Source organism: Streptomyces sp. NBC_01275, from assembly GCF_026340655.1.
Lineage (GTDB): Bacteria > Actinomycetota > Actinomycetes > Streptomycetales > Streptomycetaceae > Streptomyces.
The window spans coordinates 3,723,081-3,780,751 of record NZ_JAPEOZ010000001.1 but is presented as its reverse complement, the minus strand read 5'-3'; the positions used below and the strand labels follow the sequence as shown (position 1 = coordinate 3,780,751).

Sequence of the window (57,671 nt, the reverse complement as noted above, 5' to 3'; positions counted from 1 at the left end):
GAGCTGGCGCTCGATCTGATCTCGGGTCCGCTTTACTGGCGTTCGGTGGTGATCCGCAGTCCGAAGCTGCCCAAGGGGTATCTGGGCGCGCTGGCGCGGGCGACCGCCGAGGCGATCAAGGCGCTGTGAGGCGTTCGAGACGCCGGTGAGGCGATCGAGACACCTGTGAGCCGAGGGCTCCGGGCGTGGTGACGGGAGTCGAGGCAGCATGAGAGTCGTGATAGCCGAGGACAACGCCCTGCTGAGAGAGGGCCTGGTCCTGTTGTTGACGTCGGCCGGGCATGAGGTGGCGGCCGTCGCCGGCTCCGGCCCCGAGGTCCTGCCGGCGCTCCTCGAGCACCGCCCGGACGTGGCCGTGCTCGATGTGCGGATGCCGCCGGGCTTCCGCGACGAGGGGCTGCGGGCCGCCCTGGAGGCCCGCGAGAAGATCCCCGGACTGCCGGTGCTGGTGCTCTCCCAGTACGTCGAGGAGTCCTACGCGGCCGAGCTGCTCGGCGGCGGCGCGAGCGGCGTCGGCTATCTGCTGAAGGACCGGGTCGGGCGGGTCGACGAGTTCCTGGACGCGCTGGAGCGGGTCGCGGGCGGCGGCACGGCCCTGGACCCCGAGGTCGTCACCGAGCTGATGACCCGCCGCAAGGACTCGCCGCTGGACCAGCTCACCCCGCGCGAGCGCGAGGTGCTGAAGCTGATGGCCGAGGGCCGCGACAACACCACCATCGCCACCACGCTCGTCATCACGGAGCGGTCGGTCAGCAAGCACATCGGCAACGTCTTCCTGAAGCTCGGCCTCCCGGCGAGCGACACCGGACACCGCAGAGTGCTGGCGGTGCTGGCGTACCTGAACAACGCGTAGGAACCGCCGGCCCTACGCCCGGGCCGCCTCCGGATGCAGCCGTACCCAGCCCTCCCACGCCGAGGTGATCATGTCCTGGACGTCGTGCTTGGCCTTCCAGCCCAGTTGGGCGGCGATCCGGTCGGCGGAGGCGACCACGCGTGCCGGGTCGCCGGGGCGGCGGGGGGTGACCGTCGGCGGCCGGTCGTACCCGGTGACGGCGTTGACGCGGTCGATCATCTCCCGTACCGAGACGCCCTCTCCCCGGCCGATGTTGAGGGTGAGATCGCGGCCGGGGGAGGCCTGGAGGGCGCGGGCCGCGGCCACATGGGCCTCCGCCAGGTCGACCACGTGGATGTAGTCCCGCACACAGGTGCCGTCGGGGGTGGGGTAGTCGTCGCCGAAGATGCGCGGGGGCGCGTCCCCGGTGAGTCTCTCGAACACCATCGGGACGAGATTGAAGACGCCGGCGTCCGCGAGGTCCGGGGCGGCCGCGCCGGCCACGTTGAAGTAGCGCAGCGAGGCCGTGGACAGTCCCGTGGCCCGGCCGGTCGCGCGGACCAGCCACTCGCCGGCCAGCTTCGTCTCCCCGTACGGCGACATCGGCGCACAGGGGGTGTCCTCGGTGACCAGGTCGACGTCCGGCATGCCGTAGACGGCCGCCGAGGAGGAGAACACGAAGGACGGCACCCCGGCTGCGGTCACCGCCTCCAGCAGGACTCTCAGGCCCTCCACGTTCTGCCGGTAGTAGTGCAGGGGCCGGTCCACCGACTCGCCGACCTGCTTCTTCGCCGCGAGATGGACGACTCCGGTCACGGAGTGCTCGGCGAGGACGCGGGACACCCGCTCGCCGTCCAGCGTCGAGCCCACCACCAGGGGCACCCCGGCCGGCACGCGCGCGGCGAGGCCCGTCGACAGGTCGTCGTACACCACCGCCCCCTCGCCCGCCTCGGTCAGCGCCCGTACGACATGCGCCCCGATGTAGCCCGCGCCGCCCGTGATCAACCAGGTCATGTCACGACCTCCCCCTCGTGTGTTTCGTCCCGAAGGCCCCGCAATGGCTGTGTCTCACAGTGAAGCAGGAGCCGGACTCTCACGCTGGGCCTGTGGATGACCCCCCGTGCCCGTGGCGACACGCGCCGTCCCGGCGTGCCACAGGCGGGCGAAGGACAGGCAGGCGGCCGCGGCCAGCAGCCCGTTGCGCAGCAGCATCAGCGCGACTCCGGTCCAGGAGCAGGCGACGACCTCGTGGTACAGGGCCGGGTAGACCACGGCGCTCACCGCGGTCGCCGCGACGACCAGCGCGGCGACCGGGCGCTGGGTGGTGTGCCGGGAGGTCAGACAGACCGCGGCCAGGCCGATCAGCCACACCATGTACTGCGGGCTGATCACCCGGCTGGTGACGGTGAACAGCAGGACGGCGCTCAGCGCGGCGTCGTGCGGGGTCGCCGGAGTCCACCGTCGGCAGCGGACCCGCCACAGGAGCAGCAGTCCGAAGGCGACGGCGGTCAGGGCGAGGCAGGAGTCGGCGACGAGCGAGACGTACGGGCCGGTGAACTCCATCGCCCCGTACTGGTAGCGCACCCGGCCCGGCCGGCCCGCGTGGGTCGCCAGCAGCAGCGCGGTGCCGCCGAGCGACTCGATCTGCACGCCCCGGCCGCCCTGCTGACGCAGGAAGGCGAAGGGGTTGTCGAAGCAGAGGCAGAGCAGCGCGAGCAGCGCGGAACCGGTCGCCGCGGCCCACGTCCACGCCGAGCGCGTCGGCCGCCCCCTCGGGACCCCGAGGAGCACCAGCACCGGCCACGCCTTCACCAGCGCTCCCATGGCCGCGAACGCGCCGCACGCGCGCGTGGAGCGCCCCAGCGCCAGCAGGGAGAGCACAGCGAGGGCCGTGACCTGCACGTCGTAGCGGGCGAGCGGCGTGTGCAGCAGCAGCGGCAGGCCGCCGATCCACAGCGCGGGTCCGCGCAGCGAGCGGCCGGGGCGGCTGCCCGCGCGGGCCAGCGCCAGCGCGGTCACCAGGTCGGCGGCCAGGGTGAGGGCGACGAACCCCTGAAAGTACGTCAGGCCCGGCAGCAGCGCCGGGGACAGCAGGACCGGGCCCGCGCCCGGCGGGTACTGCCACAGCGGGTCGTGCGCCGGGAACGCGCCGTGCGCGAGGACGCCGTGCCAGTGGTGGTACAGATGCCACACCTCGCGGGCGACACCGCCCCGGCCCAGCAGGGACAGGGAGTTGTGGGCGAGCAGCCACAGCATCAGGGCGCGCGTGGCGAGCCAGGCGGCGGCGAGGACGAGAAGGCGACGGCGTTTCATCATCGCGGATCGTAATCCGGACGAACGCTGATAAAGCTCTCATAGAGCCTTATAGGCCGTCAATCACGAGTAAGAGCTTGCTAATAGTACAAAATCTGCGGTGTGGTGAACCAGCGCTCGCACAGGTCGGGACCGCACGCCGCCGTCGCCGCGACCGTCCCTGCGGCTCTCGTCGCCGCCCTCCCGGTGGCCGTCCCCGTGGCCGTGATGCTCGTGCTCGGTCTCTGGGGGCTAGACCGGGGCGGCGTGTGGCGCGACGAGGCCGTCACCCTTCAGGTCGCGCGGCGTTCGGCCCCGGAGATCTGGCGGCTGCTGCACGGCGTGGACGCGGTGCACGGCCTGTACTACCTCCTCATGCACGCCGTCCTCGCCGTACGCCCCGGCACGGCCGCCGAGACCGCCCTGCGCCTGCCGTCCGTCGTCGGCGCGGCCGCGACCGCCGGCCTGGTCGCGGCCCTGGGCGTACGGCTCGCCTGGCCGCGCGTCGGCCTGTGGGCGGGCCTGCTGTACGCGGCGACCCCGCTGGCCGGCCACTACGCGCAGGAGGGCCGCTCGTACGCGCTGGTCGCCGCGGGCGCGACCGGCGCGACCCTGCAGCTGGTCCGCGCGCTGACGGGCCGCCCCTGGTGGCCCTACGGCGTCCTCGTCGCCCTGACCTGTCTGCTGCATGAGCTGGCGGTGCTGCTGGTGCTCGCGCACGCGCTGACGCTCGCCCTCGCGCGCGTGCCGGGGAGAGTCTGGGCGCGCTGGACCGGCGCGGCGGGGGCCGCCGTCCTGGCCTTGGTCCCGCTCGCCCTGGCGTCGCAGGCCCAGGCCGCTCAGGTGGCGTGGCTGCCGAGGCCCGGCCCGGGCAGCGCGGAGCGGCTGCTGCACGCCTTCCTGGGGGTGAGCGGGTTGGTTTTCTGGACCTGCCTGCTCCTGGCCGCCGTCGCACTGCTGCCGGACGCCCGCCGCCGCTCCCTCCCGGCCCTCCCGGCCCTCCCGACCTTCACATCCGTCCCGGCCCTCGCGGCCGTCGCGCTGCCGCTGGCGACCGTCCCCCCGCTGACCCTCCTCGCCGTCTCCCAGGTCCGCCCGATGTACGACGACCGGTACGTGCTGTACGCCCTGGCGGGCGCACCGCTGCTGGTGGCGGCGGGAGCGGACCGACTGCTGAGGGCGGGAGCGCGGCTCGTCCCCCGAAGGGGAGCCCCCGCCCCTGGCCCCCGCGCCGCCCTCACGAAACCCCTCACGAGACGCCTCACGAGACCCCTGGCGTCCGCCCTCGCGGGAACCGTCGCCGTCGCCCTCGCGTTCTTCTGTCAACTGCCGCTGCACCGCCAGGACCGCACCCTCCTCACCCGCCCCGACGGCCTCGCCGCCGTCTCCGAGGCCGCCGCGCGTGCGGTGCGGCCGGGCGAGGCGGTGGTGTTCCTGCCGTCGATCGGGCGGCGGGCGGCGGTGACGTATCCGGCGGGGTTCCGGGGCGTGCGGGACGTGGCGCTCAGGGCCTCCGGGCCGGCGTCGGGGACGCTGTACGGCCGGGAGATCCGCGCCGGCGAGCTGCGCCGCAGGCTGCGCGCGCTGGACCGGCTCTGGGTGGTCGCCGAGCCGTACGCCCTGCGCTCGCCGTGGTACCCGCGCAATCCGACCGAGCGCGTCAAGCTGACCGTCGTCGAGGAGGAGTTCGCGCCCAGCGTGCCGAGCCGCGAGTTCGTGCGGGACGGCGTGACCCTGCGTCTCTACAGCCGCAGACCGCCTACCGATCCCCCGGCTCGTTCCCCGGCGCATCCCCGGATGCGTCTGCCGGCTCCTCCTCCACTGCCGCCGCGTCCAGCGCCGAGGTGAGCTGGTCGAGGCGTTCGCGCAGCTCACCGATCTCGGCGAGGTCGAACCCGGTCGCCGAGACGATCCGGCGCGGCACCTTCAGCGCCTTCTCGCGCAGCGCCACCCCCTCCTCGGTGAGCCGGATCTCCACCGAGCGCTCGTCGCGCGCGCTGCGCTCCCGGCGTACGAGACCGGCCGCCTCCAGCCGTTTGAGCAGCGGCGAGAGCGTGCCGGAGTCCAGGCGCAGATGCTCGCCGAGCCTCTTCACCGGCAGGTCGCCCTCTTCCCACAGCACCAGCATGACCAGGTACTGGGGGTAGGTCAGCCCGAGGTCCTTGAGGATCACGCGGTACACGCCGTTGAAGGCGCGCGAGGCGGCGTGCAGGGAGAAGCAGATCTGGCGGTCCAGGCGGAGCCAGTTCTCCTGGGCGGGGGGAAGAGCGGGGGTCGACGTCGGGGTCATGTACTCCAGGGTAGCGCCAGCGAGCCATTTAGTTGTGCACAACTGAGTTGTGTGCTCTACTTATCCCCGTGAGGCGGCCCGGACGCGAAAAAGCGAAGCAGCGAACCGCGTGAGGGCCGGCCACCCCCTGACACAGATTTCCGAGAGGGATGGTTCATCCATGGACGCGCTCTACACCGCAGTCGCCACCGCCACCCACGGCCGCGAGGGTCGCGCCGTCTCCAACGACGGCAAGATCGACCTCGCGCTCGCCATGCCGGTGGAGCTCGGCGGCAACGGTCAGGGCACCAACCCGGAGCAGCTGTTCGCCGCCGGTTACGCGGCCTGTTTCGGCAGCGCGCTGGGCCTCGTCGGCCGTAACGCGAAGGTGGACGTCAGCGACGCCGCCGTGACCGCCGAGGTCGGCATAGGCAAGCAGGGCGAGGGCTTCGGTCTGAAGGTGACGCTGCGCGTCGAGCTGCCCGACACCCTGGACGAGGCGACCGGCCGCAAGCTGGTCGAGGCCGCCCACCAGGTCTGCCCCTACTCCAACGCCACCCGCGGCAACATCGAGGTCGACCTCGTCATCGAGTAATCCCCTAATCCCCTAGCTAGTCCCCGGCATCCCGGCCGATCCCCGGCACCCCGGCTCCGGGAAGCTCAGCCGACCCGCGCCAGCACCTCCCCCGTCCGCCGGCTCCACGCCACCACCACGGCCTCCTCGGGCACCGGGTGCCAGCGCGTGAGCAGCAGCCAGCGGATGCGGTAGCGGTGGGCGATCGCCGCACGCTCGGCGCGGGTCGATCCGGGGGCGAGGTAGGCGCGGACGTCCGCGAGCCGTCGTAGCCGCACCCGCTCGTCCAGGGCCGCGTCCGGCCAGGCGGGCGCGGCGAGGTTCGGGCCGTAGCCGGCGATGGCGTGGACGGCGTAGTAGCCGTCGGTGACCACCACCTCCCCGGGGCCGATGTGCCGTGCGGCCCAGTCGTACGTCGGCCAGTCCGGCGGCTGCTCGAAGCCGACCGGGTCCAGTGCGCGCGGCACGACCGCCCCCGCCTGCACGGTCAGCAGGCCGAGACAGGCACCGCCCGCCGCGACCGCCCCCAGCACCCGCCGCCCCGCGCCCCACGGCCGGGGCGTCGCCAGTTCCACCGCGAGCGCGAACTGGAGCGGGACCAGGGTGAGGCCCAGGATCCGCCCGTAGGTGTAGTGGCCGCTGATCCAGCCGTACGCCACCACCAGACAGTCCAGGGCGAACATCAGCGCCAGCGGGTCGCGCCAGGAGCGCCGGCCCCGCGCCCACAGCGCCGGAAGGCCCAGCAGTGCCAGCCAGAAGTGGCCGGTCAGCCCCTCGTACAGTCGCCGGTGCATCGCGTCCACGCTGTCGTCGCCGGCCAGTTCGAACAGGTCGAAGTAGGGCCAGACGACGGCGACCGCCAGCGCCGCCGCGCCCACCACGGCCCACCGGGCGACGACCGCCGGCCGCCACCCCCGCTGCCATCCCGTGACGAAGGCGACGCCTCCGGTGACGGCCGCCACCGCGGTGATCGGATGCACCAGCAGGATCGCCCCGTACAGCGCGCCCAGTCCCGCGTACCCGGTGAAGCCGCGCAGGCCGTTCGGGCCGACGTAGCGCACCTGGCGGGCGTCACGCGCGCGTGCCCCCGTCCACGCCCACGCCCAGAAGGCGAGCCCGATGGCGAAGGCGGACGGGTAGCCGAGGTTGCCGGTCATCGACATCAGGCCCAGATAGCCGCTCCACCAGGCCCGTTCGGTGCCCCACAGTAGGGTCATGGCCGCCAGTGCCAGCACCGGGGCCCACGGCCTCGGCGTCAGCACCCGTACGAAGCGGCCGATGCCGGTCAGCAGCACCGCCAGGTTCACCGGCCCGGCGACCCGCAGCACCTCCCAGCCCGTGAACCCGGTCAGCCGGGCGAACGCGCCCTGCGCCACCGCGTACGGCGAGTAGTAGGGGCTGCCCGCGCCCGGCAGATCGGCCATCGGGTGCAGCGGATGCAGGAGATGGGCCTTGAGGCGTTCGACGACGGCCGTGTGCTGGCCGGCGTCGCAGCACAGCGGCACCCGCCAGTACGCCAGCGACATCACCAGCCAGAACAGCAGGCCGAACACCTGGTACGGGGTCGGCCGCCGCGCGCGTCCGCCGCGCAACGCCGTGACGCCGCGCACCGGTCGCCGGATCAGGACGCCGACGCTCATGAGACCTGGGAACGGTGAAGAAATTTAACAAATGGGAAGAAGGGGGCCATTTGGAATGTCTTCCGTCCACGTCACCGGTCCTGCCGACCGGGACGCCGACCGTCACCTCATCGAGTGAGCCCGATCGGCCCTCTCCTCGGCCCTTCCTGCGTCGGAAGGACCGGAAGGGCCGACTGCCCCCGGATCACGGACTCCACCAGCAGCGGCAGCCCCAGCACCGGCAGCAGCCATGCCAGCACGATCAGCCGGTCGCCCCAGATGGCCATGTCGGGGTGCCCGGCCTGCGTCAGGATCCCGGTGCACGCGGCCGCGAGCGCGAAGACGCCGAACGTCCTCGGCCGGTCCCGCAGCACCCCCCACGTCCCGGCCGCCAGCGCCGTCACGAACAGCGGCTCCCACAGCTGCCGGCGCAGCCACTCCACCCAGAAGTTGAGCTGGAGGTGCAGAAACTCCGGCCACGCGCGCGTGCGGTCCGGCCGGGCGAAGTGACGGGTCAGCAGATCCTGCAGGCTCTCCGACTCCGACGGATAGTGCAGCAGCCTGGCCAGCAGCATGGTCCCGGCCACCGCGCACCCGCCCACGACGCTCACCACGACCGTCCCGCGCCCCACGGGCCGCCCCCGCCGCCGACGCCGTACGGCGATCAGCGCGCCCGCGCCCGCCAGGCACAGCCCGAGGAACAGCGCCTGCGAGTGCTTGACGGCGAACAGGGCGGCCAGCGCGCCCCCGACCAGCCACGCCCCCGCCCGCACCCGCCCGTCCAGGGCCAGCGCGCACCCCCACACCGCCGCCAGCGTCAGCGCCAGCATCAGGCCCTCGGTCATCGGGCGCATCGCGGTCGTGCCGCACGGCAGGACGTAGTACAGGGCCTGCCCGGCCAGACAGACCGGGGTGGACGCGCGGCGGCCGCGCAGGATCAGGAAGACCAGCACCCCGCCCGCCGCCGTCACCGAGACGCCCGCCAGCCACAGCCCCCACGTCACCCCGAACAGCGTGATGAACGGCAGGAGGAACACCGGGTAGCCGGGCCGCACCTCGAAGATCCGCATGAAGCGCTCCGGCATGAACGGCACCGTGCGCCCGCCCGTCTGCCCCGCCGCCAGCCGTGCCTCCACGTTGCGCCACTCCCGCGCCCGGCACTCGGCCAGCACCCGGCCGGCGGGGCCGGGCCGGTGGAAGCGGACCACGTCCACGCTGTGCCGGCGGGCGGCGATCGAGGCGCTGCCCCTGCACGCGTAGTCGATGGTCGCGGCCGCCGCCTCCCGCTTGCTCTCCCCGCGCAGACTCAGCGCGTACGACAGGTAGTTCTTGGTGTCGGGGGTGTCCCGGCCGGTGATGTTCGCGAGCTGGAGCAGCGCGAACACCGCGGCCAGGACCAGCAGTCCAGTGCGCGGCCGCAACCGGACCTTCGGGCGCACGCTCACGGCGACGCGACCAGGTCGTGCGTGGCCGCCGGACCGGGCACCCGGGCCGTCCCCGACGCGGCCGGCGGCTCGCCCAGCAGCAACTGCCGTACGACCCGTTCGGCGGCGCGGCCGTCGTCGTAGGCGCAGAACCGCTCGCGGAAGTCCGCCCGCAGCCGGGTCGACTCCTCGTCGCGCCAGCTGCCGGAGGCCAGCAGCCAGGCCAGTTCGCGGTAGGTGCGCGAGACATGGCCCGGGGCGTCGGCGGTGACGTCGAAGTACGCGCCCCGGCTGGCGGTGTACGCGCTCCAGTCGTCGGCGTGGACGACGATCGGCCGGTCCAGGTTGGCGTAGTCGAACATCAGGGCCGAGTAGTCGGTGACCAGGACGTCGGAGGCGAGCATGACGTCCTCGACGTGCGGCTCGTCCGTCGCGTCGACGACGACCCCGCGCCGGTGCAGATCCGCCAGGCCCATCCCGCGCGCGGGGCCCCCGGCGAGGGACGGGTGCAGACGCACCACCAGGGTGTGGTCCTCGCCGAGGTCCGCGGCGAACCGGGCCAGGTCGAGCCGGTCGACGTGCCCGCCGCGCACGTACTCGCGCCGGGTGGGCGCGTACAGCACGACCGTGTGGTCGGCCGGGATGCCCAGGCGCGCGCGGACGGCGAGGCAGGCCTGCGGGTCGGCGTCGACCAGCACGTCGTTGCGGGGACTGCCGGTCCGCGCGGACGTGAAGTGACACGGGTAGGCCCGCTCCCACACCAGCTCGGAGTGCGGGTTGGCGACCAGGCTGTAGTCCCAGCGGTCGGCGCGGCGCAGCATCTGCGGCACGTCCACGCCGTGCCGGGCCCCCGGCTTGGCCAGCAGATCGGCGGCCATGTACTTCAGCGGGGTGCCCTGGTGGGTGTGGATGTGGACGCTGCCCGGCCGTTTGGCCAGCGCGCCGGGCCAGTTGACGTTGTTGACGAAGAACCCGGCCCGCGCGGTCACCCGCCGGTAGGCCGGTGAGTCCAGGAGCACGTGCTCCACGCCCTCCGGGAGCCGCGCCGCCGTCTCCTCGTCGCGCACCACCCACACCCCGCGCAGCTGCGGGGCGATCTCCCGGGCCGCACGGTAGACGGCCCCCGGGTCGCCGAGCACGCCCCGGTGCGAGAACGCCGAGTACACGACCAGCTGCGGATCGAGCGCACGGCGCGCCTGTACGGCGGTCACGCCCCGGCGTACGCGTCCCGCGGCCGCCCCGCGCACCAGCCCCCCGCGCCGGGCGAGTTCCCGTCCGGCGCGTCCGGCCTGCCGCCTGACCCGGTAGGCCGCGTAACCGCCCCGCAGGACCCGCAGTTCGGCGGGGATCGGCTCGCCGGCCGGCTGGTGAGCGCGGAACAACTCGGCCGTACGGCGGAAGAACTCGCCCTTGTCCGACGGCGGCAGCCGGTCTGGCTTGGCCAGGATGTCCAGACAGTGCTCGCCCATCTTGCGATGCAGATAGGGCCGCCAACTCGCGAGTCCCGGGCGGGAGTCGACGAAGGCGAAGACCCGCTCGTACTGGTCGTGGATGTCGAAGTGCTTGCGGCTGGTGGTGGACAGGATGTTGCCCTGGCGGCGCTGGCGGTAGTTCAGGCAGATCCGGTCCAGTGTGGCGATCCGCTCCGCGCTGAGCATGACCGGGAACGTCCAGGGCGTGTCCTCGTAGTAGCCGGGCGGGAAGACGAAGCCGTTGCCCTCGACGAAGTCCCGCCGGTAGACCTTGTTCCACACGACCATCAGCAGGTCGAGGATCTCCGGGTGTTCGGCGGCCGTGAAGGCTCCCTCGCCGACGTCCGTCAGAAGGTGCGCGAGGGCGTTCCTGCGGGTGCCGCCCCACCAGTAGGTGCGCGCGTAGTCGAAGACCAGCACGTCCGGGTCGTCGGCCTCCGTCAGCCGGTCGGCCATCGCGCGCAGCGCGCCCGGGGTGAGGGTGTCGTCGCTGTCGAGGAAGAACAGGTAGTCGCCGCTCGCGAGCGGCAGGCCCGCGTTGCGGGCGCGGCCCAGGCCGACGTTCTCCGGCAGGTGCAGAACCTGGACGCGCTCGTCGCGGGCCGCGTACTCGTCGAGGATCGCGCCGCAGCCGTCGGGGGAGCGGTCGTCGACGGCGATCACCTCGATGTCCCGGTACGACTGCTCCAGGACCGAGTCGAGACACTCGCGCAGGAAGCCCTGCACCTTGAAACAGGGGACGATGATGCTGAAGCGGGGCACTGCGGGGGTCAGCTCCTTACGAGGGTGGAGGCGGCGGGGGCCGGGACGCGCTCGGCGAGCGGCCGCACGGCCGGGATCGCCTCCGGGGGCTCGCCGAGCAGCACCCGGCGCACCACGCGCTCGGCGGCCCGGCCGTCGTCGAACCCGCAGAAGCGGCGACGGAACTCGGCCCTGCGGCCGGCGGACTCCGGGCCCGCGTACGAGCCGTCGGCGAAGACGCGCGCCAGCTCCCGCGGGGTCCGGGCGACGGGGCCCGGCGGGTCCGCCATCAGGTCGAAGTACACGCCCCGCGTCTCGGTGTAGACGTCCCAGTCGTCGGCGTACACGACGATCGGGCGGTCCAGGTTGGCGTAGTCGAACATGATCGACGAGTAGTCGGTGACCAGCGCGTCGGCGGCCAGGCACACCTCTTCCGAGGAGCGGTGCCCCGTGACGTCGATGATCCGGCCGGCGTCGGCGCGCGCGCCCCGGTCGTAGAAGTAGTGGGCGCGCAGCAGGACGACGACGTCCTCGCCGGCCGCCTCGCAGAAGGCCTCCAGGTCCAGGCCCGCCTCGAAGCCGGTGTGGTAGTCGCGGTGGGTGGGCGCGTACAGGACGGCCGTCCTGCCGTCCGGCACCCCCAACTCCCGCCGGATGCGGGCCACGTCCTCGCCGGTCGCCGTGTAGAAGACGTCGTTGCGCGGATAGCCGTACTCCAGGTGCTCGTAGCGGCCCGGGAAGGCGCGCTCCCACATCTGGGTGGAGTGGGTGTTGGAGGAGACGTTGCAGTCCCAGCGGTCCACGCGGCCCAGGAGCTTGGTGAAGGAGCCGGTCGCGGCGGCGACGACGGGGTACGTCGACTGGTCGACGCCCATCTTCTTCAGCGGGGTGCCGTGCTGTGTCTGCACATGGACGCTGCCCTCGCGCTTGACCACGCCCTCCGCGAAGTTGGCGTTGTTGACGAGGTACGTGGCGCGGGCCAGGACCTGCCAGTAGCGGCGGCTGCCGATGACGGCGTGTTCGACGCCCTCGGGCATCGCGTGCGCCTGGTCGGGCTCGACGAGGAACACCGAGCGGATGTGCGGGGCGAGTTCGGCGGCCTTGGCGTGGATCGCGGCCGGGCTGCACGCGTATCCGCGGCCCCAGTACGCGCAGTACACGGCCAGGTTCGGGTCGAGGGGCCGGCGCAGCTGGCGGCGGTAGTACAGGCGGGTGCGCAGGCCCCGGGGGCGCGGGAGGCGCTCGGCGGCCGCCGTCGCCTTCTGGTTGACGCCCCGCAGCGCGCGGAACGCGGTGTACGCCCCCGCCGCCAGCAGCCGGTGCTGCACGCCCAGACTCCCGCCCGGCCTGCGGAAACCGGCCGGGCGGTGGCGGCGGTACAGCTTGCCCGCGCGGCGGAAGAAGGCCCTCCGGCGGCGGTCCGGCAGCCGGGCCGGATGCGCGGCCGTCTTCAGCACGGCCGCGAAGAGCTGCCCGAACAGCGGACCCGACCGGTCGGCGGACACCTCGAGTTCGGCGGCCCGTGACAGCACCTGCTCCGCCCGGTCCAGCAGTTCGGCGTGGTGCTCGCCCGGCAGGTTGAGCCGGCTGCCCTGCCGCCGCAGCAGATGCCGTACGACGACCGAGCGCAGCACCGCGATCCGCTCGGCGTGCAGGGTGACCAGGCCGCCGAAGCCGACGTCCGTGAAGTGGCCGTCGGGGAAGGCGAGTTCGTGCTCCGTGAGGAACGCCCGCCGGTAGGCCGCGCTCCACGCCGGCAGCTGTACGCCGGTCACGTGCGGGGCCTCGGCGGGGGAGAAGGCCCCCTTCGGGGTCTTCGCCAGCAGCAGGGCGGCCGGGTTGGTCGGCTCGCCCTCCCACCAGGGGGTGCGCTCGTGCTCGGCGTACAGGACGTCGACGTCGCCGGTCTCGGTCAGGCGCGCGTCCAGGGCCGCCAGCGCGCCCGGGGTGAGGGTGTCGTCACCGTCGAGGAAGAGGAGATACCCGCCGGTCGCCGCCCGCATCCCGGTGTTGCGCGCCCCGGCCAGGCCCGCCGACGGCGGCGAGTGCACGGGGGCCACCCGGGAGTCCCGCTCGGCGTGACCGGCGGCGACCTCGGCGGCCGGGGCGTCGGGCGCGTCGCAGACCGGGATCAGCTCGAAGTCGCCGAAGGACTGGGCGAGGACGGAGTCCAGCGCCAGGGACAGCCGGCCCGCGACCCCGTGGGACGCGACGATGATGCTGAAGCGGGGCATTCTGCTCTTTCTCTGTCGGTGGTCGGGCCGGGTCGGGTGCTCAGGCCGTAGCGCTGATCAGGCGGTGTCGCCGTTCAGGGTGTACGGCCGGGGCGTCCGGCCGGCCGCCAGGTGGCGGGCCGGGTCGGGGTGGGCCGCGACGAGCCGCTGGTGGACATGGGAACTCCCGGAAGGGCAAACGGCGTTCAGAGGCTGTCGGTGACGGGGAGGGAACCGGAAGGTTGCGGCACGGTGGTGAGAGGGGCCTGCCCGGAGGCGAGCGCCGAGCGCCCCGACGCCGCCGACGGCACCGGATGCCGCTCGCCCAGCGGCACGAACGGCAGGACGGCCGACTCGCCCAGCACCACCCGTCGTACGACGCGCTCGGCGGCGAGGCCGTCGTCGCAGGGGCAGAACCGCTCGCGGAACGCGGCGCGCAGCTGGGCGGAGCGGGAGCCGCGCCAGTGGCCGGTCGCGAAGATGTCGATCAGCTCGTCCTCGCTGCGCGCGACCGCGCCCGGCGGGAAGGCCCGCAGGTCGAAGTAGGCTCCGCGGGCCGCCTGGTAGGCCGCCCAGTCGTCGTCGGCGGCGTGGACGACGATCGGGCGGTCGAGGTTGGCGTAGTCGAACATGATCGACGAGTAGTCGGTGACCAGGACGTCCGAGGCCAGGAAGAGGGACTCCACGCTCGGGTGGCCGGTGACGTCGATGACGCCCGGGGTCGTGCGGGCGGGCGGGGCGTCCTGCCAGTAGTGGGCGCGGGCCAGGATCACGAAGCGCGGGCCGAGGCGGCGCAGGATCCGCTCCAGGTCGAGGTGGGCGCGCTGGGTGCGGCGGTAGTCGCGGTGGGTGGGCGCGTACAGGACCGCGACCGTGTCGCGCGGGATGCCGAGGGACTCGCGCAGCCGGGCCACGTCGGCTGACGTCGCCCGCTGCAGGACGTCGTTGCGCGGATAGCCGTACTCGAGGGTCTCGTAGCCGCCCGGGTAGACGCGCTCCCAGGTCAGGGTGGTGTGGCGGTTGGCGGACAGGACATAGTCCCACTTGTCGACGCCCCGCAGGAGCTCGGCGAAGTCCATGTCCCGGGCGGCCGCCGGGCGTTCCTGGAGGTCGAGGCCCATGTGCTTGAGGGGGGTGCCGTGCTGGGTCTGGACGAAGACCTGGCCGGGCCGCTTGACCAGGCGGCGGTCGAAGTTGACGTTGTTGACGAGGTACTTGGAGCGGGCCAGCGCCGTCCAGTAGGCGGCCGTCCCGGGCGTCACCAGGCGCGGGCCCGGCGGGACGGCGTCCTGGTGCTCGGGGCGTGCGATCCACGCCGTGCGCACCTGCGGCGCGAGGCTGCGGAAGGCGGCCTCCAGAGCGCCCGGGTTGCAGCTGTGCCCGCGCCCCCAGTACGCGGCGAAGACCGCCCGGTCTGCGCGCAGCGGCAGCCGCAGCTGGATGCGGTAGTGCGCCTGGAGCACCGCCGCCTTCAGGGCCCGGGCGAGCTTCACGCCCAGCTTCAGCGCACGCCGGCGCAGGGTCATGCCCGCCTGGAGCGTCCGGTAGGTGCGGTGCAGGCCCAGGTGGACGAGGCCGTGCCGCAGCCGGGAGCGCAGCGGGATCGGCGCGCCCGGGGTGCGGTAACGGCGGTAGTGGGCGCGGGCCTTGCGCAGGAACTCGGCGCGCGCCCCGCGCGGGAGCCGGTCGCGCCGGGTGAAGACGGTGGTGAAGTGGTCGACCATGCGGCGGAACAACACCGGCCGCCAGCGGGCGAGATCGGGCCGCTGCTCGACGAACGCGAAGACCCGCTCGTACTGGTCGAAGACGTCGAAGTGCTTGCGGCTGGTGGTGGAGAGGATGTTGCCCTGGCGGCGCTGGCGGTAGTGCACGCAGACCCGGTCCAGGGTGGCGATCGACTCCGCCGCCATCAGCAGCGGGTACGTCCACGGGGTGTCCTCGTAGTAGCCGGGCGGGAAGGCGAGGCCGTTCTTCTCGACGAACTCCCGTCGGCAGGCCTTGTTCCAGGCCACCATCAGCACCCTGAGCAGCCCCGGGCGGTCCTCCAGACGGAACGGCGCGGGGCCCTGCTCGGTCAACTGGGCGGCGACCTTGTTGCGTTCCTCCCGGCCCGACCAGAAGGTGCGCGCGTAGTCGTAGAGCAGGACGTCCGGCTCGCCCGTCTCCTTCAACCGGTCGGCGACGGCGCGCAGCGCGTCGGGGGTGAGCGTGTCGTCGGAGTCCAGGAACACCAGGTAGTCGCCGCTCGCCTGCTCCATCCCCGCGTTGCGGGCCGGGCCCAGACCGACGTTCTCCGGCAGATGCAGGGCGCGCACGCGTGGATCGCGGGCCGCGAACTCGTCGATGATCTCGCCGCTGGCGTCCGGCGAACGGTCGTCGACGGCGATCAGTTCGAAATCGGCGTACGACTGCGACAGCACCGATTCGAGGCACTCGTGCAGGTACGCCTGAACCTTGTACGCGGGGACGATGACACTGAACCTGGGCAAGGGACATCCATGGGTCGGCACGGGCGGTAGACAGGGCCTTGCCCGGGAACGGCCGATGGAGTGAGTTGGTTACGGTTCGTACGGCATACGGGGGATGCAGGGTGAACGCGGAGGGGTGGGCCGGTGACGGCCCACCCCTGACGCGCTGTCGCCCAGTCGCCCAGTCGCGCTGTCGTCGTCGGTGACTTGACCGGTGACTTGACCGGTTACTTGACCGCGCCCGCCATCACCCCGGACACGAACTGCCGCTGGAACGCGAAGAACACGGCCAGCGGGATCACCATCGAGATGAACGCGCCCGGCGCGAGCACGTCGATGTTGTTGCCGAACTGCCGTACCTGCGTCTGCAGGGCGACCGTGATCGGCTGGCTGTCGGCATTGGTGAACACCAGCGCGACCAGCATGTCGTTCCACACCCACAGGAACTGGAAGATGCCGAGGCTCGCGATCGCCGGACCGCCCAGCGGCATCACGACCCGCGTGAACAGCCGCAGCTCACCGGCCCCGTCGAGCCGGGCCGCCTCCAGCAGCTCGCGGGGGATCTCGGCGAAGAAGTTCCGCAGCAGGAACACCGCGAACGGCAGCCCGAAGCCCGTGTGGAACAGGACCACCCCCAGGACGGAGCCGAACAGACCGATCTTGCCGAACAGTTCGGCGATCGGGATCAGCGCCACCTGCACGGGGACGACCAGCAGCCCGACCACGCCCAGGAACCACCAGTCCCGGCCGGGGAACTCCATCCACGCGAAGGCATAGCCCGCGAGCGAGCCGATGACGACGACCAGGAGCGTCGCCGGCACCGTGATCAGCACCGTGTTGAGAATCGAGTGGGTGATGTCGCCGTTCTCCAGCAGCTTCCGGTAGCTGTCGAAGGTGAGTTGGGAGGGCTTGCTGAAGACCTCCCACCAGCCGCTCGCGCTCAGGTCCTCCGGGGAGCGCAGCGAGGAGACGAGCAGCCCGATCGTCGGCACCAGCCAGAACAGGCCGACGAGGATGAGGAAGACCCGGACCAGACCGCCGTTGAGCTTCTCGATCAGCCACTTGGCCGTTGACGTCATCGCCGCACCTCCCGCCTCAGCCTGCGCACGTTGAACCACATCACCGGGATCACCAGCAGCAGCAGGAACACCGCGATCGCGCTGGCGACGCCCGGCTGGTCCTCGGAGAAGCCCTTGCGGTACAGCTCCAGGGCGAGCACGTTCGCGTCGTCCTGCGAGGAGCCGGGGGCGATGATGAAGACCAGGTCGAACACCTTCAGCACATTGATCATCAAGGTGACGGCGACGACCGCGAGGACCGGCGCGAGCATCGGCACGGTGATCCTGCGGAACACCTGCCACTCGTTCGCCCCGTCCACCCGTGCCGCTTCCAGGAGTTCACGCGGCATCCCGGCCAGCCCCGCCGCGATCAGCACCATCGCGAACCCGGCCCACATCCAGATGTACGACCCGATGATCGCCGGCGTGACCAGCGACGGGCCGAGCCAGTCCAGGCCGTTGTACGCCTCCTTGAAGTTGCTCGCGGGGAGCCGGAGCAGGGCGCCGTCGGCCTGGGCGGGGAGGGTGAAGGTCCCGTCGGCGGCGGCCTTCGTCGACGCGACCACCTTGCCGTCCTTCACGGCCTCGACCTTCATGCCGGCGTAGCCCAGCTCGGTCGGGTCGGGCGCGCCGAGCGTGCCGACGCCCTTGCCGCGCGTGAAGTCCTGCCAGGCGACGCCGGTGATCTTCCCCGGATCCGCCTTCGGCGCTACGGCCTTCCGCGCGCCGTCGGGCATCTGGTCGGGGGCGACGCCCACCAGGGGGAGGGTCACCGGGTCGCCGGTGTGGACGGCCGCCCTGGTGACGAAGCCGCCGCTCTGCGCGGTGAGCGGCGAATCCCGGCCCGGGTGGGCCTTGGGGAACGCGGAGGCCTCGGCGAACGTGTCGTGGACGCCCACCCACACCGCGTTGGCGACGCCCTTGTCCGGGTCCTGGTCGTAGACCAGCCGGAAGATGATGCCGGCGGCGAGCATCGAGATCGCCATCGGCATGAAGACGACCAGCTTGAACGCCGTTCCCCAGCGCACCCGTTCGGTCAGCACCGCGAAGATCAGACCGAGCGCGGTCGCGACCGTCGGCGCGAACACCACCCAGATCACGTTGTTCTTCAGGGCGGTGCGGATGCCGTCGTCCGTGAAGAGGGCCTTGTAGTTGTCGACTCCGGCGAAACCGTCGCCGGACTGGTCGTAGAAGCTGCGCACGAGCGAGTACCCGATCGGGTAGACCACGAGCGCGCCCAGCAGCACCAGGGCGGGCAGCAGGAACAGTGCCGCCACGGTTTTGCGGGTGCCGGTCACGGACTGCTTCATCGCCGGGTCAGTTCCCGTACGCCGCCGCCGCGTCCGACTCCAGTTTCTTCTGGATGCCGGCCACGTCCGTCGGGTTCTTCAGGAAGTCCTGCAGGTCCTTCCACTCGCCCTTGCCGGGCGTGCCGCCGAAGGCCTGCGGGGCCTGGTCGGACATGTCGAAGCGGAAGTCGTCGCCCGCCGCGACCAGCGCCTGGGCGATCTTGCGCTGGACGTCGTTCGGATACGCGGCGAGGTCGACGTTCTTGTTCGGCGAGAGATAGCCGCCGAGCTTGGCCTGGATCTCCGCCGCGTCCGGCGAGGCCAGGAAGGTCGCCAGCGCCTGCGCGCCCTTGGAGTCCTTCAAGATCACGGCCGCGTCGCCGCCGGACACCACGGGCGCGGTGCTGCCGACCTTCGGGAACGGGAACACCTTCGCGTCCGTGCCCACCTTCGCGTCCGTCTGCGCGATGTTGACCTGCACGAAGTCGCCCTCGTAGACCATCGCGGCCTTCGGCTGGTCGCCGCCGGTGAAGGTCTGGGTGACGGAGTTCGGGAACTGCGTCTGGAGGGCTCCGTCGGCACCGCCCGCCACATAGTCCTTCTTGCCCCAGATCTGGGCGAGCGTGGTGAGCGCCTTGGTGACGGAGGCGTCCGTCCACTTGATCTCGTGCTTGGCCAGCTGGTCGTACTTCTCCGGGCCCGCCTGGGAGAGGTACACGTTCTCGAACCAGTCGGTCAGCGGCCAGCCGTCCGCGCCGGGGATCGAGAAGGGGGTGACGCCGGAGTCGTAGACCGTCTGCGCGGTCTTCAGCAGTTCGTCCCAGGTGGCGGGCTCACTCGCGCCCGCGTTCTCGAAGACCTTCGCGTTGTACCAGATCAGCGACTTGTTGGCGGCCTTGTAGTAGACGCCGTACTGGGTGCCGTTCACCGCGCCGATGTCCTGCCAGCCCTGCGAGTAGTTCTTCGCGAGCTCCGCCTTCGCGTCCGCGCCGAGCGGGGTGGCCCACTTCTTGTCCACGGCCTGCTTGATGGCTCCCGGCTGCGGGAGCATCGCGACGTCCGGCGGCTGACCGCCCGCGATCTTCGACCCGAGGAAGTTGATGATCGGGTCCTGCGCGGGCACGAAGGTGATCTTCGCGCCGGTCCGCTTCTCGAACTCCGCCAGGACCTTCTTGAAGTTGGCCTGTTCCGGGCCCGTCCAGACGGCGGCGACCTCGAGCGTCGTGCCGTTCAGCTTGGGGAGGGTGAGGGCGCTGCCGGACTCCTTCGCTCCGGTACTGCTCTCGTTTCCGCTGCTCTTGTCGTCGTCGCTGCCGCACGCGGTGAGCGTGAGCGCGAGGGCTCCTGCCAGGAGGGTTGCGGCTGCTTTCACGGCGTTGCGCGTGCTCGTGCTCCTGCTGTGCATCACTGCCCCGTTCTTCGTCATCGTCGAACGTTAGGGCGCTGCCCCGTGAGCTCTGGTCTACGCCGGGTGGGGTGGCTAGGCAAGTGCGCCCGCGCTGTCAACGGGGGGATCGTGACCGCGTCGTGACGGGGTGACGGCGTTGGCGTCGGCGTCGCCGGGGGCTCTGCCCCCAGGCCCCCGTTCGGCCCCGAAAGGGCCTCGTTCTCAAGCGCCGGACGGGTTGAGAGATGCCGACCCACGCTCGAAAGGCACCGCCTTGAAGAAGCGCCGCTCTAAAGAAGCGACGGGACCTCCGCCGCCGACACCTCCCGGGTCGCCCGTTCCAGGGCGCTGGCCAGGAGGGCCAGGTCTGTGGGGCCGTTGCCCAGTTCGCGGACGGGGCGGCGGGTCGGGGGGTCGCCCATGCGGTGCCATTCCAGGGGGACGACCGTGGGGCGCAGGGTCGCCGTGCGAGGGATGCGGCCGGTGACGCGGCCGCCCTGGAAGGGGGTGAGGCGGCCGTCCGCGCCTTTGAGGCGGCCTCGGCCGGGGGACGGTTCGTCCGCGCCCGAACCCGGTGGGTCCAGGGTGATCCGAACGGTGGACCTCCGCACCGGCTCCGACTCCGCCGTACGGCCCCCGGGGCCCGTCGCCGCGACCAGGTGCACGCCGAGCCGCTCGCCCTCGCGGGCCACCGCCTCCAGCGCGCGCATCACGGAGCCCGCGGCGGGCCGGCCGGGGGAGCCGAGCGCGGGGGACACCAGCGCGTCCAGGTCGTCGACGACCACGACCAGCCGGGGCAGCGGAGGCGCGGCCTCGGTCTGCTGACGGGCGGCCGCCCCCGGGCGCAGCCGAATGGTCGAACTGGGCGGGGCGTCCAGGTCCGCGGCCCCGGAGCCCTGACCGCCGGGCCCCCGCTGCGGGACGATACGGCCGGAGACCGCGCGGTGCGTATGCCACTCGGCGAAGTCGGAACGGCCCAGCAGCTCCGCCCGCCGCTTCAGCTCGGCGCTCAGCGACTGCGCGAACTCCCGCATGCGCACCGGGTCGTTGGCGGTGAGATGGGTGGTGACATGCGGTACGTCCGTACAGACGCGCAGTCCGTCGCCGGGGCCGCCGCCGCCCTTGCCCACGGTGTCGCGGCCGTCCATCAGGACGATGCCCAGCCGGTCGGGCCGCTCCGCCGCCGCCAGCGAGGCGACGACCGCCCGCAGCAGCTCGGTGCGCCCGCTGCCGGGCGGGCCCTCGATCAGCAGATGCGGGCCCTCGACGTTCAGGTCCACGGCCACCGGGCCCCGCGGGCCCGCGCCGAGCACCGCCCAGGCCCGGCCGCCGAGCGCCTCGGCGTCGTCGGCCGCGTCCGCCCAGCGGGCCATCAGGGAGGCCGGGGTCGCCCGGGCGAGGCCCAACTCGTCGAGCAGCCGCGCGGACTGGGGCAGCGGTGCGGACACGCGCGTGTGCCGCTCGCCGCCGCCCGCGCCGTCCGGGCGCAGGGGAGCGAGGGCTCGCGCGAAGCGCTCGGCCCAGGCCGGGGAGACCGCGTCGACGGCGGCCACCGTGCCCTGGCCGACCGGACCAGGCCGCTCCGACTCCGCGCCGCCGGCCGCCGCCACCCGCAGCAGCCGCAGCGCCGTCGCCACGTCCCCGCTGAGCAGCCCTACGGCCCCGCACGCACGGAACGTGGGTGCGGCCGCACAGGCCGCCTCGTACGCCGCCGCGTAGGTCTCCGACGTCGGTTCCGTCGCCGGCGAGGAGTGGGAGGCGTGGGAGAAGTGCGAGGAGGGCGCCGCGGTGGGCGTCTCGGCCAGGCACAGGATGTGTATGCCGGCCCGCGGTCCGGCCGCCGCCAGCCTGGTCACCGCGTCCCGCAGATCCGCGCCGCCGGGGTCGCCGTCCACCACGAGCACCGTGTAGGGCCCCGGGAAGCCGTCGGAGGCGTGGTCCGCCACGGCCCAGGAGGGGCGGCGGGGGGCGGGCGCCGTCGTGCCGCCGCCGGCGTGGGCGCCGGTGGTCTCCGGCAGGTGGTCCTCCAGGCGGCGCAGGAGTTCGTCCGTGCGGGCCGTGGCCTGGTCGCGGTCGTAGGCGACGAGGAGGCGGCAGTCCTGGCCGTGGCCCGGACGCAGATGCGGGAGCCAGCTCAGCCAGGACCACTCGGCGGCGCGCTCCTCCTCGGAACGTGCGCGGTCCGCGCTGATCAGCACGATCTCCAGGGTGTCCGGGGAGTGCAGTGCGGCCAGTTGCGCCAGCACCGCGCGGGCCAGCCCGGCCAGCCGCGGGCGCGGTCCCGCCAGGCCCAGCGCCCCGACCTCGCGCAGGCCCGCGGTCACCGGCACGGCGGGCAGCAGGCCGGAGCCGTCGGGCGCCGGGCGGTCCGCGGTGCCCAGTCGCACCGTGAGCGCCTCCGGGTGGTCCGGGCCGCGTTCCCACAGCCGGGGGCCCGGGCCCAGCGCCGTCAGCAGCAGTGCCGCCGGGTCGGGCCAGGTCTCGGGCGCGGGGGGCGCGACGGCCGACGGCCGCGGCTGCGCCTCGGGCGCCTCCTCGGCGTGGTCCCCGGCTCCGGGCGCGTCCTGTCCGCCGCCGCGTCCACCGGCCAGCCGCCGCGCCCACGCGGAGAGACCTCCGCGTTTGCGCACGCCGTGCGGCGCCTCTTCGTACGGGGAGGGGGCGGAGGGCGTCGGAGTGCTCGGGGTGCTCGGGGTGCTTGAGGTCGTCGTCGTGAACGAGCCGAGGCCGGATCGGCCGCCGTGCGTCTCTCCGGAGGCGTCGGCCCTTCGGGGAGCGTCGCGCCGCTGCTCGATCTGCGGGGCTCCGCCTTGCCCCGGCACCAAGGGCGTCTCGCCCGAGCTCCGGGGCCGCTCGCCCCGGGCCGTCTCTGAGCCACTCCAGTCCACCGTGCCGTACGCGTGCCCGGTCGGGCCGGAAGGAGAACTGGAACCAGGACCGGAACCAGGACCGACAACAGAACCGGAAGCGTTCGGAATCGGGAGAGGAGAAGAAGCGGGCGCGGAAGGCATGGGAGCGGAGGGGCCGCCGAGGGGGCTCCCCACGCGCGCGTGAGCCGCAGTCGAGCCTGACCCCGAGCCGTCGGAGTCCGCTGACGAGCCCGCCGTTCCCGATGTCCCCGCCGTCTCCCCGCACGGCACCCGCACATGCCCCTCCCCGTCCGGGGTGGTCGCCACGCGGGCTCCCGGTCCCCCGGGTGGAGCAAGGCGCAGGGCCGATTCGCCGACGCGCAGAAGGGCTCCGGGGGCGAGGCGGACGGGGCGGGTCTGGACGCGGGCGCCGTCCAGGGTGGTGCCGTTGGTGGAGCCGAGGTCGGCGACCGTGACGCGGCCGTCCGGCGAGAGCGTCACCGCGCAGTGCAGCCGGGAGACGTCCGGGTCGTCGAGCGGGACGTCGGCGTCGGCGGAGCGGCCCACGCGGACCTGCCCGCCGTGCAGCAGATGGACCCCGCCCGCGTCCGGGCCGGCCACCACGTCCAGCCGGGCCGGGGCGTTGTCGACCTCGGGATGCGGCTCGGGGTCGGCCGGTGCGCCCAGGGACAGCACCGCGCCGTCGATCAACGGGGGCTCGCCGAGGGTGCACCGCTGGCCGTCGAGCCGGTCCGCGCCCGCGAACAGCACGACCGGCGCTCCTCCGGAGGGAGCGGCGGAGCCGTCCCCGGAGACCGCCGCGGCCAGGGCGGAGGCCACCGCGGCCAGGGCCGTGCCGGCGGGCGCCGTGACCTGCACGTCGCAGCTCGCGGCGCGGCCCCTCGCATCGGCCGGCGGGCCCTGCGGGTCTACGACGGTCAGCCGGATCTGCATCGCCGTCAGCGGTCCCTTCTGCCCGGGCGCGGACTTTCCCCCACCCCACACGAGCACGTCGGCCAGTACTGCACGCATCCTCGCACCTGTCACTGACAATGCGCCCGCCGCCGGGTGACAAGTGATCTTGATTGGTCGGCTCTGCCCGTAAAAGTGCCTGACCAATGTCCTAGCAGTGACCGCTTGAGATCGGTCACGTCGGCCTCCGGCAACCAACGGACCGGGGCGAGCGTCTTTCCTCCGAACATGGCTGAACAGGGGTCGAACATGGCCGAGAAGGAGCGCGTGACCGTACGTAAGGCCCATAGGAAGACGACAGCCCGGTGCCGGGACCTCGGCACTACAGTGGGTCGGAACACAGGCAAGCAAGCAGCAGGGAGCGCGTGACGTGCGGCCAGTCGGCAGCAAGTACCTGCTCGAGGAGCCGCTCGGACGCGGCGCCACGGGCACCGTCTGGCGAGCCCGCCAGCGCGAGACCGCGGGCGCCGAGGCGGCCGTGCCCGGCCAGCCGGGGGAGACCGTCGCGATCAAGGTCCTCAAGGAGGAGCTCGCGAGCGACCCCGACGTCGTGATGCGCTTCCTGCGGGAGCGGTCCGTGCTGCTGCGCCTGACCCACCCCAACATCGTCCGGGTCCGTGACCTGGTCGTCGAGGGCGATCTGCTGGCGCTGGTCATGGACCTCGTCGAAGGCCCCGACCTGCACCGCTACCTGCGCGAGAACGGCCCCTTCACGCCCGTCGCCGCCGCGCTGCTCACCGCCCAGGTCGCCGACGCGCTCGCCGCCAGCCACGCCGACGGCGTCGTGCACCGCGACCTGAAGCCCGCCAACGTCCTGCTGATGCAGAACGGCGGGCAGATGCACCCGCTGCTCACCGACTTCGGCATCGCCCGCCTCGCCGACTCCCCGGGCCTGACCCGGACCAGCGAGTTCGTCGGCACGCCCGCGTACGTCGCGCCGGAGTCCGCCGAGGGCCGCCCGCAGACCTCCGCCGTCGACGTCTACGGCGCCGGCATCCTGCTGTACGAGCTGGTCACGGGCCGTCCGCCGTTCTCCGGCGGCTCCGCCCTGGAGGTCCTGCACCAGCACCTGAGCGCCGAGCCGCGCCGCCCCTCCACCGTTCCCGACCCGCTGTGGACGGTCATAGAGCGCTGCCTGAGCAAGAACCCCGACCACCGGCCCAGCGCCGAGAACCTCGCGCGCGGGCTGCGCATCGTCGCCGAGGGCATCGGGGTGCACGCCAACTCGATGCAGATCGCCGCCGCCGACGGCGTCGGCCATGTGCTCGCGCCCGATCCGGCGCCCGCGACGGTGCCGGGGGTGCCCGCGGGGGCGTACGACCCGAACGCCGCGACCAGCGTGCTGCCGCACACCGGCGGCCCCGGGGGCCCGGCGGGCGCCGCCGACCCCACCGCCGTGCTGCCCCACATGGGCGGCCCGTCCGGCGCGGCCGACCCGACCGCCGTCCTGCCGCCGGTGCCGCCGCACCAGCCCGGCCAGCAGGGGCAGTCGCCCGAGCAGCCGCATCCCTGGCAGAACCAGATGCGGGCCGCCCGCGACCGCAACGAGCCGACGCAGGTCCAGCAGTACCTCGACCCCGGCGAGGACCCGCTGCGCCGCCGCCCCCAGCGCCAGGTCGCCCGCCCGCAGCAGCCGCCGCAGCGCCCGCAGCAGCAGCGACCCCCGCAGCGCCCGCAGCAGCAGGGCTACGGCTATCAGCAGCCGCCGCCCCAGCAGCCGCAGCAGCAGTACGCGCCCCCGCAGCACCAGCAGCCCCAGCAGTATGCCGCGCCCCAGCCGCAGCAGCCCCAGCAGCGGCCCGCGCCGGAGCCCCGGCAGCCCAGGGAGCCGCGGGAGCCCCGGCAGCGCGGCGCCAACCCGACGAAGATCCCCGGGCTCGGCTGCCTGAAGGGCTGCCTGTTCACGATCGTCATCATGTTCCTGGCCGCCTGGCTGATCTGGGAGTTCAGCCCTTTGCAGGGCTGGATCGGACAGGGCCGCAGCTTCTGGGGCCAGATCAGCCACTGGTACGACGACGTCTCCGGCTGGATCGGCGACCTCGGCGGCGGTGGGGACTCAGGCAGCGGCGGGGGTCCGGGCGGCAACTGAGCCGGACCCGGCCGTAGGGACGGATCGCGGGTTCGGAACGCGGGTTCGGGTAGCAGGTTTGTGTACTTGTCGACATCTGGCGGGTGATTTCCGTCTCCGCGGTGAAGGTTGGCTCGTCGGACGCGTACTTTGATGGGCAACACGCGTCTGTAGGAGCAGCCTTGGCACGGAAGATCGGCAGCCGGTACACCGCCCACCAGATCCTGGGACGGGGCAGCGCCGGCACGGTGTGGCTGGGCGAGGGACCGGACGGGCCCGTCGCCGTCAAGCTGCTGCGCGAGGACCTCGCCTCCGACGAGGAGCTCGTGGGCCGCTTCGTACAGGAGCGCACGGCCCTGCTCGGCCTGGAGCACCCGAACGTGGTGTCCGTACGGGACCTGGTGGTCGACGGCAACGACCTGGCGCTGGTCATGGACCTGGTCCGGGGCACGGACCTGCGCACCCGTCTCGAACGCGACCGCAGGCTCGCTCCGGAGGCCGCCGTGGCGATCGTCGCGGACGTCGCCGAGGGGCTCGCCGCCGCGCACGCGGCCGGGGTCGTCCACCGGGACGTCAAGCCGGAGAACGTGCTCCTCGACATGCAGGGTCCGCTCGGCCCCGGCGGCTCGCACCGGGCGCTGCTGACCGACTTCGGGGTCGCCAAGCTCATCGACACGCCGAAGCGCACCCGCGCCACGAAGATCATCGGAACGCCCGACTATCTGGCACCGGAGATCGTGGAGGGCCTGCCGCCGCGCGCCTCCGTGGACATCTACGCGCTGGCGACCGTGCTGTACGAGCTGCTGGCCGGCTTCACGCCGTTCGGCGGCGGACACCCGGGCGCGGTGCTGCGCCGCCATGTCACCGAGACCGTCGCGCCGCTCCCCGGCATCCCGGACGAGCTGTGGCAGCTGGTCGTGCAGTGTCTGGCGAAGGCCCCGGCGTCCCGGCTGCGCGCCTCCGAGCTGGCGTCCCGGCTGCGGGAGCAGCTGCCGACGCTGGCGGGGATGCCGCCGCTGGACGTGGACGAGCCCGGCACGGAGGCGGAGGAGGAGGGCGACGAGCCGGACGAGGCGGGCCCCGCCCCTGCCTCCCCGACGGCCCCCTCCGGACGGGTGCGGCGCGGCTCGGTCCCGCTGGTGCCCGGCGCGAAGCCGGACTCCAACCGGGACACCCACACGTCGATGCGGGTGCCCGCGCCGGACGAGCTGGCGGGCGGCGCGCACGGCACGGCCCGCGTCCCGAGGGCGCCGGGAGCGCCCCGCCCCGGCTCGGCCCGCAACCGCTCCGCCGCCCGGCGCCGACGGATCACGCTGAGCGCGGCGGCGGTGGCCCTGGTCGCCGCGGTGGCCGTCGGGACCTGGGCGGCGACCTCGGGCGACGACGCGGGAGCCACGCCCCAGGACACGAAGAACTCGGCGCCGGCGTCACCGTGACCCCGCCAGGGGGCGGAGCCTCGGCGGCCCCGGGCCCCCGGAGGCTCCCGTCCGCGCCGGGCGCCGGGTGAGGCGCGGGCTCCGGCGCTGCCCGGTTGGCGGAGCCGTTACGCTGGAGGCGTGGCAGTCGTCGATGTATCCGAAGAGCTCAAGTCCCTCTCCTCGACCATGGAGTCGATCGAGGCCGTTCTGGACCTCGACAAGCTGAGGGCAGACATCGCCGTGCTCGAGGAGCAGGCGGCCGCGCCGTCCCTGTGGGACAACCCGGACGAGGCGCAGAAGATCACCAGCAAGCTGTCCCACCTCCAGGCCGAGGTCAGGAAGGCGGAGACGCTGCGCGGCCGGATCGACGATCTCGCCGTGCTGTTCGAGATGGCCGAGGAGGAGGACGACCCGGACACCCGTGCCGAGGCCGAGTCCGAGCTCACCGCCGTCAAGAAGGCGCTGGACGAGATGGAGGTCCGCACGCTCCTCAGCGGTGAGTACGACTCCCGCGAGGCGCTCGTGAACATCCGCGCCGAGGCCGGCGGCGTCGACGCCGCCGACTTCGCCGAGAAGCTCCAGCGGATGTACCTGCGGTGGGCCGAGCAGAAGGGCTACAAGACCGAGGTCTACGAGACGTCGTACGCCGAAGAGGCCGGCATCAAGTCGACCACCTTCGCCGTGCAGATCCCGTACGCGTACGGCACGCTCTCCGTCGAGCAGGGCACGCACCGGCTGGTGCGCATCTCGCCCTTCGACAACCAGGGACGTCGCCAGACCTCCTTCGCGGGCGTCGAGGTCCTCCCCGTGGTCGAGCAGACCGACCACATCGAGATCGACGAGTCCGAGCTGCGGGTCGACGTGTACCGGTCGTCCGGCCCCGGCGGCCAGGGCGTGAACACCACCGACTCCGCGGTGCGCCTCACCCACCTCCCCACCGGCATCGTCGTCTCCTGCCAGAACGAGCGGTCGCAGATCCAGAACAAGGCGTCCGCGATGAACGTGCTGCAGGCGAAGCTCCTCGACCGGCGCCGGCAGGAGGAGCAGGCCAAGATGGACGCCCTCAAGGGCGACGGCGGCAACTCCTGGGGCAACCAGATGCGTTCGTACGTCCTGCACCCGTACCAGATGGTCAAGGACCTGCGCACCGAGTTCGAGGTCGGCAACCCCGAGGCCGTGTTCAACGGCGAGATCGACGGTTTCCTCGAGGCCGGGATTCGCTGGCGCAAGCAGCAGGAGAAGTAGGTTTGTCGACAAGGCAACCGCCCCTGATTCAGGGGTGGTTGCCTTTTACGTCACATTCACAGCTTCAACATCGCGCAAAGACCCCCGAGTTGGACATTGCGTGCGCAACGGCCTTGACGTTCCTGTGGAAAGTCGGGAGGGTGCAGTGTGGCATGCGTATCTCTGGGGCGCATGTGAACCGGGGGGCTTCCGCTACATCTCAGCGACCCCCGTCGATCACCGCCCCGAGCGCTGCCTCATCGACGATCAGCTACTGGGGGTAGCAACCTTATGACGAAGAACACGCGGATCCGTGTCGCGCGCATAGCCGCCGGCGCCGTGATCGCCGCGGGCGCCTCGCTGACGGTGGCGGGCGTCGCCTCCGCCGTCGACAGCGACGGCCTGGTCGACACCAGCACGACCACCACCTACGACGGCGAGGACGCCGGCGGCACGGGCGGCGACGACTGCACGATCGTCGTCTGCACCGACGGCGGCACGTCCAGCGACGGCGGTACCTCCAGCGATGGCGGTACCTCCAGCGACGGTGGCACGTCGAGCGATGGCGGTACGTCCAGCGATGGCGGTACCTCCAGCGATGGCGGTACGTCGAGTGATGGCGGTACCTCCAGCGACGGCGGTACCTCCAGCGATGGCGGTACCTCCAGCGATGGCGGTACGTCGAGTGACGGCGGTACCTCCAGCGACGGTGGCACGTCGAGCGACGGCGGCACCTCCAGCGACGGCGGTACCTCCAGCGACGGCGGCAGCTCCACCTCGGGCAGCTCCACCTCGGGCAGCTCCACCTCGGGCAGCTCGACCTCGGGCGGCTCCACCTCCACCGGCGGCTCCAGCAGCACCGGCGGCAGCTCCACCACCGGCGGCTCGGACTCCTCCACCGGCGGCAGCTCCGCCACCGGCGGGACCGACACCGACGGCACCTCCACCCAGGAAGAGGGCAGCTCCGCGCTGACCGACACCTCGGACTCCTCCACCGACACCAGCGCACAGGGCGGCGGCAAGGAGCTCGCCGAGACCGGCGCCGGCGAGACCACGTTCCTGATCATCGGCGCTGCCACCATGATCGCCGGCGGCATCGGCTTCCGTGTGCTGCCGCGCCTCATGGAGGGCCGCGGCGCCGCCGCTGCCTGACGGTAGTCGCACCCGTACACGACGTACGCGCGAAGGGGCCCGGAGCGATCAGCTCCGGGCCCCTTCGTCGTGTCCCAGGGGGACGCGGCGCGGTTACGCGGTCTGGTGGGCCAGCAGCGCCAGCGCGGCCACCAGCACCGCCAGCAGCGCGATCAGCGCCATCGGATTCAGCCCCGCGAAGAAGTTGTCCTGCTGCTGCAGCCGTTCGCGGTTCGCGCGGCACACCGGGCACCGGCCCTCGCTCACGGGCGCGGCGCAGTTAGCGCACACCAGCCGGTCGTACGTCATGCGCTCGCCCTCCTTGCACCGGTTCCAAGTACACAACGCTCACGGAAGCGCGAACGTTCCCCCTACCACTGTGCCAGGTTCCGCCGGAGGTTGCGCGGGTCGTCCTCAGAGGGGGCCTGCTGTCGTCTCGCGGCCGCAGGCCGTGGGGCTGCGCCCCCCTACCCTCCGAACAAAACGGCACAACCTCTCCTCAACCCCTCCCGACGCCTGCGGTTGCGGTCCCGGTTCGCGTATGGTCACGCTCATCTACCCCCGGCTAACCGTGGTGCATCCGTGATCCGATTCGACAGTGTCTCCAAGGTCTACCCCAAGCAGACCCGCCCCGCACTCAGGGATGTCTCCCTCGAGGTGGAGAAGGGCGAGTTCGTGTTCCTCGTGGGGTCCTCCGGCTCCGGAAAGTCCACCTTCCTGCGGCTGGTGCTTCGTGAGGAGCGGACCAGCCACGGTCAGGTGCACGTCCTGGGCAAGGACCTCGCGCGCCTCTCCAACTGGAAGGTGCCGCAGATGCGCCGCCAGCTGGGGACCGTCTTCCAGGACTTCCGGCTGCTGCCGAACAAGACGGTGGCGGAGAACGTCGCCTTCGCGCAGGAGGTCATCGGCAAGTCGAAGGGCGAGATCCGCAAGTCCGTGCCGCAGGTGCTCGACCTCGTCGGGCTCGGCGGCAAGGAGGACCGGATGCCCGGTGAGCTGTCCGGCGGTGAGCAGCAGCGCGTGGCCATCGCGCGGGCCTTCGTGAACCGGCCCAAGCTGCTGATCGCCGACGAGCCCACCGGCAACCTCGACCCGCAGACCTCCGTCGGCATCATGAAGCTGCTCGACCGGATCAACCGGACGGGCACGACCGTGCTGATGGCCACGCACGACCAGAACATCGTGGACCAGATGCGTAAGCGCGTCATCGAGCTGGAGCAGGGCCGCCTCGTCCGCGACCAGGCCCGCGGCGTCTACGGCTACCAGCACTGACGACCGCCCCGCCCCCGCCAGCAGTCCACGGAAAGGCCTGAAGAAGCCGCCATGCGCGCCCAGTTCGTTCTGTCGGAGATCGGTGTCGGTCTCCGCCGCAACCTGACGATGACGTTCGCCGTCGTCGTCTCCGTCGCCCTGTCGCTCGCCCTGTTCGGCGGGTCGCTCCTGATGAGCGACCAGGTCAGCACCATGAAGGGCTACTGGTACGACAAGGTCAACGTCTCGGTCTTCCTCTGCAACAAGAGCGACGCCGAGTCGGACCCCAACTGTGCCAAGGGCGCGGTCACCGACGACCAGAAGAAGCAGATCAAGTCCGACCTCGACAAGATGTCCGTCGTCGAGAAGGTGACGTACGAGTCGCAGGACGACGCCTACAAGCACTACAAGGAGCAGTTCGGCGACTCGCCGCTGGCCAGTTCCCTCACGCCGGACCAGATGCAGGAGTCGTACCGCATCAAGCTGAAGGACCCGGAGAAGTACCAGGTCATCGCGACCGCCTTCGACGGGCGTGACGGCGTGCAGTCGGTGCAGGACCAGAAAGGGATCCTGGACAACCTGTTCGGGCTGCTGAACGGCATGAACTGGGCCGCACGGGCGGTGATGGCGCTGATGCTGGTCGTCGCGCTGATGCTGATCGTCAACACGGTGCGCGTCTCGGCGTTCAGCCGACGGCGGGAGACCGGGATCATGCGGCTCGTGGGCGCCTCCGGCTTCTACATCCAGGCGCCGTTCATCGCGGAGGCCGCGGTCGCCGGGCTGATCGGCGGCACGGTCGCCTGCGGGTTCCTGGTGGTCGCCCGGTACTTCATCATCGACCACGGCCTGGCCCTGTCCGAGAAGCTGAACCTGATCAACTTCATCGGCTGGGAGGCGGTGTTGACGAAGCTTCCGCTCATCCTCGCCACCAGCCTGCTGATGCCCGCGCTGGCCGCGTTCTTCGCGCTGCGCAAGTACCTGAAGGTGTGACGCACGCCCCGAGGGTCGTACGGTCAACCGGCCGTGCGGCCCTTCGCGTTCCCCTAGACTCACCGCCATGTCAGGCCGTGACCTGTTCTGTCAGCCCCGCCGTTTCGGCCGCGGGGCCGCCCTGACCTTGGTGTTCGCGAGCGTGCTCGTCGCCGGTGCCGCGACCGGCGCACTGCCGAGGGGGCCCGGCGAGGGCCGCGGGACGACCGCCTCGGGCGGTACGTCCGGGACCTCTGGAACATCTGATACGTCCGCCTCGCCCGACCCCGCCGGGCGCTCCGAGGACGTGACCCGGGCCGCCGAGGAGGCCGCCGCCGACGGCAAGTCGCCGATGGAGGCCGCCGAGCGGGCCGTCAGCCGCAGCGGGGACCGCTGGGCCGCGGTCTACTCCGAGGGCGAGTACGAGGAGTTCGAGGAGTCCCTCGACGGCGAGTACACCGGCGTGGGCCTGTGGGCGCGGCACGAGCGGGACGGCCGGATCGAGGTGACCCGGGTGCAGAGCGGGTCGCCCGCCGCCGCCGCCGGGATCCGCGCGGGCGACCGGCTGCGCAGCGTCGACGGCCGCGGCGTCGACGGGCTCCCGGTGACCGACGTCGTCTCCTTACTGCGCGGCGACGCCACGGACGCGGCCGCCGGCACCGCCGTACGCCTCGGGCTGGAGCGTGGCACGCGCGCGTGGACCGAGACGTTGCGGCGGGCGCGCCTGTCCACCGGGTCGGTCACCGTCCGCAAGGTCGCCGGCGGGGTCACCGTCATCAAGATCGCCGCGTTCACCAAGGGCGTCGGCGACGACGTCCGCGCCGCCGTGCGGCAGGCCCCGGCCGGCGCCGGGATCGTCCTGGACCTGCGCGGCAACTCCGGCGGCCTGGTCACCGAGGCCACCGCGGCCGCCTCCGTCTTCCTCGACGGCGGCCTCGTCGCCACCTACGACGTCGAGGGCGACCAGCGCGCCCTGCACGCCGAGGCCGGCGGCGACACCGGCCGTCCCCTGGTCGCCCTGGTCGACGGCGGCACCATGAGCGCGGCCGAGCTGCTGACCGGAGCCCTGCAGGACCGGGGGCGCGCGGTCGTCGTGGGCTCGCGGACCTTCGGCAAGGGCTCGGTGCAGATGCCCAGCCGGCTGCCCGACGGCTCCGTCGCCGAGCTGACCGTCGGCCACTACCGCACCCCCTCCGGCCATGCCGTCGACGGCACGGGGATCACGCCCGACCTGGACGTGACCGAGGGGGCGCTGGAGCGGGCCGAGACCGTGCTGAGCGGCCTCGGGGACCCGCGCTGAGCGGCCTCGGGGACCCGCGCTGAGCGGCCGCGCGAGACCGGCCGCGTAATCGGCTTTCCCCCAGACCCCCTCCAGGTGCGAAACTGGCGGGACTATGAGCAAGGGAATGTACGTACCGAAGGAGTCCCAGCCGAAGCAGGGCGGGGCGGCCGTCGCCAAGGCCAAGGACGGCAAGCGCAAGATCGTCGCGCAGAACAAGAAGGCCCGGCACGACTACGCGATCATCGACACCTACGAGGCCGGGCTGGTCCTGACCGGCACCGAGGTCAAGTCGCTGCGCCAGGGCCGGGCCTCGCTGACCGACGGCTTCGTCCAGATCGAGGGGAACGAGGCGTGGCTGCACTCCGCCCACATCCCCGAGTACTTCCAGGGCACCTGGACGAACCACTCGGTGCGCCGCAAGCGCAAGCTGCTGCTGCACCGCGAGGAGATCGACAAGCTCGCGGCGAAGTCCGAGGAGACGGGTCACACGATCGTGCCCCTCGCCCTGTACTTCAAGGACGGCCGGGCGAAGGCCGAGATCGCGCTGGCGCGCGGCAAGAAGGAGTACGACAAGCGGCAGACCCTGCGCGAGAAGCAGGACCGCCGGGAGTCGGACCGGGCGATCGCGGCGGCCAAGCGCAAGCAGCGGCACGCGTAGGAGCTGGGCCGTCGGGAATACGGTGGCCTCGGGGTGCGTTGGTCACGTACGATGACACTGCACCCCACAGCGGGCGCGAATCTCTCTTCGGAGGGGTCCTCTCCGGAGGACATTGAAAAAACAACATGGGGATGATCGGTTTCGACAGCGGATGTCGAAGCAGGGGAAGCGTGTCGAGGAAGCGGCAATGATCTCGTAAACCATATGTCGCAAAAAATAATCGCCAATACCAAGAGCGATTCCCAGTCCTACGCCCTCGCTGCCTAATAAGCAGTGAGTGTAGGACCCATAATGGGTGTCAGCCCGGAAGTGTTCCCGATCCGGATCCTGGCATAATCTAGGGGACTAAACCATCGAGCTCGGTCACGGGGTTCGATGGGAAACCAAACAGTGACTGGGCCCGTCGGCGACTTGTTCGCGTGATCACCGGGGCCGAGAAAATCACAGCGAACTGCACACGGAGAAGCCCTGATTCTGCACCGGTGGACGCGGGTTCGATTCCCGCCATCTCCACTCATCCCATGTGGTGAAGAACCCCGTCGCTTTCGAGCGGCGGGGTTCTTGCTTTTCCGAGGACCGCCAGACGACCTGTCAGACGATCTGTCAGACGACCTGCCGTGGCGCCGTGCTCGCTCGGCGGGTCAGGCGGGGTGGGAGCAGGGTCGCGGCGGGTGCGTTCTCGCCGCTCAGCTTGCGCATCAGCAGGTCGACCGCCTGTTCGCCGACCTCCGCGGAGGGCAGCGCCACGGAGGTGACGGGCGTGTGCAGTCGGGAGGCCAGTTCGTCGGGGCAGATCGCTGTGATCGACAGGTCGGTGGGGACGCGCAGGCCGAGGTGCTCGAATGCCTCGATCAGGGGCTCCAGGATCGCCTCGTTGTGGACGACGACGCCGGTCAGGGCCGGCTGGTCGCGCAGGAGGCGTTCCGCCACCCGACGGGCCGCGGTCGGGGTGGCCTCGCAGGGGTGGACGGCCGACGCGAGGCCGGCGCGGTCGGCGGCCGCGGTGAAGCCCTGGACCACGCGCTGGGCGAACGCCGTCCCCCGCACGTACACCTCCGGCGGCGAGCCGACCAGCGCCACCACCCGGTGCCCGAGCTGCGCGAGATGGTCCACGCAGGCCTCGCCGGCCGCCCGGAAGTCGAGGTCGATGCAGGTCAGGCCGTCGGCCTCCAGGGGGAAGCCGATCATCACGGAGGGCCGGTCCAGGGAGCGCAGCAGCGGCAGCCGGGGGTCGTGGAGCTGGACGTCCATGAGGATCAGGGCGTCGACGAGGGCCGTGTCCGCGACCCGGCGCAGCCCCTCCTCGCCCTCCTCCTGCGTCAGCAGCAGCACATCGTGGTCGTGGCGGCGGGCCGCGGTCACCACCGACACCGCGAACTGCATGACGACCGGGACATGGATGCCGGCCCGCAGCGGCGCGACCAGCGCGAGCACGTTGGAGCGGCTGCTGGCCAGCGCCCGGGCGCCCGCGTGCGGCCGGTAGCCCAGCTCGTGGGCGGCCGCCTCGACGCGTCGCCGGGTCTCCTCGGAGATCGGGCGTTTGCCGCTGAGGGCGTACGAGACCGTGCTGGGGGAGACCCCGGCGTGCCGCGCCACATCGGTGATCTTGACCATCAGCGCTGCCCGCCCTCCTGCCCGTCCCGCCCGGCCGGCTCCGGGTCGTCGGGGAGTTCCAGCGTCAGGAACCCCGTGCCCGTCTCCGCCCGCGCGACGCGGTCCCCGGCCGCCAGCGCCCACGGCGCGACGGGGTCGCTGGAGGACGCCCGCAGTGTGTCCCCTTCCCGTACGACGGTGAAGGCGACGTCTCCGACCCGCACTGTGACCTGGGCGCCCCGCTCCAGGCCGTAGGTGCGCAGGGTGACCCCGTCGGCGTGCGGGTAGTCGGGCCGGTCGGCGTGGGCGCCGACGGGGAGCACCGCGCCGGGACGCACCAGCAGCGGCACGCCGAGGAACCCGTGGCGCTCGCGCACCCAGCGCGGCCCGGTGACCGTTCGGCCGGTGACGTAGTGGGTCCAGGCGCCCTCGGGGACGTAGTACGTCACGTCCCCCTCGTCGCTGAAGACCGGCGCGACCAGCAGGTCCGGGCCGAGCATGTACTGCCGTTCCAGGTGCGCGCAGCCGGGATCCTCCGGGAACTCCAGGACCATCGCCCGCATCATCGGCGTGCCCTCCTCGTGGGCGACGCGGGCGGCCTCGTAGAGGTAGGGCATGAGGCGCAGCTTCAGGCGGGTGAAGTGGCGCAGGACGTCCACCGACTCGTCGTCGAACAGCCAGGGCACGCGGTAGGAGGAGCTGCCGTGCAGGCGGCTGTGGGAGGAGAGCAGCCCGAAGGCCAGCCATCGTTTGAACAGGGCCGGGGTCGGGGTGCCCTCGAAGCCGCCGATGTCGTGGCTCCAGAAGCCGAACCCGGAGAGGCCCAGGGAGAGTCCGCCGCGCAGCGACTCCGCCATCGACGCGTAGGTCGCCTCGCAGTCGCCGCCCCAGTGCACCGGGAACTGCTGGCTGCCGGTGGTCGCCGAGCGTGCGAAGACGACCGCCTCGCCCTCGCCCCGGTGCTTGCGCAGCACGTCGAAGACGGTCCGGTTGTAGAGGTAGGCGTAGTAGTTGTGCATCCGCTCCGGGTCCGACCCGTCCGACCACGCCACGTCGAGGGGTACCCGCTCGCCGAAGTCGGTCTTGAAGCAGTCGACGCCCTGCGCGAGCAGGGCCTCCAGCTTCGCCGCGTACCACTCCCGGGCGGCGGCGCTGGTGAAGTCGACGAGCGCCATGCCGGGCTGCCACAGGTCCCACTGCCAGACGCTGCCGTCGGGCCGCCTCAGCAGATGCCCGAGCTCCACGCCCTCCGCGAAGAGCGGCGAGCGCTGCGCGATGTAGGGGTTGATCCACACGCTGACGTGCAGGCCCTTCGCCTTCAGCCGGGCCAGCATCCCCTCCGGGTCCGGGAACACCCGCGGGTCCCACCGGAAGTCGCACCAGTGGAACTCCCGCATCCAGAAGCAGTCGAAGTGGAAGACGGAGAGCGGGAGTTCACGCTCTCGCATGCCCTCGATGAACGAGGTCACCGTCTCCTCGTCGTACGACGTGGTGAACGACGTCGACAGCCACAGGCCGAACGACCAGTCCGGCGGGAGCGCCGGCCGGCCGGTGAGGGCCGTGTACCGGCGCAGGACGTCCTTCGGGGTGGGGCCGTGGATGACGTAGTACGTCAGCTCCTGTGTCTCGGCGCTGAACTGGACCCGTGAGACGGTCTCCGAGCCGACCTCGAAGGAGACCTTGCCCGGGTGGTCGACGAAGACGCCGTAGCCGGCGTCGGTGAGGTAGAACGGGACGTTCTTGTAGGCCTGCTCGGTCGCCGTGCCGCCGTCGGCGTTCCATACGTCGACGACCTGGCCGTTCCTGACCAGCGGCCCGAAGCGTTCGCCCAGGCCGTACACGCTCGTGCCGACGCCGAGGTCGAGCTGTTCGCGCAGATAGTGGCCGCCGGTGGCCGCGTCCCGCATGATGCCCATGCCCTTGGGGCCGCTGGCGGTCAGGACGCGGCCGTGGGCGAGGAACTCCACGCGCCAGGGGCCGGAGCGGGTCACCCGGACCGAGAGCGCGCCGGACGTCAGGGTCGCCTGGTCGGCGTCGTGGGAGAGTCGGGGGGCGGGCGCCTCCTCGGTGAGGTCGAAGGCCGGCTCGCGCGGGCGTTCGCCGGTGAAGTGGGTCAGGGTGAGGCCGATGACGTCGGGCATCGGGGTGTGGACCTTGATCGTCATGACGGGTCCCGTCATCAGGTCGCCGCGGCTGCGGACGGGCCGGGTCGGCGCGTGCAGCTCCAGCGCGCCGTCCGACTCGACGACGTCGAGGACCTCGGCCGGGTGGGCCGCGGTGACGCCCTCGCGCAGCAGCCAGTAACCGTCGGAGAACTTCATGTGGGGGGTCCTTACTTCACGGCGCCCACCGCGATGCCGCGGGTGAGCGTGCGCTGGAAGACGAGGAAGAAGACGAGAGCGGGGAGCACGCCGAGCAGGGCGGCCGCGTTGGTCATCGTGGCGTCCATCAGCCGCTGGCCCTGGAGGACGCCGAGGGCCACCGACACGGTCTGCTGGTCGTTGGAGATCAGCATGACCAGCGGGAGCAGGAACTCGTTCCAGGTCCAGACGAAGAAGAAGACCAGCAGCACGCCGAGGGTGGGGCGGCTGACGGGGACGACGATCCGCCACAGCACCTGCCACCTGTTCGCGCCGTCGATGCGGGCCGCCTCGATGATCTCCCGGGGGAACCGGCCGAGGACGGAGGAGAGCAGATAGGTGCCGAAGGCCGTCTGGATCACCGTGAAGACGATGATCACGCTCAACCTCGTGTCGTACAGGCCGACCTGCTTGCTCAGGTAGTAGAGCGGGTAGACCAGCGCCTCCTGCGGGAGCATGTTCGCCAGGACGAAGAAGGCCAGGACCCAGGTGCGGCCCTTGATCCTTCCGATGCCGATCGCGTACGCGTTCAGGACGGAGAGGAACACGGCCCCGACCGCCACCGAGCCGCTGATCAGCACCGAGTTGAGCAGCTTCTGGCTGTAGTCGACCCGTTCCCAGAAGTCCTTCAGGCCGTCCAGGTAGAGGCCGTCGGGGAGGCCGAGCGGGCCGTTGCGGGAGTACTCCGTGGGCGACTTGACCGCGTTCACCGCGACGATCAGGAACGGCACGACCATGAGGAGGGCGGCCAGGCAGAGGGCGATCAGGACCGGGTAGCGGCGCAGAGCCGTCCTCATGTGCGTGTCCCTTCTTCGGCGTCCTCCGTGCGGGTCTGGAGTCTCAGGCCGATGACGGACAGGGCGAGGATGATCACGGTGAGGACCGTGGAGATCGCGGCGCCGTAGCCGACCTGGGTCTTCTCGAAGAAGGTGCTGAAGGCGAAGTAGGAGGGGACGCTCGTCGCGCCGCCCGGCCCGCCCTTCGTCAGGACGTACACCGCGCCGAACACCTTCAGCGCGGCGATCGTGCACCAGGTCAGCACGACGTAGACCTCCGGGCGGATCTGGGGCAGCGTGATGTGCCGGAAGCGGCGCCACCAGCCGGCGCCGTCCAGCTCGGCCGCCTCGTACAGCTGCGGGTCGACGCGTTGCAGGCCCGCCATGAAGACGACCAGCGGGAAGCCGAGCTGCACCCACACCAGCACGCCCATCACGCTGTACAGCGCGAGGTCCGGGTCGCCGAGCCAGTCCTGCTGCCAGGAGCCGAGCCCGACGGCCTTCAGCAGTGCGTTGAGCGACCCGTCGTCGGGGGCGAGGATCCAGCTCCAGACGATGCCGGCGACCGCGATCGGCAGCACCTGCGGGAGGTAGAAGCAGGCGCGCAGGACCGCCGTGATCCGGCTGCCGAAGTGCTTGCCGACGTAGTCGAACAGGGCGGCCGCCAGGACCAGTCCGACCGCCGTCGGCACGGCCGCCATCGCGACGACCATGAAGAGGCTGTGCCGAAAGCTCTCCCAGAAGTCCGCGTCGTCCATCAGCTCCCGGTAGTTGGCGAGCCCGGACCACGACGGGGCGCCCACGCCCTGCCAGTCGGTGAAGCTCACGCCCGTGTTCATCAGGAACGGGACGACGATCACGGCCAGGAAGGCCAGCACACCGGGGAGCAGGAACAGACCGTAGGAGTCACGGGACGTGGAGTCGCGAGGGGTGCGCAACTTCATCGTTTCGGTACGCCCTTGTCGTACGCCTTCTGCAGCGCGTCCAGGTAGGCGTCCGGTTTCTCGCCGCCGGTGAGCAGCTTCTGCGTCTCGGAGACGAGGACGTCGTAGAAGCCGGGGACCGGCCAGTCGGGGTAGAAGGCCAGGCCGTCGCGGTCGGAGAGGGTGTTGAAGTTCGCGATGAGTTCCTTGGCCTTGGGGTCGGTGACGGCGTTCGGGTCGGCCGCGACCGGGACTCCGCCCTTGTTGCCGAGCAGGTTCTGGATCTTCTTCGACAGGGTGATGTCGATGAAGTCGTAGGCGAGTTCCTTGTTGTCGGCGCTCTTGGGGACGACCCAGAGGTTGCCGCCGGAGCCGAGGGTGAGGTTCGAGTCGGGCCACAGGGCGGTGCCCCAGTCGAACGTGGCCTCCGTCTGGAAGCGGCCGTACCACCAGCTGCCGGAGAACAGGATCGGCGCCTTGCCCTGGATGAAGGAGACGCCCGCCTGTTCGGCCGTGGCGCCGCTGGACTTCTTGCCGAGGTAGCCCTTCTTCACCCAGTCGGCGAAGGTGTCGGCCGCGTACGTCCAGGCCGCGTCGTGGAAGTCGGCCTTGCCCTGGTACAGCTCGTAGGAGTCGACCCAGGAGCGGTCGGCCTTGGACAGGGCCAGCTGGTAGAGGTACTGCTGGGCGAGGTACTCGGCGCCGGAGTTCGCGAGCGGGGTGATGCCCTCGGCCACGAACCTGTCCATCGCCGCGGTCAGGTCGTCGAACGTCTTCGGCTCGGCGAGCTTGTACTTCGCGAACAGGTCCTTGTTGAAGTAGACCATCGTGTACTCGGCGTAGTCGGGCACGCCGTACCACTTGCCGGAGCCCATCACGCCGTCCGCGTCGTACTGGCTGGTGGTGCGCACGCCGGGGCCGATCAGCTGGTCCCAGCCGCGTTTCGTCGCCTCGGCGGTGAGGTCGGTCAGCAGGCCCTGCTTGGACAGCAGGCCCGCCGTCGCGTTGCCCTTGTTGTACTCCATGAGGTCGGGGGCGTCGGAGGAGTTGAGAACCATCGGGGCGGTCTTCTGGATCTGGTCGAAGCTCTTCTCCTCGAACTTCACCTGCACGCCCGGATGCGTGGCCTCGAACTCCTTGATCGCCGCCGCCCAGGCGACGCCCATCGCGCTGGTCGGGCCCTCGTAGTGCCACAGGCGCAGGGTCTTGGCGTCGGAGGACCCGCCGCCGCCCGAGCCGCCGCAGGAGGCCAGGAGCAGGCTGCCCGCCAGGGCCGCCGCCGCACTCGCCGTCACACGCCTGCTGATGAGCCTTCTTGCCGTCAACATCCTGTGCCTCCGGGGGAGTCGGATGGTTCTCGAGGCCGTTCTCAAGGCTGTTCTCAAGGCTGTTCCGAGGCTGTTCTCAAGGCAGGAACGGGTGTCACGCGGCGTTCGACGCAGCTCGTCGAATCGATTCGACGCGTGACGTCGAAGCGCTTCGACGGGCGAAGGTATGGGGGCGGCTGTGAGTGCGTCAATGGGGTGCGCGGGAATTGCCCGAGACGAGCAGGGCGATGGCCGAGGCGACGACCGGCACGGCGAACCCGGCCGCGGGGGAGACGTGTTCCACCATCCATCCGCCGGTCGCGCTGCCGCAGGCGATGCCGCCGAGCAGACCGGTCACCGCCAGCGTCATGCCCTCGTTGAGGCGGCCCTCGGGGGTGCGTTCCTGGACCAGGGCCATGGTGGTGACCATCGTCGGCGCGGTCGCCGTCCCGGCCGCCAGCAGCGCGCCGGCCAGCAGCGGGAGCGAGCCGGCGCCGGCCGCCGCGAGGAGGGGGAGCGTCAGCAGCGCGGTCATCGCGGCCACGCACCGGGGGTGTCGGCGTGCGGCGGATCCGGACGGCCGCATCGCTCCGTAGACGAGACCGGCGCCGCACGACCCGGCCGCCTGGAGCGCGAGGACGGCGCCCGCCGCCGTACGGCGCCCGTGCTCGTCCGCGAACGCGATCGTGACGACCTCCGTCGCGCCGAACACCGCCCCCAGGGCGAGGCAGACGGCGAGGAGAGGCGGGACGCCGGGGGCGCGGAGCGGGGACGATCCGGCCTTCGGCCGGGGGTGCGGCGGCGGCTCGGTCGCGCGCTGGGCGGCGAACACCAGGATGCCCGTCACCAGCAGGGCCGCGCCGACCAGCGTGCCCGACTCCGGGAAGAGCGTGCCGCACAGGAAGGCCGCGAGCACCGGGCCCAGCATGAAGCACAGCTCGTCGGCGGCCTGTTCGAAGGAGTTCGCGGTGTGCAGGGCGGCGGGGTCGCCGTCGAGCAGATGGCTCCAGCGGGCGCGGGACATGCCGCCGGTGTTGGGCGTCGTGGCGGTGGCCGCGTACGCGGCGAACAGGGTCCAGTCCGGGGCGTCGTACCGGACGCACAGCACCAGTGCGAGGCTGCCGAGCGCCGCGACCAGGGTGGCCGGCACGGCGATCCGGGCCTGGCCGTGGCGGTCGACGAGCCGGGCGATCCAGGGCGCGACGAGCGCGGTCGCGGCGAGCCCGGTCGCGGTGACGGCGCCGGCCAGGGCGTACGAGCCGCGGGTGCCGGCGATCATCACGATCGCGCTCACGCCGAACATGCCCGCGGGGAGGCGGGCGAGGAGGTTGCCGACGGTGAAGGCGCGGGCGCCGGGGACGGCGAGGAGGCGGCGGTAGGGGGCGAGGGGGGTCTCGCGTCGGGTCGGGTGCGGCATGGGGCAACCGTCGCCCGCCGGTGATCAAGGGGTCCAACACCTGCTGGGCGCCGATTCACGCACCAGCGTTGTAAGTTCGCCGGATGCCCGGTCATGACCATGCCCACGCCCACGCCCACGCCCACCTCGACCCGCGGCTCCTGCGCGCCTTCCTCGCCGTGGCCGAGGACCTCCACTTCACCCGCGCCGCGGCCCGCCTCTACGTCGCCCAGCAGGCGCTGAGCCGCGATGTACGGCGACTGGAGCGGGAGTTGGGCGTCGAACTGTTCGTGCGGACCACCCGGCAGGTGACGCTCACCCCGGACGGGGAGCGACTGGTCCCGCTGGCGCGCCGGGTGCTCCAGGCGCAGGAGGAGCTGATCGCCGCCTTCGGACGGGCCCGGCCCCTGCTGGTCGACCTGAACACGCCCGGCCTGGTCACCGGGCGGCGCGTGCTGCACCGGGCCCGTGAACTCGCCCCCGAGCAGGAGCTGATGGCCCGCTACGAGAGCGGGCTCACCGGCGCCGCGGCCGAGATCCTCGCGGGGCGGCTGGACGCGTCGTTCGGCCGGTACGCGGGCCTGGATCCGGCGCTGCGGGCCGGGTTGGACCATCAGATCGTGCGCTACGAGCCGATGGCCGTCCTGCTGCCCGAGGGGCATCGGCTCGCCTCGCGCGCGCAGGTGCCGCTGGCCGAGCTGGCCGGAGAGAGCGTGTACGCGGGCGCGGGCAACCCGCGCACGCCCGAGTGGACCGACCTCGCCCGCCGGCTGTTCGAGGGGCGCGGCATCGCGGTCGCGCCCCCCGCTCCGCTCGCCGTCGGGGACGAGGAGTTTCAACGAATCATGGCGAAAGCGGGCAATCCGGTCCTCGTGGTGGTGGACTTTCCGGCCATGCCTGGAACGGTGTTGCGACCCCTCGTCGATCCGGTCCCTTTGTCGCCCGTGTCGCTGGTGTGGCGAAAGGGGCTGGTCCATCCGGCTCTCGACGCGCTTAGACGGGCGGGGGTCGCGATCGGGGTCGCGGAGGGATGGCTTCGGAGGCCTGTCGAGGGGTGGATTCCGGCCATAGACATGAACATGACTTCTATCCACAAATGACACATCGCGAACACAGGGCCCACGCCTGCGCTAGATTCGTCGACCTGAGCACAGTGGGGTAAAAGGGGCGCGGGGACTGGGTGGGGGCCCGGTTCGTCGACGTGTGCTCAGGGTCGTTCGCGTACCCGGAACAGTTCCGTGGGGGGAAAGAGCACACGTGAAGAAATGGCGGGAAGACGCCCAACCGGAGTGGCCCGAGGTGGCTCCTCCGACCCGGGATGTGCCGGTCATGGGAGTGGGGGCCCAGAGGCTTCCCGAGGCAGGGAATCGGCCCTTGACGGGTGGATCGGGGTGGAACGGAAGATACCGTGCCCTACTCGACGTACCACTCGAAAACGAGCGCCCGACAACCTCGAACACCCTTTCCGAAAACGAACGGTCGAGCGACCTCCGGGATCCCTGGGGGGAAGAGCCCGGCGGGGCTCACGCGAGAGTGCCGGACGGCGACGCAGCGGACGGGAACGGGCACGACCCGGCCGAGGTGACCGTCCAGCTCGACCCGCTGCAGAAGGGGCGGGCCGACGGCCAGGAGGGAGCCGCCTCCGACGTCCCCGTCTTCGTGGACGAGTCGGGCCGCCGCAGCCGTACGTTCCGCCGCATCGGCATCCTCGTGGGCACCGCGTGCGGGGCCTACGCCGTCCTCATCGTCGCCACGCTCCTGTCGGGCAACGCCGGCGCGCCCTGGCTGCCGGTGCCGGTGCCGGGCCAGGCCGAGGACAAGCCGGCCGGCAAGGTCGACGACTCCCCGGCGCCCAGCGGCTCCGCCGATCCGACCTCCGGGGGCTCGGGCGTCGTGGTGCCCGGCATCCCGGGCGTGACCGCCTCCGCTTCCGGCGTGGTGCCGGCCAAGCCGGGAGCGAGCAGCGCGCCCCACGCGTCGGGCAGCGCGGCGCCGCCGAGCGGATCCCCGGCGGCCCGGCCCTCGACGAGCGGGACCGTCCGGCCCAGCGCGGCGGCCACGGGCGGGGCCTCCTCGACGCCGGGTCCGAGCAGCCCGGTCGTCGCGCCGACGCCCTCCGCGACGCCGCCGCCGGCGTCCTCGCCGCCGCCCGCTGATCCGTCGCCCGCCTCCTCGCTCTCCCCGGCGGGAGGATCGTCCACCACCGTCGACGCCGGACCCCCGGCATCGCCGTCCGCCGTCGCGTCGAGCCCGGCCGCCGCCTGATCGGCGGGTAGGGGAGAGACGGAGGCGGAGACAGAGGCGGGGGAGAGGCACGGGGGAAGGGCTTGGGTCTGAGCCTGAGCTCTGGCTCAGGGCTGGACCTCGGCTCTGGCTCAGGGCCGGGCCTCGGCTCGGGCGCGGTGTTCTGCGGCCCGGCGAAAGCGGGGTCCGCCGCAGCGGGCCCCGGTCGGCCGCCCTCGGCGACCTCATGTCTGCCGTCCGACTCCCGCCTGTCCGGTCGTACCGCCTGACCTCGGCGAGGCGACCGCACCGGCCGCCTGCCGTCACCCCAGCCGGCGTCACCCCAGCCCCGTCACCCGACTTCCGCGCGTCCGGTCGTACCGCCCGACCCTGGCGGCGCCGCCTCGCCGCCCGCCTTGCTTCTTCGACTTCCTTGTTCGACCGCGTCACCTGATTCCGCCGCCTGAATCTCGCGGCACCCCGTTTCCGCCGCTCGGCCCTCGTCCCCGGAGAACGTCCTCTCATGGCACCACACACCAGCCGGCGCTCGACCCGACGGTCCGCCGTCGGGCAGCCCGCGCATTCGTCCGAGTCGTTCGGTTCGTCAGGAGGTGAGCCGGGTGAGCCGGGTGAGCCGGGTGGGCCGGCTTCCGCGTCGCACGGGAGCGGTCGGCGTTCGGCCCGCCGTTCCGCCCCGCGTCCGGCGCGGGGCCGGATACGAGGGCACGCCGCCGGTCCGGCGCACAGCTCGGCCCCGCCTCCCGGGCGCCGCCGGCTGATGCCGCTGCGCCTGCGCCATCTGCTGCCCCTCGTCGTGCTGCTCGCGATGATGGCGATGCTGATGCTGCGCGGCTATGTGCACAGCGAGATCCTCGCGGACTACCGCATCCGCCCCGAGGCCGCCGACGACCGGGTGCCGGAGCGGATCCTCGACGGCGGCCCGGTCGTCGACACCCGCAGCGGGCGGGCCACCAGCATGGACGTGCCCGCCCACAAGATCGTCCTGACCTTCGACGACGGCCCCGACCCGAAGTGGACCCCCGAGGTCCTCGACGTCCTGAAGAAGCACCACGCGCACGCCGTCTTCTTCATCACCGGCACCATGGCCTCCCGCTACCCGGACCTGGTCCGCCGCATGGTGGCCGAGGGTCACGAGATCGGCCTGCACACCTTCAACCACCCCGACCTCTCCTACCAGTCGAAGAAGCGCATCGACTGGGAGCTCACCCAGAACCAGCTGGCCCTGGCGGGCGCCGCGGGCATCCGCACCTCGCTCTTCCGGCCCCCGTACTCCTCCACCGCCGACGCCCTCGACAACGCGTCCTGGCCGGTCACCCGGTACGTCGGCGCCCGCGGCTACCTCAGCGTCTTCACCACCGCCGACAGCGAGGACTGGCAGAAGCCGGGCGTCCGGCAGATCATCCGCAACGCCACGCCCCACGGCGGCAAGGGCGCGATCGTCCTCATGCACGACTCCGGCGGCGACCGCCACCAGACGGTCCAGGCCCTCGACGCCTATCTGCCCGAACTCCAGGGCAAGGGCTACACGTTCGAGAACCTCACCGAGGCCCTGCACGCCCCGAGCGCGCACACCCCGGTCACCGGGGTCGACCTGTGGAAGGGCAGGGCCTGGGTCTTCCTCGTCGAGGCGTCCGACGACATCACCGCCGTCCTGGTCGTCGGCCTGGCCGTCATCGGCGTCCTGGTCTTCGCCCGCTTCGGCCTGATGCTGCTGCTCTCCGCGATCCACACCCGCCGTACCCGCCGCCGCGGCTTCGTCTGGGGCCCGGACGCGCCGGTCACCGAACCGGCGACGGTGCTGGTCCCGGCGTACAACGAGGCCAAGTGCATCGAGAACACGGTACGTTCGCTGATGCAGAGCGAGCATCCGATCGAGATCCTCGTCGTCGACGACGGCTCCAGCGACGGCACGGCCCGCATCGTCGAGGACCTCGGTCTGCCGGGCGTACGGGTCGTGCGGCAGCTCAACGCGGGCAAGCCGTCGGCGCTCAACCGGGGCATCGCCAACGCCTCGCACGACCTGATCGTGATGATGGACGGCGACACCGTCTTCGAGCCCGCCACCGTCCGCGAACTCGTGCAGCCCTTCGCCGACCCGCGCGTCGGCGCCGTCGCCGGCAACGCCAAGGTCGGCAACAAGGACACCCTCATCGGCGCCTGGCAGCACATCGAGTACGTGATGGGCTTCAACCTCGACCGCCGGATGTACGACGTCCTGCGCTGCATGCCCACCATCCCGGGCGCGGTCGGCGCGTTCCGCCGCACCGCGCTGAACCGGGTCGGCGGCATGAGCGACGACACGCTCGCCGAGGACACCGACATCACCATGGCCCTCCACCGCGACGGCTGGCACGTGGTGTACGCCGAGAAGGCGCGCGCCTGGACCGAGGCCCCGGAGTCCGTCCAGCAGCTGTGGTCCCAGCGCTACCGCTGGTGCTACGGCACCATGCAGGCCATCTGGAAGCACCGCCGCGCGATCGTGGAGAAGGGCCCGTCCGGGCGGTTCGGGCGGGTCGGACTGCCGCTCGTCTCCCTCTTCATGGTCGTGGCCCCGCTCCTCGCCCCGCTCATCGACCTGTTCCTCGTCTACGGGCTGCTCTTCGGCCCGACCGGCAAGACGATCGCGGCCTGGTTCGGCGTCCTCGCCGTGCAGGCGGGCTGCGCGGCCTACGCGTTCGTCCTCGACCGCGAACGCCTCACCCCCCTCATCTCCCTCCCGCTCCAGCAACTCCTCTACCGCCAGCTGATGTACATCGTCCTGCTCCAGTCCTGGATCACCGCCCTCACCGGCGGCCGACTGCGCTGGCAGAAGCTGCGCAGGAAGGGGCAGGTCGCGGCGCCTCCGGGAGAACCGGCGGCGGTGGGCGGGAGCGCGTCCGTCGGCGGCAGCGCGTCTGTGGGCGGGAGCGCGTCCGTGGGCGGGGGTGCGGCATGACCGTCACCCAGCCGGCGGAGGTCACGGCGCCCGCCCCTACGCCCAAGGGCCGCGACCGCTACTTCGACTTCCTGCGGGCCGTCGCCCTCTTCCGCGTCATCCTCTACCACCTCATGGGCTGGGCCTGGCTGCCCGTCGTCTTCCCCTCCATGGGCGTGATGTTCGCCCTCGCCGGCAACCTCATGGCCCGCTCGCTCGGCAAACGTCCCGCGCTGGAGGTCGTCCGAGGACGGCTGCGCCGCCTGCTGCCCCCGCTGTGGCTGCTGGGCGCGGTCGGCGTGTCCGGCATGCTGCTGGCGGGCTGGGGCCCGGACGCCGAGGGGCGCCCCGGCTGGTGGTGGCTCCACCTCGCCTACTGGATCCTCCCGCTGAGCGATCCGCCGTACGGCGATCCGCTGCCCGGGATCCAGGGGCTGATCGCGGACGGCTGGGCGCTCGACCTGGGCGTCCCCCTCTGGTACATCCGCGCCTACCTCTGGTTCGTCCTCCTCTCGCCGTTCCTGCTGCGTGCGCTGCGGGCCGCGCCCTGGCCGACGATCCTCTCGCCGCTCGCGCTCGCCGCCGCCCTGGAGTTCGGTGCGGTGTCCGTGCCCTTCTGGCGGCTGGAGGCCGGGATCGGCGACTTCGCCACGTTCGGCGCGTGCTGGCTGCTCGGCATGGCGCACCAGGAGGGCGTGCTGCGTCGCCTGCCGCGCTACGTGGTGCCGTCGCTCGCCCCGGCGGTGGCCGGATTCGCCCTCTGGTACGCGCTCGGCGACGGCATCCGCGAGGGGCACGACCTGGACGACATGCCGTTCGCGCAGTCCCTGTGGTCCTTCGCGGCGGTCCTGCTGCTTCTGCACCTCAGCCCGTCCTGGTCCGAGTGGCCGCGCCCGCTGCGCCGCTTCGACCGGCTGGTCACCCTGCTCAACGCGCGGGCCGTGACGATCTACCTCTGGCACAACGTCTGCATCGACGTGGTGGAGGGGGCGTGGGACCGGCTGTGGGGGGTCCCCTGGCTGGAGGAGAACGTCCCGGGGCTGCTGAACAGCCCGTGGCCGCAGCTTCCGGCGGTCTGGCTGCTCACCGCCCTGTGCGTCGTCTGCTTCGGCTGGATGGAGGACCTGGCGGCCAAGCGCAGGCCCCGCCTGTGGCCCGACGGCCACACCGGGACGCATCGGGCCTGAGGGGGCAGGAGGCCACAGGGCCAGGGGGGCAGGGGGCCAGAGGGCCAGGGGGCCAGCGGCCGGGGGCTGCGGGGCAGCCCCAGCCGTCCCCCCAGACCCTCCCGCAGTCGCCGTACCCTTGCGGGCAGTCGACCCCGCGCTGAGCCCTCCCCAAAACCTCTCACCCCGCCTCCGCCGGAGGTGAGAGCAACGTTCCCTTCCGGTCACCCCCAGCCACAGGGCGGAAACGCGCCCTCCCTACCTTCGGGACTCATCACCGCTCATCCCCCCGAACCACCCGAGCCCGGAGCACCGTGGAGGCGTCATGACAGCCCCTAGTACAGCCCCCGCACCCCCGTCCCCGTCGAAGAAGGGGAGCCGCTGGATCGAGGAGTGGGACCCGGAGAACGAGGCCTTCTGGAACGACAAGGGCGAGAAGATCGCCCGCCGTAACCTCCTCTTCTCCGTCCTCTCCGAGCACATCGGCTTCTCGATCTGGACCCTTTGGTCCGTGCTGGTGCTGTTCATGGGACCGGAGTACGGCCTGACCCCGGCCGACAAGTTCCTGCTGACGTCGATGGTGACGCTGGTCGGGGCGGTCGTGCGGGTGCCGTACACCTTCGCCGTCGCGATCTTCGGCGGACGGAACTGGACGATCATCTCCGCCGGTCTGCTCCTGATCCCCACGATCGCCGCGTTCACGGTGATGGAGCCGGGGACCTCCTTCAACACCTTCCTGCTGGTCGGCCTGCTCGCGGGCATCGGCGGCGGCAACTTCGCCTCCTCCATGACCAACATCAACGCCTTCTTCCCCCTCCGCAAGAAGGGCTGGGCGCTCGGGCTCAACGCGGGCGGCGGCAACATCGGTGTGCCGGTCATCCAGCTGATCGCCCTCGCCGTCATCGGCGCCAGCGGCGGACCGCGCGTGCTGCTCGGGATCTACATCCCGCTGATCGTCGTCGCCGCGACCCTCGCCGCGCTGTTCATGGACAACCTCGCGTCCGTGAAGAACGACACCGGCGCCGCCGTCGACGCCGCGAAGGACGCCCACACCTGGATCATGTCCTTCCTCTACGTCGGCACGTTCGGCTCGTTCATCGGGTACTCCTTCGCCTTCGGCCAGGTCCTGACCAACCAGTTCGGCCGTACGCCCCTCCAGGCCGCCTACCTCACCTTCATCGGCCCGCTGCTCGGCTCCCTGATCCGCCCCGTCGGCGGCTGGCTCGCCGACCGCTACGGCGGCGCCCGCATCACCCTCTACAACTACGTCGGCATGGCCGCCGCCACCGCCGTCCTGGTCTTCGCCAGCATGCAGAAGTCGCTGCCGCTGTTCGTCTGCGTCTTCGTGGTGCTGTTCGTGCTCAGCGGCCTCGGCAACGGCTCGACGTACAAGATGATCCCCGGCATCTTCCAGGCGAAGGCCGTCGCCAAGGGTCTTGAAGGGGAAGAGGCGGCCGCCTACGGACGCCGGCTCTCCGGCGCCTCCATGGGGCTCATCGGGGCGGTCGGCGCACTCGGCGGCGTCGGCATCAACCTGGCCTTCCGCCAGTCCTTCCTCTCCTACGGCTCCGGCACCGGCGCGTTCGTCGCCTTCCTCGCCTTCTACGCCGCCTGCTTCGGGGTCACCTGGGCCGTATACCTTCGCCGGTCGGCCTCGCGAATCCAGGCGAGCAGCACTGCCTCAGAGGCGAAGCCGCAGCTCAGCTACGCAAAGGTGTGACGCTGTGCCCATCCGGGGGGCAACCCCCGGACCCCCGGCCGGAAGCCGTTGATCGGATGCGGCGCTTCCAGGAACCGAGGCATCAGTAACACCGCGGACATCAAGTCGAACCGAGCCTGTCACGAGCCGTTGACAGGCTCGTTCGTCATGCGGGTCAGCTAGGAGAGCCATGTACGAGCAACAGCAGCGACCGGAACACGGGCCCCTCGCGGGCTTCACCGTAGGCGTGACGGCCGCGCGCCGGGCCGAGGAGCTGGGCGCGCTGCTGCAACGGCGCGGAGCGGCGGTGCTGCACGCGCCCGCCCTGCGGATCGTGCCGCTCTCCGACGACGGCGAACTCCTCGCCGCCACCAAGGACCTCATCGACCAGGCCCCGGACGTCGTCGTGGCCACCACCGCCATCGGCTTCCGGGGCTGGGTCGAGGCCGCCGACGGCTGGGGGCTCGGCGAGCAGCTCCTGGCCCGGCTGGGCGGGGTCGAGCTCCTCGCCCGCGGGCCCAAGGTCAAGGGCGCCATACGGGCCGCCGGCCTCACGGAGGACTGGTCGCCGTCCAGCGAGTCCATGGCCGAAGTGCTCGACCGGCTCCTCGAGGAGGGCGTCGAAGGGCGCCGGGTCGCCGTCCAGCTGCACGGCGAGCCGCTGCCGGGGTTCGTGGAGTCGCTGCGGGCGGCGGGAGCGGAGGTCGTGGGCGTACCGGTGTACCGGTGGATGCCGCCCGAGGACATCTCGCCCCTCGACCGGCTCCTCGACGCCGCCGTCTCCCGCGGCCTGGACGCGATCACCTTCACCAGCGCGCCCGCCGCCGCGTCCCTGCTGTCGCGCGCGCAGGACCGCGGGCTGCAGGCCGAGCTGATCGCCGCCCTCCACCACGACGTCCTGCCGGCCTGCGTCGGCCCGGTCACCGCGCTGCCGCTCCAGGCGGTGGGCGTGGACACCGTCCAGCCGGAGCGGTTCCGGCTCGGGCCGCTCGTGCAGCTGCTGTGCAAGGAGCTGCCGGGGCGGGCCCGGGCGCTGCCGATCGCGGGGCACCGGGTGGAGATCCGGGGACATGCGGTGCTGGTCGACGGCTGTCTCAGGCCCGTGCCCCCGGCCGGGATGTCCCTGCTGCGCGCCCTGTCCCGGCGGCCGGGGTGGGTCGTGCCCCGCTCCGATCTGCTGCGGGCGCTGCCGGGCGCGGGGCGCGACGAGCACGCCGTCGAGACGGCGATGGCGCGGCTGCGGACGGCGCTGGGGGCGCCGAAGCTGATTCAGACGGTGGTGAAGCGGGGATATCGGCTGGCGCTGGATCCGGCGTCCGACGCGAAGTACGCGGACGCGTGAGGCAGGGGTGAGCCTGGTGTGTCGGCGCCCGGTGTCCGTGTGACCGTGTGACCGTCACTGGGGGCTGCCCCCAGGCCCCCGCTGTCGGCCCCTGAGGGCCTCGTCCTCACACTCCCTCAGAGGAGGACCCCCACGGGCTGGGAGAAACGAGCCCCTGCTCAAAAGGCTTCCTCAGTCCGCCTTCGGCGTGCACTGTGAGGGGGACGGTCTTCTAGGCAGGCGGGTGACAGGCGCATGGCACTGGGTATGGCCACGGCCCCCTATGAGCTGCGGTTCGACGCCGGGCGGATCTGCCTCGACCTGCTCGCCACCGCGCATCCGGTCGAACGGCTCGACGCCGTGGGGCCGTTGTGCGCCTGGATCCGGGGCTCGGGGCTTGTTCCGGCGGATACCGGGTTGGGTCATGCCGGAGACTCCTGGCCGGTCGCGTTCCGTGAACTTCGGGCCGATGTGGGGATGTTGGTGCGCGGCTGGCTGGGACGCCACGACTCCGGGCCCTACGACCTTCCGCTCGCCCGCGTCAACGAGGTCGCCCGCGCCGCGCCGCCCGTCCCCCGCGCCGTACCCGCGCAGGACGGGACGCTCGTACGGGAGTTGGCCGGGCCGCCGGAGTGTGCGGCGCTGCTCGCGGCCGTTGCGCGGGACGCCGTGGAGCTGCTCACCGATCCCGCGGCGCGGGCCGGGCTGAGGCAGTGCGAGGGGGACAACTGCCCCATCGTGTACGTCGACACGTCCCGGGGAAGGCGTCGTCGATGGTGCTCCAGCGAGGTGTGCGGGAACCGTGAGCGGGTGGCCAGACATCGACGGCGTGCCCGGTTCGAGGCTTCTGTTCCCCGGCTGCCGCAGTGAATTCGACGTGATTTCGATTACACACCGTTTACCCTGACGGCTCGCCGGGCACCGGGCCCGATCTTGTCGCTGTGGCGGAAATGTAAAGAAAAAGCGGGGGACATGTGCCCCGATGTCCCCCCTCGTCACGGCACTCGCAAGAAAACTGTCGCCTCGGTTTGAACACGCAACACACCTCTTCCGTACCGGTGGTGGAGCGACCGACTGGGGGAACCCCCGGACACCGGAGGTGGGCGTGCGCAAGGATGCGGCCGTGGCCAATGAACGTGGATCGAGGGCCCGACATCGCATGTCCCAGCCCTCGGAGCCCGATGAGGAGCTGATGCGTGCTCTGTATCGGGAGCATGCCGGACCCCTTCTTGCGTACGTCCTGCGACTGGTTGCCGGAGACCGGCAGCGCGCCGAGGACGTCGTGCAGGAGACACTCATCCGTGCCTGGAAGAACGCCGGCCAGCTCAATCGAGCGACCGGATCGGTACGCCCCTGGCTGGTGACGGTCGCACGCCGCATCGTCATCGACGGCCACCGCAGCCGGCAGGCCCGGCCGCAGGAGGTCGACCCGTCGCCGCTGGAGGTCATTCCTGCGGAGGACGAGATCGACAAGGCGCTGTGGTTGATGACGCTTTCCGACGCGCTCGACGACCTGACCCCGGCCCACCGGGAGGTGCTCGTGGAGACGTACTTCAAGGGGCGTACCGTCAATGAGGCGGCCGAGACGCTGGGCATACCCAGCGGCACCGTGCGCTCACGGGTCTTCTATGCCCTGCGGTCGATGAAGCTGGCTCTGGAGGAGCGGGGGGTGACGGCGTGATGAGCGTTTACGGGGGATTCGGATCAGGTGGTTCGGGTATGTCTGGCCCCATGCAGGGATCTATGCAGGGATCTCCGAGCCCGAGTGAGCACGAGACCGTGGGCGCCTACGCCCTCGGGATTCTCGACGACGCCGAAGCAACCGCTTTCGAGATGCACCTCGCCGGCTGCGAGTGGTGCGCCCAGCAGCTCGACGAGCTCGCCGGGATGGAGCCGATGCTGGCCGCCCTCGCGGACCTGCCGGGCACCGGGACGCCGGCCATCGGGGAGTCGCTGTCCGCCCGCCCCAGCCCGCGCCTCGCGGAACGGCTGGTCGACGAGGTGTCCGAGCGTCGCGCCCTCAAACGCCGCCGCTCCTTCTTCATGCTGGCCGCCGCGGTCGCGCTCATCGTCGGCGGTCCGGTGGGTGTGATGGCCGTGACCGGCGGTGACGACGGCGGGACCAAGCAGCCCGTCGCCAGCGCCACCAACCCCGCCCAGGCCACCTTCAACACGCTGTCCGACAAGATCACCCAGACGGACGCCTCGACCAAGGTCACGGCGACCGTCGCCATGGCCGAGAAGGCGTGGGGCACCCAGGCCGTCGTCGAACTGAAGAACGTCACCGGCCCGGAGAAGTGCTCGCTCATCGCCGTCGGCAAGAACGGCGAGCGCGAGACCGTCTCCTCCTGGTCGGTCCCGAAGTGGGGCTACGGCATCGCCGACGCCAAGACCGAGCAGGCCAAGAACCCGCTCTACGTCGAGGGCGGCGCGGCCTTCAGCCCGAACGAGATCGACCACTTCGAAGTGATGACCTTCGACGGCAAGAAGCTCGTCCAGGTCGACGCGTAGCTTCAACGGGTCCCCTTCGCGTACGGTTGACGGCTGCCCAGCACGTCAGAAGGGGGCCCGGTGGCCGCACAGGCTCAGCAGGAATCCGCGGTCGACGCCGCGCCGGACTCGGTCCGGGAACGAGAGATCAGCGTCGAACAGGAACACCTCGACCGGGTGTACCAGCGCCTCGAGGAGAAGATCCACGAGGCCGAGTTCCTCATGAACGACGCGGCCAAGCGCGGCCAGGTCGGCACACCCGGGGCGCTCGCCGAGCGGGACGCACAGGTCTTCCGGGCCGGCGTCCACCTCAACCGCCTCAACAACGAGTTCGAGGACTTCCTGTTCGGGCGGATCGACCTCCTCCTCGGCAGGGACGGCAAGAAGGGGCCCGACGGCGCCTACACCGCCGTGGAGCCCGCCGAGGGCGCGGTGCGCGAGGACGGCACCGCCGACATCGCCGAGACCCTCCACATCGGCCGCATCGGCGTCCTCGACCAGGAGTACGCCCCGCTGGTCATCGACTGGCGGGCCCCGGCCGCGGCGCCCTTCTACCGCTCGACCCCCGTCGACCCGGGGCGCGTGGTCCGTCGTAGGGTCATCCGCTCCAAGGGGCGGCGCGTCCTCGGCGTCGAGGACGACCTGATGCGTCCCGAGCTGACCGCGTTCCTCGGCGGGGCCGAACTGCCCGTCATCGGCGACGGCGCCCTGATGGCCGCCCTCGGCCAGGCCCGCAGCCACACCATGCGCGACATCGTCGCCTCCATCCAGGCCGAGCAGGACCTGGTCATCCGCGCCCCCGCCGCCTCCGTGACGTACGTCGAGGGCGGGCCGGGAACGGGCAAGACCGCCGTCGCGCTGCACCGGGCCGCCTACCTCCTCTACCAGGACCGGCGGCGGTACGCGGGCGGCATCCTCATCGTCTCGCCGACCCCGCTGCTGGTGGCGTACACCGAGGGCGTGCTGCCCTCCCTCGGCGAGGAGGGCCAGGTCGCCATCCGCGCCATCGGCTCCCTCGTCGACGGCGCGGAGGCCACCCTGTACGACTCCCCGGCGGTGGCCCGGGCGAAGGGGTCGTACCGGATGCTGAAGGTGCTGCGGAAGGCGGCGCGGGGGGCCTTGGAGGCGGGGTCCGGGGGCGGTGCGAACGGGCCGTCCCGTGGAGCGGACGGTTCGCGTGGCCCGGAGGGGGCTCGTGGTGCGAACGGTTCCCGTGGCGCGCTGGCCGGCGGGCAGCTCGCCTTCGGCGACGAGGACACCGACGCCGACGGCGACACCGACCTCCATGGCGGTACCGGTGCGGGTACCGGTACGTCCAACCGGCTCCGCGTGGTCGTCTTCGGGCGGCGGCTGGAGCTGGAGGCGCCGGCGCTGGAGCGGATCCGGAACAACGCCCTCAGCGGCACCGCCCCCGTCAACCTGCTGCGCCCCCGTGCCCGCAAGCTCCTCCTGGACGCCCTGTGGGAGCAGTCGGGCGCGGCCGGCCGGCACACCGACCCCGAGCTCGCCGCCGAGCTGCGCTCCTCCTTCGACGAGGACGTGACGAGCGAGGACTCCTTCCTGGCGTTCCTCGACGCCTGGTGGCCGGAGCTGACGCCGAGGTCCGTCCTCGCGGCGATGGCCGACGAACGGCGGCTCGGGCGCTGGGCCCGGCGGATCCTCAACCCCGGCGAGGTCCGCAAGGTCGCCCGTTCCCTGAAGCGGGACGGGCTGTCCGTGCACGACATCGCCATGCTCGACGAGCTCCAGGCGATCCTCGGCGTCCCGGTCCGCCCCCGAAAGAGACGCGAGCTGGACCCGCTCGACCAGCTCACCGGTCTGGAGGAGCTGATGCCGACGCGCGAGGAGACGCAGCGCGAGCGCGCCGAGCGGCTCGCCCAGGAGCGCGTCGAGTACGCGCACGTCATCGTCGACGAGGCCCAGGACCTCACGCCGATGCAGTGGCGCATGGTCGGCCGCCGCGGCCGGCACGCCACCTGGACGGTCGTCGGCGACCCGGCCCAGTCCTCCTGGTCCGACCCGGACGAGGCCGCCGAGGCCCGTGACGAGGCCCTGGGCAGCCGCCCGCGCCGCCGCTTCGAGCTGACCGTGAACTACCGCAACCCGGCCGAGATCGCCGAGCTGGCGGCGAAGGTGCTGGCGTTGGCCATGCCCGGCGCCGTGTCCCCGTCGGCGGTCCGTTCGACGGGCGTCGTGCCCCGTTTCGTGGCAACGAACAATGGACACAGCGTGGCAACGAACAATGGACACAGCGTGGCGACGAACCATGGACACAGCGTGGCGACGAACCATGGACACAGCGCGGCGACGAACCACGGACGCGGCGCCGCCCTGACGGGGTCCCTGGGCGCGACCGTCCGGGCGGAGGCCGAGCGGCTGCTCGAGCGGGTCGACGGCACCGTCGGCGTCGTGGTCGCCATGAACCGCCGAGAGGAGGCCCGCCGCTGGCTCAGCGGCCTGGGCGACCGCGTGGTGGCCCTCGGCAGCCTGGAGGCCAAGGGCCTGGAGTACGACGCCACGGTGGTCGTCTCCCCGGCGGAGATCGCCGACGAGAGCCCGGCCGGCCTGCGGGTGCTGTACGTCGCCCTGACCCGGGCCACGCAGCAGCTCACGGTCGTCTCGGCGGAGCGGGACGTGCCGGACGCGGACGGGGTGCCGGACCTTCTGCGGGACTGAGCGGGGACCGAGCGGGACTGAGCGGGGACTGGGCGGGGGACCGCGAGTGGGGCTGTTTCCTGTGAAGTCCCCGGACGGGAATGGCGTTCGGCCATCCGTTTGTTAGCCTGGTCGTGACACCGGCTCGATCCAAGCCCCCGGGCCCAACCTTCGTCGCTACGAGCGACCACTTGCCGCGAGGCGAGCATGGCGGGTCGGTGTCATGACGTGAGAGAGGCCCACATCACCCTGTGATGTGGGCCTCTTTCGTTGCTCGATCAACTCTCGTATGGTGGAAGTTGTTTTCCGGAGTTGTTTCTCCCCGTGAACAAAACGTCCGCAATCCGGGGCGGCTACCGCGTACTCGAGGGTAGGTGCGACGATCGGACGGCAATCCCGCGACCCAGCAGTGCAGAGGAAGTCGGCCATGGCAACGGCGCCCAGCGTCTCCTACTCGATCACGGTCCGTCTGGAGGTGCCCGCCAGCGGAACGGCGGTCTCCCAGATCACCACGGCCGTGGAGTCCCACGGAGGCTCGGTGACCGGCCTCGACGTCACCGCGTCCGGGCACGAGAAGCTCCGCATCGACGTCACCATCGCGGCCACCTCCACCGCCCACGCCGACGAGATCGTCGAGCAGCTGCGCGGCATCGAGGGCGTCACCCTCGGCAAGGTCTCCGACCGTACGTTCCTGATGCACCTCGGCGGCAAGATCGAGATGCAGTCCAAGCACCCCATCCGCAACCGTGACGATCTCTCGATGATCTACACGCCGGGTGTGGCCCGCGTCTGCATGGCGATCGCCGAGAACCCCGAGGACGCCCGCCGCCTCACCATCAAGCGCAACTCCGTTGCGGTCGTGACGGACGGCTCCGCCGTGCTGGGCCTGGGCAACATCGGCCCGATGGCCGCCCTGCCGGTCATGGAGGGCAAGGCGGCCCTCTTCAAGCGCTTCGCCGGCATCGACGCCTGGCCGATCTGCCTGGACACCCAGGACCCCGACGCGATCGTCGAGATCGTCAAGGCCATCGCCCCCGGCTTCGCCGGCATCAACCTCGAGGACATCTCCGCCCCGCGCTGCTTCGAGATCGAGGCCCGGCTGCGCGAGGCCCTCGACATCCCCGTCTTCCACGACGACCAGCACGGCACCGCGATCGTCGTCCTCGCCGCCCTGACCAACGCCCTGCGCGTCACCGGCAAGGCGATCGAGAACATCCGCGTCGTCATGTCCGGCGCGGGCGCGGCCGGCACGGCCATCCTCAAGCTGCTGCTCGCGGCAGGCGTGAAGAGCGCCGTCGTCGCCGACATCCACGGGGTCGTGCACGCCGGCCGCGAGGACCTGGTCGACGCGGCGCCCGACTCGCCGC

The 57,671-nt window shown here is 72.0% G+C and carries 42 protein-coding genes and 1 other RNA gene (2 of these 43 cut by a window edge); 24 read left to right on the top strand and 19 right to left on the bottom strand.

All coding sequences use genetic code 11. The annotated features are described in order from the left end of the window. Together OG562_RS16550 and OG562_RS16545 are read left to right on the top strand one after the other, a co-directional pair. A protein-coding gene (locus OG562_RS16550; protein ID WP_266398171.1) for a TetR/AcrR family transcriptional regulator crosses the window boundary here: on the top strand, nt 1-129 show its 3' portion. It extends 519 nt beyond the left edge of the window; only the last 129 of its 648 coding nucleotides appear in the window; its start codon lies beyond the left edge, outside the window; it ends in the stop codon at nt 127-129. 79 nt (nt 130-208) lie between these two features. Further along, nucleotides 209-853 carry a response regulator transcription factor gene (locus OG562_RS16545; RefSeq protein ID WP_266398168.1) on the top strand — a complete coding sequence of 215 codons (645 nt, stop codon included), beginning with the start codon at nt 209-211 and terminating at the stop codon, nt 851-853. A 12-nt stretch (nt 854-865) separates the two neighbouring features. Here OG562_RS16545 and galE read toward each other — a convergent pair whose 3' ends face one another. Continuing rightward, the gene (gene galE, locus OG562_RS16540) at nt 866-1,846 is read right to left on the bottom strand and encodes a UDP-glucose 4-epimerase GalE (RefSeq protein WP_266398166.1); all 981 of its coding nucleotides are present in this window, start codon (nt 1,844-1,846) and stop codon (nt 866-868) included. A gap of 54 nt (nt 1,847-1,900) precedes the next feature. Beyond that, on the bottom strand, nt 1,901-3,145 hold the full coding sequence (locus OG562_RS16535; protein ID WP_266398165.1) for a glycosyltransferase family 87 protein: 1,245 nt from the start codon (nt 3,143-3,145) through the stop codon (nt 1,901-1,903). A gap of 102 nt (nt 3,146-3,247) precedes the next feature. Here OG562_RS16535 and OG562_RS16530 point away from each other — a divergent pair, with 102 nt between their 5' ends. Next, a complete protein-coding gene (locus tag OG562_RS16530) occupies nt 3,248-4,972 on the top strand; it encodes a glycosyltransferase family 39 protein (RefSeq protein ID WP_323187524.1) in 1,725 nt (574 codons plus the stop codon). On the opposite strand, the gene OG562_RS16525 is transcribed toward OG562_RS16530, so the two are convergent. Then, nucleotides 4,884-5,414: a MarR family winged helix-turn-helix transcriptional regulator gene (locus tag OG562_RS16525; protein ID WP_266398164.1), complete on the bottom strand. Its 531-nt coding sequence runs from the start codon at nt 5,412-5,414 to the stop codon at nt 4,884-4,886. The two genes, OG562_RS16530 and OG562_RS16525, sit on opposite strands and share 89 nt — an antisense overlap. Before the next feature lie 160 nt (nt 5,415-5,574). On the opposite strand from OG562_RS16525, the gene OG562_RS16520 reads away from it, so the two are divergent. Beyond that, complete coding sequence (locus tag OG562_RS16520) at nt 5,575-5,988, top strand: organic hydroperoxide resistance protein (protein ID WP_266398162.1); 414 nt, start codon at nt 5,575-5,577, stop codon at nt 5,986-5,988. A 65-nt stretch (nt 5,989-6,053) separates the two neighbouring features. On the opposite strand, the gene OG562_RS16515 is transcribed toward OG562_RS16520, so the two are convergent. The 9 genes from OG562_RS16515 to OG562_RS16475 all read right to left on the bottom strand — a co-directional run bounded on the left by OG562_RS16515 (nt 6,054) and on the right by OG562_RS16475 (nt 23,441). Further along, nucleotides 6,054-7,607, bottom strand: coding sequence for a hypothetical protein (locus OG562_RS16515; RefSeq protein ID WP_266398161.1), 1,554 nt, complete (start codon nt 7,605-7,607; stop codon nt 6,054-6,056). A gap of 107 nt (nt 7,608-7,714) precedes the next feature. Continuing rightward, a complete protein-coding gene (locus OG562_RS16510) occupies nt 7,715-9,007 on the bottom strand; it encodes a hypothetical protein (RefSeq protein ID WP_266409297.1) in 1,293 nt (430 codons plus the stop codon). A gap of 20 nt (nt 9,008-9,027) precedes the next feature. Beyond that, entirely contained in the window at nt 9,028-11,244 is a 2,217-nt protein-coding gene (locus tag OG562_RS16505) for a bifunctional glycosyltransferase/CDP-glycerol:glycerophosphate glycerophosphotransferase (RefSeq protein ID WP_266398159.1), read from the bottom strand. Nucleotides 11,245-11,252: 8 nt separating this feature from the next. Then, complete coding sequence (locus OG562_RS16500; protein WP_266398156.1) at nt 11,253-13,457, bottom strand: CDP-glycerol glycerophosphotransferase family protein; 2,205 nt, start codon at nt 13,455-13,457, stop codon at nt 11,253-11,255. Nucleotides 13,458-13,642: 185 nt separating this feature from the next. Continuing rightward, nucleotides 13,643-15,925, bottom strand: a complete 2,283-nt coding sequence (locus OG562_RS16495) for a bifunctional glycosyltransferase family 2 protein/CDP-glycerol:glycerophosphate glycerophosphotransferase (RefSeq protein WP_266398154.1) — start codon at nt 15,923-15,925, stop codon at nt 13,643-13,645. A 206-nt stretch (nt 15,926-16,131) separates the two neighbouring features. Beyond that, the gene (locus OG562_RS16490) at nt 16,132-16,983 is read right to left on the bottom strand and encodes a carbohydrate ABC transporter permease (protein ID WP_266398153.1); all 852 of its coding nucleotides are present in this window, start codon (nt 16,981-16,983) and stop codon (nt 16,132-16,134) included. Next, on the bottom strand, nt 16,980-18,272 hold the full coding sequence (locus OG562_RS16485; protein ID WP_266398151.1) for a carbohydrate ABC transporter permease: 1,293 nt from the start codon (nt 18,270-18,272) through the stop codon (nt 16,980-16,982). The genes OG562_RS16490 and OG562_RS16485 overlap by 4 nt, the downstream gene beginning before the upstream one ends. A gap of 7 nt (nt 18,273-18,279) precedes the next feature. After that, nucleotides 18,280-19,677: an ABC transporter substrate-binding protein gene (locus OG562_RS16480; RefSeq protein ID WP_266398149.1), complete on the bottom strand. Its 1,398-nt coding sequence runs from the start codon at nt 19,675-19,677 to the stop codon at nt 18,280-18,282. 251 nt (nt 19,678-19,928) lie between these two features. Continuing rightward, nucleotides 19,929-23,441, bottom strand: a complete 3,513-nt coding sequence (locus tag OG562_RS16475) for an FHA domain-containing protein (protein ID WP_266409296.1) — start codon at nt 23,439-23,441, stop codon at nt 19,929-19,931. A 388-nt stretch (nt 23,442-23,829) separates the two neighbouring features. Between OG562_RS16475 and OG562_RS16470 the strand changes: the two genes are divergently transcribed. The 4 genes from OG562_RS16470 to OG562_RS16455 all read left to right on the top strand — a co-directional run bounded on the left by OG562_RS16470 (nt 23,830) and on the right by OG562_RS16455 (nt 29,321). After that, a complete protein-coding gene (locus OG562_RS16470) occupies nt 23,830-25,548 on the top strand; it encodes a serine/threonine-protein kinase (protein ID WP_266398146.1) in 1,719 nt (572 codons plus the stop codon). Between the two features lie 161 nt (nt 25,549-25,709). Further along, on the top strand, nt 25,710-26,963 hold the full coding sequence (locus tag OG562_RS16465) for a serine/threonine-protein kinase (protein ID WP_266398144.1): 1,254 nt from the start codon (nt 25,710-25,712) through the stop codon (nt 26,961-26,963). A gap of 120 nt (nt 26,964-27,083) precedes the next feature. Next, nucleotides 27,084-28,190, top strand: a complete 1,107-nt coding sequence (gene prfB / locus OG562_RS16460; protein WP_266398141.1) for a peptide chain release factor 2 — start codon at nt 27,084-27,086, stop codon at nt 28,188-28,190. A gap of 270 nt (nt 28,191-28,460) precedes the next feature. Continuing rightward, nucleotides 28,461-29,321, top strand: a complete 861-nt coding sequence (locus tag OG562_RS16455) for a hypothetical protein (RefSeq protein WP_266398139.1) — start codon at nt 28,461-28,463, stop codon at nt 29,319-29,321. Nucleotides 29,322-29,414: 93 nt separating this feature from the next. On the opposite strand, the gene OG562_RS16450 is transcribed toward OG562_RS16455, so the two are convergent. Next, entirely contained in the window at nt 29,415-29,609 is a 195-nt protein-coding gene (locus OG562_RS16450) for a hypothetical protein (RefSeq protein WP_020132389.1), read from the bottom strand. Between the two features lie 273 nt (nt 29,610-29,882). Here OG562_RS16450 and ftsE point away from each other — a divergent pair, with 273 nt between their 5' ends. From ftsE to ssrA, 5 genes are all read left to right on the top strand, one after another. Further along, entirely contained in the window at nt 29,883-30,572 is a 690-nt protein-coding gene (ftsE, locus tag OG562_RS16445) for a cell division ATP-binding protein FtsE (RefSeq protein WP_266398133.1), read from the top strand. 51 nt (nt 30,573-30,623) lie between these two features. Next, nucleotides 30,624-31,541 carry a permease-like cell division protein FtsX gene (ftsX, locus tag OG562_RS16440; RefSeq protein WP_266398130.1) on the top strand — a complete coding sequence of 306 codons (918 nt, stop codon included), beginning with the start codon at nt 30,624-30,626 and terminating at the stop codon, nt 31,539-31,541. A gap of 67 nt (nt 31,542-31,608) precedes the next feature. Further along, the gene (locus tag OG562_RS16435) at nt 31,609-32,820 is read left to right on the top strand and encodes a S41 family peptidase (protein ID WP_266398128.1); all 1,212 of its coding nucleotides are present in this window, start codon (nt 31,609-31,611) and stop codon (nt 32,818-32,820) included. Nucleotides 32,821-32,914: 94 nt separating this feature from the next. Continuing rightward, complete coding sequence (gene smpB, locus OG562_RS16430) at nt 32,915-33,460, top strand: SsrA-binding protein SmpB (RefSeq protein WP_266398126.1); 546 nt, start codon at nt 32,915-32,917, stop codon at nt 33,458-33,460. Between the two features lie 127 nt (nt 33,461-33,587). After that, nucleotides 33,588-33,976, top strand: a transfer-messenger RNA (tmRNA) gene (ssrA, locus tag OG562_RS16425). Between the two features lie 87 nt (nt 33,977-34,063). Here the strand turns inward: ssrA and OG562_RS16420 are convergent. The 6 genes from OG562_RS16420 to OG562_RS16395 form a co-directional block, all read right to left on the bottom strand. Next, the gene (locus OG562_RS16420; RefSeq protein ID WP_266398124.1) at nt 34,064-35,074 is read right to left on the bottom strand and encodes a LacI family DNA-binding transcriptional regulator; all 1,011 of its coding nucleotides are present in this window, start codon (nt 35,072-35,074) and stop codon (nt 34,064-34,066) included. Then, on the bottom strand, nt 35,074-37,374 hold the full coding sequence (yicI, locus tag OG562_RS16415) for an alpha-xylosidase (protein WP_266398121.1): 2,301 nt from the start codon (nt 37,372-37,374) through the stop codon (nt 35,074-35,076). The genes OG562_RS16420 and yicI overlap by 1 nt, the downstream gene beginning before the upstream one ends. Before the next feature lie 11 nt (nt 37,375-37,385). Then, nucleotides 37,386-38,210 (bottom strand): carbohydrate ABC transporter permease, encoded by an 825-nt coding sequence (locus OG562_RS16410; protein ID WP_266398119.1) that lies wholly within the window; start codon nt 38,208-38,210, stop codon nt 37,386-37,388. After that, a complete protein-coding gene (locus tag OG562_RS16405) occupies nt 38,207-39,133 on the bottom strand; it encodes a carbohydrate ABC transporter permease (RefSeq protein ID WP_266398117.1) in 927 nt (308 codons plus the stop codon). Before OG562_RS16405 ends, OG562_RS16410 begins: the two co-directional genes overlap by 4 nt. Next, nucleotides 39,130-40,440, bottom strand: a complete 1,311-nt coding sequence (locus tag OG562_RS16400; protein ID WP_266398114.1) for an ABC transporter substrate-binding protein — start codon at nt 40,438-40,440, stop codon at nt 39,130-39,132. The genes OG562_RS16405 and OG562_RS16400 overlap by 4 nt, the downstream gene beginning before the upstream one ends. A 187-nt stretch (nt 40,441-40,627) precedes the next feature. Beyond that, the gene (locus OG562_RS16395; protein WP_266398111.1) at nt 40,628-41,836 is read right to left on the bottom strand and encodes an MFS transporter; all 1,209 of its coding nucleotides are present in this window, start codon (nt 41,834-41,836) and stop codon (nt 40,628-40,630) included. Between the two features lie 83 nt (nt 41,837-41,919). On the opposite strand from OG562_RS16395, the gene OG562_RS16390 reads away from it, so the two are divergent. The 11 genes from OG562_RS16390 to OG562_RS16340 form a co-directional block, all read left to right on the top strand. Continuing rightward, nucleotides 41,920-42,915, top strand: coding sequence for a LysR family transcriptional regulator (locus tag OG562_RS16390; RefSeq protein WP_266398109.1), 996 nt, complete (start codon nt 41,920-41,922; stop codon nt 42,913-42,915). A 433-nt stretch (nt 42,916-43,348) separates the two neighbouring features. Next, nucleotides 43,349-44,080 (top strand): hypothetical protein, encoded by a 732-nt coding sequence (locus OG562_RS16385; protein ID WP_266398106.1) that lies wholly within the window; start codon nt 43,349-43,351, stop codon nt 44,078-44,080. 736 nt (nt 44,081-44,816) lie between these two features. After that, nucleotides 44,817-46,994 carry a bifunctional polysaccharide deacetylase/glycosyltransferase family 2 protein gene (locus OG562_RS16380; RefSeq protein ID WP_266398105.1) on the top strand — a complete coding sequence of 726 codons (2,178 nt, stop codon included), beginning with the start codon at nt 44,817-44,819 and terminating at the stop codon, nt 46,992-46,994. Further along, nucleotides 46,991-48,160 carry an acyltransferase gene (locus OG562_RS16375; RefSeq protein WP_266398102.1) on the top strand — a complete coding sequence of 390 codons (1,170 nt, stop codon included), beginning with the start codon at nt 46,991-46,993 and terminating at the stop codon, nt 48,158-48,160. Before OG562_RS16380 ends, OG562_RS16375 begins: the two co-directional genes overlap by 4 nt. Nucleotides 48,161-48,464: 304 nt before the next feature. After that, nucleotides 48,465-49,859, top strand: a complete 1,395-nt coding sequence (locus OG562_RS16370) for a NarK/NasA family nitrate transporter (RefSeq protein WP_266398099.1) — start codon at nt 48,465-48,467, stop codon at nt 49,857-49,859. Nucleotides 49,860-50,028: 169 nt separating this feature from the next. Next, the gene (locus OG562_RS16365; protein WP_266398097.1) at nt 50,029-51,180 is read left to right on the top strand and encodes a uroporphyrinogen-III synthase; all 1,152 of its coding nucleotides are present in this window, start codon (nt 50,029-50,031) and stop codon (nt 51,178-51,180) included. Between the two features lie 234 nt (nt 51,181-51,414). Next, a complete protein-coding gene (locus OG562_RS16360) occupies nt 51,415-52,029 on the top strand; it encodes an ABATE domain-containing protein (protein WP_266398094.1) in 615 nt (204 codons plus the stop codon). Nucleotides 52,030-52,318: 289 nt separating this feature from the next. Then, entirely contained in the window at nt 52,319-52,840 is a 522-nt protein-coding gene (locus tag OG562_RS16355; RefSeq protein ID WP_010039908.1) for a sigma-70 family RNA polymerase sigma factor, read from the top strand. Nucleotides 52,841-52,890: 50 nt separating this feature from the next. Continuing rightward, a complete protein-coding gene (locus OG562_RS16350) occupies nt 52,891-53,670 on the top strand; it encodes a zf-HC2 domain-containing protein (protein ID WP_323187523.1) in 780 nt (259 codons plus the stop codon). Nucleotides 53,671-53,730: 60 nt separating this feature from the next. After that, nucleotides 53,731-56,325, top strand: a complete 2,595-nt coding sequence (locus tag OG562_RS16345; protein WP_266398090.1) for a UvrD-helicase domain-containing protein — start codon at nt 53,731-53,733, stop codon at nt 56,323-56,325. A 406-nt stretch (nt 56,326-56,731) separates the two neighbouring features. Further along, nucleotides 56,732-57,671, top strand: partial view of an NAD-dependent malic enzyme gene (locus tag OG562_RS16340; RefSeq protein WP_266398088.1) — the 5' portion only. 479 nt of this gene lie beyond the right edge of the window; only the first 940 of its 1,419 coding nucleotides appear in the window; its start codon is at nt 56,732-56,734; the stop codon falls past the right edge of the window.

Excerpts from the sequence above, each read along its gene's own strand:
- OG562_RS16525 (WP_266398164.1), bottom strand. The coding sequence starts at position 5,414 with ATGACCCCGACGTCGACCCCCGCTCTTCCCCCCGCCCAGGAGAACTGG.
- ftsX (WP_266398130.1), top strand. The coding sequence starts at position 30,624 with ATGCGCGCCCAGTTCGTTCTGTCGGAGATCGGTGTCGGTCTCCGCCGC.
- OG562_RS16490 (WP_266398153.1), bottom strand. The coding sequence starts at position 16,983 with ATGACGTCAACGGCCAAGTGGCTGATCGAGAAGCTCAACGGCGGTCTG.
- OG562_RS16475 (WP_266409296.1), bottom strand. The coding sequence starts at position 23,441 with ATGCAGATCCGGCTGACCGTCGTAGACCCGCAGGGCCCGCCGGCCGAT.
- OG562_RS16545 (WP_266398168.1), top strand. The coding sequence starts at position 209 with ATGAGAGTCGTGATAGCCGAGGACAACGCCCTGCTGAGAGAGGGCCTG.
- OG562_RS16485 (WP_266398151.1), bottom strand. The coding sequence starts at position 18,272 with ATGAAGCAGTCCGTGACCGGCACCCGCAAAACCGTGGCGGCACTGTTC.
- OG562_RS16405 (WP_266398117.1), bottom strand. The coding sequence starts at position 39,133 with ATGAAGTTGCGCACCCCTCGCGACTCCACGTCCCGTGACTCCTACGGT.
- OG562_RS16375 (WP_266398102.1), top strand. The coding sequence starts at position 46,991 with ATGACCGTCACCCAGCCGGCGGAGGTCACGGCGCCCGCCCCTACGCCC.
- OG562_RS16535 (WP_266398165.1), bottom strand. The coding sequence starts at position 3,145 with ATGAAACGCCGTCGCCTTCTCGTCCTCGCCGCCGCCTGGCTCGCCACG.
- OG562_RS16370 (WP_266398099.1), top strand. The coding sequence starts at position 48,465 with ATGACAGCCCCTAGTACAGCCCCCGCACCCCCGTCCCCGTCGAAGAAG.
- OG562_RS16500 (WP_266398156.1), bottom strand. The coding sequence starts at position 13,457 with ATGCCCCGCTTCAGCATCATCGTCGCGTCCCACGGGGTCGCGGGCCGG.
- OG562_RS16400 (WP_266398114.1), bottom strand. The coding sequence starts at position 40,440 with ATGTTGACGGCAAGAAGGCTCATCAGCAGGCGTGTGACGGCGAGTGCG.
- yicI (WP_266398121.1), bottom strand. The coding sequence starts at position 37,374 with ATGAAGTTCTCCGACGGTTACTGGCTGCTGCGCGAGGGCGTCACCGCG.
- OG562_RS16450 (WP_020132389.1), bottom strand. The coding sequence starts at position 29,609 with ATGACGTACGACCGGCTGGTGTGCGCTAACTGCGCCGCGCCCGTGAGC.
- OG562_RS16350 (WP_323187523.1), top strand. The coding sequence starts at position 52,891 with ATGCAGGGATCTATGCAGGGATCTCCGAGCCCGAGTGAGCACGAGACC.
- OG562_RS16380 (WP_266398105.1), top strand. The coding sequence starts at position 44,817 with ATGCCGCTGCGCCTGCGCCATCTGCTGCCCCTCGTCGTGCTGCTCGCG.
- OG562_RS16435 (WP_266398128.1), top strand. The coding sequence starts at position 31,609 with ATGTCAGGCCGTGACCTGTTCTGTCAGCCCCGCCGTTTCGGCCGCGGG.
- smpB (WP_266398126.1), top strand. The coding sequence starts at position 32,915 with ATGAGCAAGGGAATGTACGTACCGAAGGAGTCCCAGCCGAAGCAGGGC.
- OG562_RS16515 (WP_266398161.1), bottom strand. The coding sequence starts at position 7,607 with ATGAGCGTCGGCGTCCTGATCCGGCGACCGGTGCGCGGCGTCACGGCG.
- OG562_RS16520 (WP_266398162.1), top strand. The coding sequence starts at position 5,575 with ATGGACGCGCTCTACACCGCAGTCGCCACCGCCACCCACGGCCGCGAG.
- OG562_RS16365 (WP_266398097.1), top strand. The coding sequence starts at position 50,029 with ATGTACGAGCAACAGCAGCGACCGGAACACGGGCCCCTCGCGGGCTTC.
- OG562_RS16420 (WP_266398124.1), bottom strand. The coding sequence starts at position 35,074 with ATGGTCAAGATCACCGATGTGGCGCGGCACGCCGGGGTCTCCCCCAGC.
- OG562_RS16360 (WP_266398094.1), top strand. The coding sequence starts at position 51,415 with ATGGCACTGGGTATGGCCACGGCCCCCTATGAGCTGCGGTTCGACGCC.
- galE (WP_266398166.1), bottom strand. The coding sequence starts at position 1,846 with ATGACCTGGTTGATCACGGGCGGCGCGGGCTACATCGGGGCGCATGTC.
- OG562_RS16455 (WP_266398139.1), top strand. The coding sequence starts at position 28,461 with ATGACGAAGAACACGCGGATCCGTGTCGCGCGCATAGCCGCCGGCGCC.
- OG562_RS16355 (WP_010039908.1), top strand. The coding sequence starts at position 52,319 with ATGTCCCAGCCCTCGGAGCCCGATGAGGAGCTGATGCGTGCTCTGTAT.
- OG562_RS16395 (WP_266398111.1), bottom strand. The coding sequence starts at position 41,836 with ATGCCGCACCCGACCCGACGCGAGACCCCCCTCGCCCCCTACCGCCGC.
- OG562_RS16480 (WP_266398149.1), bottom strand. The coding sequence starts at position 19,677 with ATGACGAAGAACGGGGCAGTGATGCACAGCAGGAGCACGAGCACGCGC.
- OG562_RS16410 (WP_266398119.1), bottom strand. The coding sequence starts at position 38,210 with ATGAGGACGGCTCTGCGCCGCTACCCGGTCCTGATCGCCCTCTGCCTG.
- OG562_RS16390 (WP_266398109.1), top strand. The coding sequence starts at position 41,920 with ATGCCCGGTCATGACCATGCCCACGCCCACGCCCACGCCCACCTCGAC.